At 37.0% G+C, this 57,671-nt stretch carries 48 protein-coding genes, 4 tRNA genes and 2 pseudogenes (2 of these 54 running past the window's edge); 28 read left to right on the forward strand and 26 right to left on the reverse strand.

What is annotated here, in order from left to right:
* Positions 1–957 carry the 5' portion of a tRNA guanosine(34) transglycosylase Tgt gene (gene tgt / locus GYM76_RS01100; RefSeq protein ID WP_220225601.1) on the reverse strand. 180 nt of this gene lie to the left of the window's left edge, so 957 of the gene's 1,137 nt are visible here — the first part of the coding sequence; the start codon lies at positions 955–957; its stop codon lies off the left edge, out of view.
* Positions 958–1,096: 139 nt separating this feature from the next.
* Between tgt and GYM76_RS01105 the strand changes: the two genes are divergently transcribed.
* Positions 1,097–1,759, forward strand: a complete 663-nt coding sequence (locus GYM76_RS01105) for a M48 family metalloprotease (RefSeq protein WP_220225602.1) — start codon at positions 1,097–1,099, stop codon at positions 1,757–1,759.
* Between the two features lie 51 nt (positions 1,760–1,810).
* Here the strand turns inward: GYM76_RS01105 and queA are convergent, their stop codons facing one another.
* Complete coding sequence (gene queA / locus GYM76_RS01110; protein WP_065562047.1) at positions 1,811–2,836, reverse strand: tRNA preQ1(34) S-adenosylmethionine ribosyltransferase-isomerase QueA; 1,026 nt, start codon at positions 2,834–2,836, stop codon at positions 1,811–1,813.
* 155 nt (positions 2,837–2,991) lie between these two features.
* Between queA and GYM76_RS01115 the strand changes: the two genes are divergently transcribed.
* Positions 2,992–3,750: a M48 family metalloprotease gene (locus GYM76_RS01115; protein ID WP_065562048.1), complete on the forward strand. Its 759-nt coding sequence runs from the start codon at positions 2,992–2,994 to the stop codon at positions 3,748–3,750.
* Between the two features lie 63 nt (positions 3,751–3,813).
* Here GYM76_RS01115 and GYM76_RS01120 read toward each other — a convergent pair whose 3' ends face one another.
* Positions 3,814–5,028, reverse strand: coding sequence for a pyridoxal phosphate-dependent aminotransferase (locus GYM76_RS01120; protein WP_220225603.1), 1,215 nt, complete (start codon positions 5,026–5,028; stop codon positions 3,814–3,816).
* Positions 5,029–5,174: 146 nt separating this feature from the next.
* Here GYM76_RS01120 and GYM76_RS01125 point away from each other — a divergent pair, with 146 nt between their 5' ends.
* The 7 genes from GYM76_RS01125 to GYM76_RS01155 all read left to right on the forward strand — a co-directional run bounded on the left by GYM76_RS01125 (position 5,175) and on the right by GYM76_RS01155 (position 12,137).
* Positions 5,175–5,444 (forward strand): ACT domain-containing protein, encoded by a 270-nt coding sequence (locus tag GYM76_RS01125; RefSeq protein WP_065562050.1) that lies wholly within the window; start codon positions 5,175–5,177, stop codon positions 5,442–5,444.
* Positions 5,445–5,486: 42 nt separating this feature from the next.
* The gene (locus GYM76_RS01130; RefSeq protein WP_220225604.1) at positions 5,487–6,842 is read left to right on the forward strand and encodes a PFL family protein; all 1,356 of its coding nucleotides are present in this window, start codon (positions 5,487–5,489) and stop codon (positions 6,840–6,842) included.
* Between the two features lie 290 nt (positions 6,843–7,132).
* Positions 7,133–7,609 (forward strand): PTS sugar transporter subunit IIA, encoded by a 477-nt coding sequence (locus tag GYM76_RS01135; protein WP_220225605.1) that lies wholly within the window; start codon positions 7,133–7,135, stop codon positions 7,607–7,609.
* A 9-nt stretch (positions 7,610–7,618) separates the two neighbouring features.
* Entirely contained in the window at positions 7,619–7,897 is a 279-nt protein-coding gene (locus tag GYM76_RS01140) for a PTS sugar transporter subunit IIB (RefSeq protein WP_220218834.1), read from the forward strand.
* Between the two features lie 10 nt (positions 7,898–7,907).
* The gene (locus GYM76_RS01145) at positions 7,908–9,296 is read left to right on the forward strand and encodes a PTS galactitol transporter subunit IIC (RefSeq protein WP_220225606.1); all 1,389 of its coding nucleotides are present in this window, start codon (positions 7,908–7,910) and stop codon (positions 9,294–9,296) included.
* An 87-nt stretch (positions 9,297–9,383) separates the two neighbouring features.
* A complete protein-coding gene (locus GYM76_RS01150; RefSeq protein WP_220225607.1) occupies positions 9,384–11,447 on the forward strand; it encodes a BglG family transcription antiterminator in 2,064 nt (687 codons plus the stop codon).
* Positions 11,448–11,474: 27 nt separating this feature from the next.
* Positions 11,475–12,137: a class II aldolase/adducin family protein gene (locus GYM76_RS01155; protein WP_065562056.1), complete on the forward strand. Its 663-nt coding sequence runs from the start codon at positions 11,475–11,477 to the stop codon at positions 12,135–12,137.
* A 95-nt stretch (positions 12,138–12,232) separates the two neighbouring features.
* On the opposite strand, the gene dhaL is transcribed toward GYM76_RS01155, so the two are convergent.
* Both dhaL and GYM76_RS01165 read right to left on the reverse strand, forming a co-directional pair.
* Positions 12,233–12,862, reverse strand: a complete 630-nt coding sequence (dhaL, locus tag GYM76_RS01160; protein WP_220225608.1) for a dihydroxyacetone kinase subunit DhaL — start codon at positions 12,860–12,862, stop codon at positions 12,233–12,235.
* 1 nt (position 12,863) lies between these two features.
* Entirely contained in the window at positions 12,864–13,868 is a 1,005-nt protein-coding gene (locus GYM76_RS01165) for a dihydroxyacetone kinase subunit DhaK (protein WP_220225609.1), read from the reverse strand.
* 285 nt (positions 13,869–14,153) lie between these two features.
* Here GYM76_RS01165 and tcdA point away from each other — a divergent pair, with 285 nt between their 5' ends.
* The 9 genes from tcdA to nusG all read left to right on the forward strand — a co-directional run bounded on the left by tcdA (position 14,154) and on the right by nusG (position 20,928).
* On the forward strand, positions 14,154–14,948 hold the full coding sequence (gene tcdA, locus GYM76_RS01170) for a tRNA cyclic N6-threonylcarbamoyladenosine(37) synthase TcdA (RefSeq protein ID WP_220225610.1): 795 nt from the start codon (positions 14,154–14,156) through the stop codon (positions 14,946–14,948).
* A gap of 263 nt (positions 14,949–15,211) precedes the next feature.
* Positions 15,212–17,923, forward strand: coding sequence for a bifunctional acetaldehyde-CoA/alcohol dehydrogenase (adhE, locus tag GYM76_RS01175; RefSeq protein WP_065562060.1), 2,712 nt, complete (start codon positions 15,212–15,214; stop codon positions 17,921–17,923).
* 153 nt (positions 17,924–18,076) lie between these two features.
* Positions 18,077–18,152 (forward strand) — tRNA-Thr (locus GYM76_RS01180).
* Between the two features lie 32 nt (positions 18,153–18,184).
* Positions 18,185–18,269, forward strand: a tRNA-Tyr gene (locus GYM76_RS01185).
* 55 nt (positions 18,270–18,324) lie between these two features.
* Positions 18,325–18,399: transfer RNA gene (locus GYM76_RS01190), tRNA-Gly, on the forward strand.
* 3 nt (positions 18,400–18,402) lie between these two features.
* Positions 18,403–18,478 (forward strand) — tRNA-Thr (locus GYM76_RS01195).
* A 182-nt stretch (positions 18,479–18,660) separates the two neighbouring features.
* On the forward strand, positions 18,661–19,845 hold the full coding sequence (gene tuf / locus GYM76_RS01200) for an elongation factor Tu (protein ID WP_065733704.1): 1,185 nt from the start codon (positions 18,661–18,663) through the stop codon (positions 19,843–19,845).
* Positions 19,846–20,039: 194 nt separating this feature from the next.
* On the forward strand, positions 20,040–20,381 hold the full coding sequence (gene secE / locus GYM76_RS01205; RefSeq protein ID WP_220225611.1) for a preprotein translocase subunit SecE: 342 nt from the start codon (positions 20,040–20,042) through the stop codon (positions 20,379–20,381).
* 1 nt (position 20,382) lies between these two features.
* Entirely contained in the window at positions 20,383–20,928 is a 546-nt protein-coding gene (gene nusG / locus GYM76_RS01210) for a transcription termination/antitermination protein NusG (RefSeq protein ID WP_065563741.1), read from the forward strand.
* Between the two features lie 138 nt (positions 20,929–21,066).
* Here nusG and GYM76_RS01215 read toward each other — a convergent pair whose 3' ends face one another.
* Complete coding sequence (locus GYM76_RS01215) at positions 21,067–22,986, reverse strand: ABC transporter ATP-binding protein (RefSeq protein ID WP_220225612.1); 1,920 nt, start codon at positions 22,984–22,986, stop codon at positions 21,067–21,069.
* Between the two features lie 221 nt (positions 22,987–23,207).
* Entirely contained in the window at positions 23,208–25,211 is a 2,004-nt protein-coding gene (locus GYM76_RS01220; protein ID WP_220225613.1) for an OPT family oligopeptide transporter, read from the reverse strand.
* Between the two features lie 220 nt (positions 25,212–25,431).
* Between GYM76_RS01220 and mazG the strand changes: the two genes are divergently transcribed.
* Positions 25,432–26,229 carry a nucleoside triphosphate pyrophosphohydrolase gene (mazG, locus tag GYM76_RS01225; protein WP_218060063.1) on the forward strand — a complete coding sequence of 266 codons (798 nt, stop codon included), beginning with the start codon at positions 25,432–25,434 and terminating at the stop codon, positions 26,227–26,229.
* Complete coding sequence (locus GYM76_RS01230; RefSeq protein ID WP_220225614.1) at positions 26,222–26,662, forward strand: hypothetical protein; 441 nt, start codon at positions 26,222–26,224, stop codon at positions 26,660–26,662. The genes mazG and GYM76_RS01230 overlap by 8 nt, the downstream gene beginning before the upstream one ends.
* 234 nt (positions 26,663–26,896) lie before the next feature.
* Here GYM76_RS01230 and GYM76_RS01235 read toward each other — a convergent pair whose 3' ends face one another.
* The gene (locus GYM76_RS01235) at positions 26,897–28,309 is read right to left on the reverse strand and encodes an FAD-dependent oxidoreductase (protein ID WP_220225615.1); all 1,413 of its coding nucleotides are present in this window, start codon (positions 28,307–28,309) and stop codon (positions 26,897–26,899) included.
* 14 nt (positions 28,310–28,323) lie between these two features.
* Positions 28,324–32,781 carry a glutamate synthase large subunit gene (gene gltB / locus GYM76_RS01240; RefSeq protein WP_220225616.1) on the reverse strand — a complete coding sequence of 1,486 codons (4,458 nt, stop codon included), beginning with the start codon at positions 32,779–32,781 and terminating at the stop codon, positions 28,324–28,326.
* Between the two features lie 389 nt (positions 32,782–33,170).
* Here gltB and GYM76_RS01245 point away from each other — a divergent pair, with 389 nt between their 5' ends.
* Positions 33,171–34,352 (forward strand): NAD(P)/FAD-dependent oxidoreductase, encoded by a 1,182-nt coding sequence (locus tag GYM76_RS01245; protein WP_220225617.1) that lies wholly within the window; start codon positions 33,171–33,173, stop codon positions 34,350–34,352.
* Here GYM76_RS01245 and GYM76_RS01250 read toward each other — a convergent pair.
* Positions 34,349–35,773, reverse strand: a complete 1,425-nt coding sequence (locus GYM76_RS01250) for a sigma-54 interaction domain-containing protein (RefSeq protein WP_370632595.1) — start codon at positions 35,771–35,773, stop codon at positions 34,349–34,351. The two genes, GYM76_RS01245 and GYM76_RS01250, sit on opposite strands and share 4 nt — an antisense overlap.
* A 254-nt stretch (positions 35,774–36,027) precedes the next feature.
* Here GYM76_RS01250 and lysA point away from each other — a divergent pair, with 254 nt between their 5' ends.
* The 4 genes from lysA to GYM76_RS01270 are packed head-to-tail and all read left to right on the forward strand — an operon-like array spanning position 36,028 to position 41,451.
* Complete coding sequence (lysA, locus tag GYM76_RS01255) at positions 36,028–37,425, forward strand: diaminopimelate decarboxylase (RefSeq protein ID WP_065563732.1); 1,398 nt, start codon at positions 36,028–36,030, stop codon at positions 37,423–37,425.
* 53 nt (positions 37,426–37,478) lie between these two features.
* Complete coding sequence (locus GYM76_RS01260) at positions 37,479–38,885, forward strand: APC family permease (RefSeq protein ID WP_220225619.1); 1,407 nt, start codon at positions 37,479–37,481, stop codon at positions 38,883–38,885.
* 19 nt (positions 38,886–38,904) lie between these two features.
* Positions 38,905–40,011: an alanine/ornithine racemase family PLP-dependent enzyme gene (locus tag GYM76_RS01265; RefSeq protein ID WP_220225620.1), complete on the forward strand. Its 1,107-nt coding sequence runs from the start codon at positions 38,905–38,907 to the stop codon at positions 40,009–40,011.
* 54 nt (positions 40,012–40,065) lie between these two features.
* Complete coding sequence (locus GYM76_RS01270) at positions 40,066–41,451, forward strand: amino acid permease (protein WP_220225621.1); 1,386 nt, start codon at positions 40,066–40,068, stop codon at positions 41,449–41,451.
* Between the two features lie 93 nt (positions 41,452–41,544).
* On the opposite strand, the gene GYM76_RS01275 is transcribed toward GYM76_RS01270, so the two are convergent.
* The 13 genes and pseudogenes from GYM76_RS01275 to aas form a co-directional block, all read right to left on the reverse strand.
* Positions 41,545–42,147, reverse strand: a complete 603-nt coding sequence (locus GYM76_RS01275) for a MarC family protein (RefSeq protein WP_065735090.1) — start codon at positions 42,145–42,147, stop codon at positions 41,545–41,547.
* 151 nt (positions 42,148–42,298) lie between these two features.
* Positions 42,299–42,649: a 50S ribosomal protein L19 gene (gene rplS / locus GYM76_RS01280; RefSeq protein WP_065563727.1), complete on the reverse strand. Its 351-nt coding sequence runs from the start codon at positions 42,647–42,649 to the stop codon at positions 42,299–42,301.
* Between the two features lie 31 nt (positions 42,650–42,680).
* Entirely contained in the window at positions 42,681–43,433 is a 753-nt protein-coding gene (trmD, locus tag GYM76_RS01285; RefSeq protein WP_065563726.1) for a tRNA (guanosine(37)-N1)-methyltransferase TrmD, read from the reverse strand.
* Between the two features lie 16 nt (positions 43,434–43,449).
* Positions 43,450–43,977 (reverse strand): ribosome maturation factor RimM, encoded by a 528-nt coding sequence (rimM, locus tag GYM76_RS01290; RefSeq protein ID WP_220225622.1) that lies wholly within the window; start codon positions 43,975–43,977, stop codon positions 43,450–43,452.
* Between the two features lie 18 nt (positions 43,978–43,995).
* Positions 43,996–44,244 (reverse strand): 30S ribosomal protein S16, encoded by a 249-nt coding sequence (gene rpsP, locus GYM76_RS01295; RefSeq protein ID WP_065563724.1) that lies wholly within the window; start codon positions 44,242–44,244, stop codon positions 43,996–43,998.
* A 262-nt stretch (positions 44,245–44,506) separates the two neighbouring features.
* A complete protein-coding gene (locus GYM76_RS01300; protein ID WP_065563723.1) occupies positions 44,507–44,875 on the reverse strand; it encodes a DUF956 family protein in 369 nt (122 codons plus the stop codon).
* 150 nt (positions 44,876–45,025) lie between these two features.
* On the reverse strand, positions 45,026–45,937 hold the full coding sequence (locus GYM76_RS01305) for a PTS system mannose/fructose/sorbose family transporter subunit IID (protein WP_065563722.1): 912 nt from the start codon (positions 45,935–45,937) through the stop codon (positions 45,026–45,028).
* A gap of 16 nt (positions 45,938–45,953) precedes the next feature.
* Positions 45,954–46,754, reverse strand: a complete 801-nt coding sequence (locus GYM76_RS01310) for a PTS mannose/fructose/sorbose transporter subunit IIC (protein ID WP_065563721.1) — start codon at positions 46,752–46,754, stop codon at positions 45,954–45,956.
* Between the two features lie 21 nt (positions 46,755–46,775).
* A pseudogene (locus GYM76_RS11050) lies at positions 46,776–47,318 on the reverse strand (PTS system mannose/fructose/N-acetylgalactosamine-transporter subunit IIB); the annotation flags it as partial.
* Between the two features lie 59 nt (positions 47,319–47,377).
* A pseudogene (locus GYM76_RS11055) lies at positions 47,378–47,750 on the reverse strand (PTS sugar transporter subunit IIA); the annotation flags it as partial.
* A 186-nt stretch (positions 47,751–47,936) separates the two neighbouring features.
* Positions 47,937–48,848, reverse strand: coding sequence for an N-acetylmuramic acid 6-phosphate etherase (gene murQ, locus GYM76_RS01320; RefSeq protein ID WP_220225624.1), 912 nt, complete (start codon positions 48,846–48,848; stop codon positions 47,937–47,939).
* The gene (lplT, locus tag GYM76_RS01325) at positions 48,835–50,022 is read right to left on the reverse strand and encodes a lysophospholipid transporter LplT (RefSeq protein ID WP_220225625.1); all 1,188 of its coding nucleotides are present in this window, start codon (positions 50,020–50,022) and stop codon (positions 48,835–48,837) included. Before lplT ends, murQ begins: the two co-directional genes overlap by 14 nt.
* Before the next feature lie 15 nt (positions 50,023–50,037).
* Positions 50,038–52,179: a bifunctional acyl-ACP--phospholipid O-acyltransferase/long-chain-fatty-acid--ACP ligase gene (gene aas, locus GYM76_RS01330; protein WP_220225626.1), complete on the reverse strand. Its 2,142-nt coding sequence runs from the start codon at positions 52,177–52,179 to the stop codon at positions 50,038–50,040.
* 183 nt (positions 52,180–52,362) lie between these two features.
* Here aas and GYM76_RS01335 point away from each other — a divergent pair, with 183 nt between their 5' ends.
* On the forward strand, positions 52,363–53,337 hold the full coding sequence (locus GYM76_RS01335; protein ID WP_220225627.1) for a hypothetical protein: 975 nt from the start codon (positions 52,363–52,365) through the stop codon (positions 53,335–53,337).
* Between the two features lie 148 nt (positions 53,338–53,485).
* Here GYM76_RS01335 and gpsA read toward each other — a convergent pair whose 3' ends face one another.
* The 3 genes from gpsA to GYM76_RS01350 are packed head-to-tail and all read right to left on the reverse strand — an operon-like array spanning position 53,486 to position 55,467.
* Complete coding sequence (gene gpsA, locus GYM76_RS01340; RefSeq protein ID WP_065735117.1) at positions 53,486–54,505, reverse strand: NAD(P)H-dependent glycerol-3-phosphate dehydrogenase; 1,020 nt, start codon at positions 54,503–54,505, stop codon at positions 53,486–53,488.
* A gap of 25 nt (positions 54,506–54,530) precedes the next feature.
* Entirely contained in the window at positions 54,531–55,001 is a 471-nt protein-coding gene (gene secB, locus GYM76_RS01345) for a protein-export chaperone SecB (RefSeq protein ID WP_065563714.1), read from the reverse strand.
* A 25-nt stretch (positions 55,002–55,026) separates the two neighbouring features.
* Complete coding sequence (locus GYM76_RS01350; RefSeq protein ID WP_065735119.1) at positions 55,027–55,467, reverse strand: rhodanese-like domain-containing protein; 441 nt, start codon at positions 55,465–55,467, stop codon at positions 55,027–55,029.
* Positions 55,468–55,597: 130 nt separating this feature from the next.
* On the opposite strand from GYM76_RS01350, the gene GYM76_RS01355 reads away from it, so the two are divergent.
* Both GYM76_RS01355 and glnA read left to right on the forward strand, forming a co-directional pair.
* Positions 55,598–56,101 carry a DUF4952 domain-containing protein gene (locus GYM76_RS01355; protein WP_065563712.1) on the forward strand — a complete coding sequence of 168 codons (504 nt, stop codon included), beginning with the start codon at positions 55,598–55,600 and terminating at the stop codon, positions 56,099–56,101.
* Positions 56,102–56,370: 269 nt separating this feature from the next.
* A protein-coding gene (glnA, locus tag GYM76_RS01360; RefSeq protein ID WP_065563711.1) for a glutamate--ammonia ligase crosses the window boundary here: on the forward strand, positions 56,371–57,671 show its 5' portion. It continues 109 nt past the right edge of the window; 1,301 of the gene's 1,410 nt are visible here — the first part of the coding sequence; the start codon lies at positions 56,371–56,373; its stop codon lies off the right edge, out of view.

The raw sequence follows: 57,671 nt of genomic DNA on the forward strand, positions 1-57,671 counted from the left end.
AAGATACGATTTCGTGTAATTTTTACAGGTATAACAATCACACTCAGGATCAAGCGGTGTGGTGTCATCTTTATATTTGGCATTACGTATTTTAATGACCCCATTAGTAACAAATAGATGCCCGTTACGTGCGTTACGAGTTGGCATCACGCAATCAAACATATCAATACCACGACGAACGCCTTCAACTAAATCTTCTGGCTTGCCTACACCCATTAAATAACGTGGTTTATCAGCAGGTAACTGTGGACAGGTGCCCTCTAAGATTCGATGCATATCGGCTTTAGGTTCGCCAACAGCTAATCCACCGACTGCATAGCCGTCAAAACCAATTTCGGTTAATCCTTTAATTGAGATATCACGTAACTCTTGATGTATACCACCTTGTACTATACCAAATAGGGCATTTTTATTGCCCAATTCGTCAAAACGTTGGCGACTACGTTTTGCCCATCGTAAAGACATTTCCATCGATTTTTTGACATAGTCCCACTCGGCAGGAAATGGTGCACATTCATCAAAAATCATCACGATATCAGAACCAAGATCATATTGAATTTCCATTGAAATTTCAGGTGATAAAAAGATTGAATCACCATTGATAGGATTACGGAAATAGACGCCTTCTTCTTTAATTTTTCGAATATCACCAAGACTAAAAACTTGGAATCCTCCAGAGTCGGTTAAAATCGGGCCTGGCCACTGCATAAAATCATGCAAATCACCGTGTTTACGCATAATTTCTTGTCCAGGTCTTAACCATAAATGGAAAGTATTACCCAATAAAATTTGTGCACCTGTTGCAGCGACTTCTTCTGGGGTCATACCTTTGACGGTACCATAAGTGCCAACTGGCATAAATGCGGGTGTTTCAACTGTATATTCAACACCACGACGATCGAACTTCATTCGTCCACGACGAGCTAAGCCGTCAGTATTATCTAGTTCAAATTTCATTTTTTTGTGTTAACCTCTTGCGACCAAATAAACAGTTTGGCGCTAATTATTGATATAATACGTTATCGTATTATTTTTGCGGTGCGTAGTTTATCGTGCTGAACCTAAATAGACAATATCTATAAGGATCTTTGAGCTTTTGAAATATATTATTTTCTTATTTGTCGTAATGTTAGTTGGATGTCAAAATCAAATACAGCCAACTATCATTTCATCTGAACGAATTAAAGCATTATCTGACTCTGATATATTAGCTATTAGTCAACAAGCTTGCATTGAAAATGATAAGAAGGCAATTGTTGCACCCGATTATCATTTTCTTAGTAAGAGATTATCTAATCTTACCAATAAGTTACCTAGAAAAATAAATAATATTGAATTAAGTTACAAAGTTTATCTTGATAGTCAACCTAATGCTTGGTCTACAGCTAATGGCTGTATTCGAATAAATAGTGGATTGATGAAATTACTTGAAGATGATGAGTTACAAGCTGTTATTGCTCATGAACAGGCTCACATTGCACTAAAACATGGAATAAGTTTATTTAGACAAGCGCCTTATATTGAGATTACTGATAAATCTAATGAAATAGTGATTATGGTAAAAGAAGAAATTTCCCATCAATATGAGGTTGAAGCAGATAATTATGCTTTTGATTTATTAGTTAAGGAAAAAATAGATCCCAAAGGATTGGTTAATATGCTAACAAAAATGCCAATTCATGCTAAAAATCAACCAACATCGCATCCAACTAATATAAATCGTATCAATAACATCACTAACAAGTTAAAGCATTATTAGTATTTTTATATTTTGCCAATTAAATTTAGGTAAAATTTAATTGGCTATAACTTATTTAGTAATTAGCATGGCATCACCATAACTAAAAAAGTGATATTTTTCGTTTACTGCATGTTGATAAGCTCGCATAGTATTTTCATAGCCAGCAAATGCAGAAACTAACATTATTAAAGTGGATTCAGGTAAATGAAAATTAGTAATAAGTGCATCAATTACTTTAAAATCAAAACCTGGATAAATAAATATCTGAGTATCATCAAAAAAAGGTGCAATTTTGCCAGATTGTTTTGCTGCACTTTCCAACGCTCTGACTGATGTTGTACCGACAGCAATGACCTTATTTCCTCGGGCTTTGCATTCTAAAACTGCTTTCACAACTGATTCTGGTACTTCTGCATATTCAGCATGCATGATATGCGTTTCTATATTTTCAACTCTTACTGGTTGAAATGTGCCTGCACCGACATGCAGCGTTACAAATTCCATTTCGACACCTTTGTTTTTAAGCTTTTCTAATAAAGGTTCATCGAAATGAAGACCTGCTGTTGGCGCAGCAACTGCACCAGGTACTTTACTATAAACAGTTTGGTATACCTCACGATCTTGATCCTCATCAGGTCGATCTATGTAAGGTGGTAAAGGGATGTGTCCAATTTCATTTAAAATTTTAAGTACATCATCCGGAAACTGTAATTCGAATAAAGTATCATGGCGAGCAAGCATGGTAACACTAATATTATTTTCCTCACCTAAAATGAGTTCAGCACCTGCTTTAGGTGATTTAGATGCTTTTATATGTGCAAGAGCTCGATTATCTTCTAATAAACGCTCAATCAATATTTCAATTTTTCCACCCGATGCTTTTTTTCCATATATTCGAGCCGGAATCACTTTTGTGTTATTAAAAATAAGTAAATCTCCTTGATTGATGTAATCAGTGATATCAGTAAATACTTTATCTTCAATATGACCTGTACGGCTGTTAAGTGATAATAATCGGCATGAGCTTCTTGTTTCTGATGGGTATTTTGCAATCAGTTCTTTTGGGAGTGTAAAATCAAAATCTGACAGTTGCATATTTGTGTTCCTTAAAAAATGAGGCACTAGTCTAAAGTGCTAATAATGACTAAGCAAGTAATTATTTGTTGATTATTATTAAATTTGCGTTAAAATTCAAAAAATCTAGCTTTAAGTTAGAAAAAAGTAAAATTTGTTAATATAAGGAAAAGAATATGAAAAAACATCAAAAAACTTTGCTTGTTGCACTACCTTTAGTTGCAGCTATGTCGTTAGCTGGTTGTAAAAACATGAGTACTAACGATTTAACTAGTCTTGGCATGAAAGGTTTGAAAGCGGCAACACTCAGTGATAATGATGTGAAAGCATTAAGCCAAAAATCATGTGCACAAATGGATGCTCAATCAAAAATTGCTCCAGCTAAAAGTGCTTACGCTAAACGTTTAAATAAAATTGCCAAAGCTCTTGGTAATAATATAAACGGTACACCAGTTAACTATAAAGTATATATTACTAAAGATGTTAACGCATGGGCAATGGCTAACGGCTGTGTACGTGTTTACAGCGGTCTAATGGATATGATGAATGACAACGAAATCGAAGGTGTTTTAGGTCATGAATTAGGCCACGTAGCTTTAGGTCACAGTAAAAAAGCAATTCAAGTTGCTTATGCTACAGAAATTGCTCGTGATGCAGCAGCAGCATCAGGTAATGCAGCAGTTGCTAAATTATCTAAATCAAGTATTGGTAAATTAGCAGAAAAAGTGATCAATGCTCAATTCTCACAAGCTCAAGAACAAGACGCGGATAACTTCTCATTTGATTATTTAATCAAAAGAAAAATTAATCCAGCTGGTCTTGCAACAGCATTTGATAAATTAGGTGGCGGTGAATCATCAATTTTAAGTAGCCATCCATCTTCATCTAAACGTGCACAAAATATCCGTAATAAATTAGCTGAATTAAAAAGATAATTAATTCACATTACTGGTTAAATAAAAAGCGCCAATTTTGGCGCTTTTTTTATTTGTATCTAATTATTGCTTATAACTAGATAGAAAGTTACCAAAGCGGTTAATGGCATCTTCAAGATCACCGGTATGTGGCAGTGCAACAATTCTTACATGATCGGGTTTGTGCCAATTAAAGCCGCTGCCTTGCACTAACAATACTTTTTCTTGTAATAAAAAGTCTAATACTAACTTTTGGTCATTGTGAATATTAAACTTTTGTTGATCCAGCTTTGGAAACAGGTATAAAGCACCTTGTGGTCTGGTGCATGAAACGCCCGGAATCTCATTTAACAACCGCCAAGCTAACATACATTGATCATATAAACGGCCACCGGGCACAATAAATTCATTTATGCTTTGATATCCGCCTAATGCACCTTGAATAGCATGTTGTAATGGCACATTAGCGCATAAACGCATCGAGGCGAGCATATTTAACCCTTCAATATAGCCTTTTACATGCTGTTTAGGCCCACAAAGCGCCATCCAACCTTGTCTAAAGCCAGCGACACGATAAGTTTTTGATAAGCCGCTCATGGTAACAACAAATAGGTCAGGAGCAAGGGCGGCAATCGAATGATGAACGGCATCATCGTATAAAATCTTATCGTAAATCTCGTCGGCAAAAATAAGCAAATTATGTTGGCGAGCAATTTCGGCAATTTCAAGTAACACTTCTTTGCTATACACGGCGCCAGTTGGGTTATTAGGATTAATGATCACAATCCCTTTGGTTTTTGGCGTGATTTTACGTTTTATATCCTCTAAATCCGGTGACCAGTTAGCCTCTTCGTCACATACATAATGAACGGCATTGCCACCGGATAAACTAACTGCCGCTGTCCATAATGGATAATCGGGCATTGGTACTAAAATTTCATCCCCGCTATTGAGCAGTGCTTGCATGGATTGCACAATCAGTTCAGACACGCCATTACCGATATAGATATCTTCAACATCAAGATTGGTGATCCCTCTTGCTTGATAGTGTTGCATAATGGCTTTACGAGCTGAGTAAAGCCCTTTTGAATCGCAATAGCCTTGCGAAGAAGGTAGATTACGAATGACATCAACCAATAGTTCATCAGGGGCGGCAAAACCAAAAGGGGCGGGGTTTCCAATATTGAGTTTAAGGATAGTTTGACCTTCTTCTTCAAGTCGTTTTGCATGATCTAAGATAGGTCCACGGATGTCGTAACAGACATGATCCAATTTATTGGATTTTTGGAAATTTATCATAACTTCGCCCTTTCAATTTATGCTAATAATATTTTTATTTTTGTTGAAAAAAACAATCTACTCCTATTTCGATAATTTTTGAAGATGTTATTATAATCAACTCAATAAATATCTTTTAATTGTGTGAATTTTGTGCGGAGTATGTGATGAAAACGATTTTAACTGTTATAGGAAAAGATCAAACCGGAATAATTGCCGGAATTAGTCAAAAGCTGTTTGAATTAGATATTAATATCTTAGATGTGAGCCAAACGATTATGGATGAATATTTTACCATGATTATGTTGCTTGATTTATCCAAAATAAAAGTCTCGTTTGATGAAGTGAAAACTTCATTAACGCAAACAGGTGATAGACTCAAGGTAAAAGTCAATATTCAACGAGAAGAGATTTTCGATGCTATGCATCGTTTGTAATTTCAATTCTAATTCTACATTTCTTATTTAAGGATAGGACTAATGGAAACAAAACAGATCCTCGAAACAATTAAAATGATTGAGGAAGAAAAACTTGATATCCGCACAATAACCATGGGAATTTCTCTCCTTGATTGTATCGATAGTAATGGTGAGAAAGCGCGTCAAAAAATTTATGACAAAATAACCACATTGGCTAAAGATCTTGTCAAAGTTGGGGATCAAATTACTTCCGAATTTGGTATTCCTATTATCAATAAACGTATCTCAGTGACGCCGATGTCATTAATTGCCGGTGCCAGCGATGACAAAGATTATGTTGCCTTTGCTAAAACCCTTGATAGCGCAGCTAAAGCGGTTGGCGTTAATTTTATTGGTGGATTTTCTGCCTTGGTACAAAAAGGCTACCATAAAGGTGATGAGATTTTAATTAAATCCATTCCGCAAGCACTGGCGCAAACTGAGCGTGTGTGTGCATCGGTCAATGTTGGCTCAACCCAAACCGGTATCAATATGGATGCGGTTAAGCAAATGGGGCAAATTATCAAACAAGCGGCAGAGTTAACTGCTGATAATAGCAGTATGGCATGTGCAAAATTAGTGGTATTTGCCAATGCAGTTGAAGACAATCCTTTTATGGCCGGTGCGTTTCATGGTGTTGGCGAAGCCGATTGTGTGATTAATGTTGGCGTTAGTGGCCCAGGCGTTGTTAAACGTGCGCTTGAGAAAGTAAAAGGTAAACCTTTTGATGTGGTTGCCGAAACGATTAAAAAAACTGCATTTAAAATTACCCGTATGGGGCAATTAGTTGGAAAAGAAGCATCAGAGCGCTTAGGTGTGAAATTTGGTATCGTAGATTTATCGCTCGCACCGACGCCGGCAATTGGTGATTCGGTTGCGCATATTTTAGAAGAAATGGGACTGGAAGTTGTCGGCACACATGGCACAACGGCAGCTTTGGCAATGTTAAATGATGCCGTTAAAAAAGGTGGCGTAATGGCGTGTGGTCATGTTGGTGGTTTAAGTGGCGCCTTTATACCCGTCTCCGAAGATGCTGGCATGATTGATGCGGTTAATTGCGGGGCACTTAATTTGGAAAAACTCGAAGCCATGACCTGTGTGTGTTCAGTTGGTCTTGATATGATAGCCATACCGGGTGATACCTCCGCTGAAACGATTTCTGCTATTATTGCTGATGAAGCGGCAATCGGTGTCATTAACCACAAAACCACTGCTGTGCGGATTATTCCGGCTGTGGGATTAAAGGTGGGTGATAATATTGAGTTTGGTGGATTACTCGGTCATGCTCCTGTGATGCCGGTGAGTAAATTCTGTTCATTTGATTTCATTCATCGTGGTGGACGAATCCCGGCACCAATTCACTCTTTCAAAAATTAAATAACCTTCAATACTTATTGTGATTCTGTCTATTAAATTGCTAATAGCAGAATCACAATTGCCTAACTATCTAACTTGGTATAACTATTCTCAGATATTTCCCGCATTTTTCAAGCGATAACTTTTATCCCTATGATGTGCAATTTTATGGATATTTTTTGGTATCAAATCCAATAGTCTGCGCTGTTTTAATTTCCTAAAATCAATGACATCAAATAATTACTGTATGAGTTAGTCATCAAAATCAGCCCGATTTAAAAAAGACTAACGACATAATGATGGAGGATGAAATGGAAAATGAATCTAATAACCAGCTGTTTTGTAACGATCTGATTGTGTTAGATAGAGACTTCCAAAATTCAAATCAATTTTTTGATTTTACTTTTTCAATTCTACAACGTGGTGGTTATGTTAATCCAACATTCTTAGAAGCGATTAAACACCGAGAGTCTTTATTTCCGACCGCTTTACCGACCAAACCTTATGTGGTGGCAATGCCACATACCGATATCGAACATGTTATTAGACCATTCATTTTCTTTACTCGAGTGAAAGGAACAATCCCTTGGTGTGAAATGGCAAATAATGATCATGTTTTAGATGCTAATTTTATCTTTCTATTGGGATTTAACCAAAAAGATGGACATATTGATTTATTACAAAAATTGATGTCCAGCTTGGTAAATTCATGTTTTTTAGAGGCACTATACCAGGCAAAAACAGAACATGAAGTTTTTAACTTATTGACGTCAAATATCCATTTATAAGGAGGCATTATGAAAAAGGTTATTGTTGCATGTGGGAGTGGAGTGGCCACATCACAAACGGTTGCAAGTAAAGTGACACGCTTATTAAAAGAGAGAAATCTTAATGATATTAAAGTGGAAGTTGTCGATCTTAAGTCGGTTGATTCTCACATTAAAAACAGTGCGGCATACATTGCCATTACCAAAATTGAGAAAACATATCCTATCCCGGTTATTAATGGCATTGCTTTTTTAACCGGAATAAATATGGATGCAGAACTGCAAAAAATTATCGATGCCTGCAAATAGGAGTGTAATTATGGACTTTCTTGGAACAGTTATAAATTATATTTTGAATTTAGGTGCACCGGTATTTGTGCCTATCATAATGCTCATTGCGGGCTTAATTGTACGTATGAAATTTCGAGACGGGGCATCGGCCGCTATTACTTTAGGTGTTGCGTTTGTTGGAATGAGTATGCTGATTGGTTTTATGGTCGGCGCAATAGGCGCTGCTGCACAAACCATGATGGAGCGAACCGGCATTGAACTCAGTATTGTTGACGGTGGTTGGACAACAATGGCAAATGTTTCGTGGGCTTGGCCATATGCTTTTTTAATGTTTCCCCTGCAAGTTGGCGTCAATATCTTAATGTTGGTATTGAAAAAGACCGATACGTTTAATGCTGATTTATGGAATGTATGGGGTAAAATTTTTACTGCCTTTATTGTTGTTGCCGTAGCAACGCCACTTGTGGGCGGAATAATTGCGCTGATATTGGCTTTTGTTGTTGCAACGTTGCAAATTATTTTAGAGCTCAATTCCGGTGATATTAATCAGCATCGAATCGAAAAGTTAACCGGTATTCCGGGCGTAACTTGTACGCACCGAATGCTATTTTTCAGTGCCATTTATTATCCTTTTGATCTTCTATTACGCAAAATCCCCGCTTTGAATAAGCCAATGGATGCAGCAACCTTGCGTTCTAAACTAGGGGTATTTGCTGAAAATCACGTAATCGGATTTTTATTAGGTGTCATTTTTGGGATTATTGCTGGTTATGATGTGGCGGCCATTTTAATGCTAGGAGTACAAGCGGCGACCGCTTTAATGCTGTTCCCGATGATCTCAAAATTATTTATGCAGGCGCTATCCCCGATATCCGAAGCGATCAGCGATTATATGAATAAACGCTTTGCCGGTCGTAAACTGTTTGTTGGTCTTGATTGGCCGTTTATGGGTGGAGCAAGTGAAATCTGGTTTACTTTAATTGTCGCCATTCCTATTACCTTAATTTGGGCAGTAATTTTACCCGGCAATAAAATCTTACCATTTGCCGGCATTATTAATATCGCACTGGTTGTGCCAGCTTATATTTTAACCAAAGGCAATACATTAAGAATGGTGATTTTAGCTATCATCGGTGTGCCATTTTTTCTGTTTGTCGGAACGCAATTTGCGCCAATGATTACCGATTTAGGCTTAGCCACTAAGGCGATTGATATTCCAAACAACCAACTTATTTCTAACAGCTCTATTGATGCACCTGTCTTTACTTATGCATTTTCATTTATTTGGCAATGTTTACAAGGCTATTTTGTTCCATTGATATTGGCTATTTATTGGTGCACTGGCTATTTCTTTTATGCACGTGAACTGAAAAAAGAGGCACAACAAGATAGCGTTGATCTGAAAATAGATGAGTAAAACTGGACTATTTGTAAACAGGTAATTAGTACAAACTGATGGTAATGCTCGTTATCATCAGATAACGAGCAAGAGGCTAATAATTATATGGTTGTTGATAAAAGAATTCATGCTGTTTTAAATGCATTAATTCAAAATCCAAGTGTCAGTGGCGTAGAGCTGCAAAATAAATTTGGGTTAACCCGTAAACAGCTTAGTTATACCTTAAAAAAGATTAATGATTTTCTTGAGTCATCAAATCTTGAATTAATTAAACGATTTAAAACCGGAAAATTTAGCATTCCTAAAGTCGTGATTGAAACCTTTAGAGACGAACCCGTCTCGCTTTCTATTGGTCGATATATCTATTCAGAAGATGAAAGAGTACATCTGCTGCTATTTTTTTTATTAACCAGAACTGAGCGCTTGTCATTAATTCATCTCTCCTCAGCGCTGACCGTTAGCCAAAATACGGTGATTAATGACATTAAAAAAGAGCAAACCCTGCTCGATCAATACCATATGCAGGTAACTTATGATCGTGAAAATGGTTATCGCATTGTTGGCACAGAAATTAATAAGCGCTATTTATTATTAAAGCTAATTCATCGCATCATTAATATGCCAATAGCCGATAAAATTTTTCGGCACAATAAGATTATTACTCAAGGCCGATTAGAACAAGTCGGACAAGTGTTTAGTGAAATTGAACGAAAATTAAAAATTGTTTTTACCGATGAACAACTGCAAGAATTAACCTATTTTATTGGTTTTATGCTACACCGAATTGAAACCAACAAAAAAATAGAGTTATTGCCGGAAAACTATACCGATGTAGCAAACAGTCGTGATTTTCAATTAATGAAAAAATTAATTGAACGCTTTGGCATTACCGATCTGAATGAGCAGATTTTTTTAACGGTATTGGTACAAAGTTCCAATATCCAAGCATTATCAGACAAATATTTTCATCTCGATGCCGTGTTATTAGAGAGTGCAGTTGAAGTTATCGATAATTTTGAACAGATCAGCTGTATTACCTTTCAGGACAAAAGTGAATTAATTGAACGTATTTATCAACACTGGAAACCGGCCTATTATCGCATCCGTTACCATATTACCAACATCAACAGTGTTTACGATATTGTTTTGCAAGAGTTCGGGCATTTACATGAAATGGTACGTAAAGCCATAGCGCCGTTTGAAAAGATACTGCATTGTAATATGCCGGATGAGGAAGTGGCGTTTATTACCGTTTTATTAGGCGGCTGGTTAACACGAGAAGGGCTAATTAACCAAATTAAAACAAAGAAAATTGCTATAGTTGTTTGTGAAAATAGCGCCACAGTCTCTACTTACTTATATTTGACTTTACAGGTATTGCTTCCGGAACTTCACTTTTCTGATGCCATGTCTAAACGAGAGTTTGAAAAGTATAAACACTATTATGACATTGTTTTTTCAACCTCACATTTATCCACCGATAAACTGCTCTTTATCGTTAACCCTTCGTTAAATAATTTGCATAAAAACGCATTGCGTAACCAAGTTATTGGCACATTACAAGGGATTGACCCAAGCATTATCCAAGTTGAAGAACTGATGTTAATTGTTGAAAAGTTCACCCATATAAAAGACAGAAAGGCGCTACAAAAAGAGCTTACCGCCTACCTGTATAATGATGAACTCAATGACAATCCGCTACGAATCAACCAACAAGAGATCCCTTCGTTGGCGGATTTAATGCAAAAAGAGCATATCTACCTTGCCCAAACAGCCGATATTTCATGGCAACAGGCACTGGAATTAGCGGCTAAACCACTATTAAACGGACAATTTATTGAACGTTATTATCTGGAACGAATGATCAATAAAATCCAATTTGAACAGCCCTACATTATGCTGGTTGAAGGGTTAATTATTGCGCATGCCGGTATTGATGATGGTGTCAATCAAGTTGCCATGTCGCTACTTAGGTTACCCGACAAAATCGATATTGGTGGCTATATGCAAGCCGATTTAATTGTAGTGCTAGCGACCAACAATCCACAAAAACATCTTAAAGCATTGGCGCAATTAAATGAGTTATTAGAACTTCATGACGGTTCAACCCATTTACGCCAAGCCAAAAATAATCAAGAAATTTGGGAATTATTTGCCCGCTATCAATGAATATTTTGCCTAAAAAGGAGTGTTAAAATGTTAGAGATTCAAAAACAATATGTTGTCGATATGGCTAAGAAATCCAGTGAATGGGGACTTTGTAAACATAAAGCAGGTAATTCAAGTGTTCGGGACAAACAGACCGGCTATGTGCTAGTTACCCCAACAACCATTGATAAACAACTATTAACCGCACGTGATATTGTGGTTATGGATCTAGATGCTAATGTGATTGAAGCGCAATCCGGATTAAGACCGACTAGTGAATGTTTGATGCATTTGGAAATTTATAAGGCTCGTCCGGATGTGTTTGCCGTTTCACACACCCACTCAATTTTTGCAACGGCATTTGCGGTATTAGCAAAGCCCATTCCGGCAGTTGTTTATGAGTGTGCTATTTTGAATTTAAAAGACGGCGTGATTCCGGTTGCGCCATATGGTCGCCCTGGTACGCCGGAACTGTCAACTAGTGTCATTGAGCCAATTAAGCGAGCCGATGCCATTTTAATGGAAAAACATGGCGCCATTGCGGTGGATAAAGATCCCTATGAAGCGGTATTAAAAGCGGCCTACATTGAAGAAATGGCAGAGATTTATTATCACGCATTGTTGATTAATGGTGGTAAAGATCCGGGTGGATTCCCGCCGCAAGAGTTACAAAGTTGGGCATATCCTTCCCAAATAAAATTTAAACAATAGGGTAGGTGGATAATGAAAGAGAGGAAAAGTCACGCCTAAATGACAGAAACAAATAAGTTAATAAATCCGCCAACACTGTTAGCGGATTTATTTTTTTAAGACATCTGAATATATTCATTCATATATTTTAAAATATAAGCCATTGAAACAGCGCCCGGATCCATATGACCAATGGCACGTTCACCTAAGTTTTTAGCTCGACCAAATACCGCTATCATCTGTTTGGTTTGCTCTGCGCCTTCCATTGCTGATTGGGCAATTTTAGGTAACGCCTCTTTCAAGGGTAATTGGCATAATTCATTTGCGCTGGTTGCCGCAGCTGCTAAAGCATCAATCATGGTCTTATCACCCGGTTTAGCATTGCCTCGTTGATAGACGGCTTGCCAACCTTGATTAAGTAGTGTTGCTAATGTGCTGGTATTAAATTCTGCCTCACCAATAATACTTTTACCGCCAGCTCTAAATAAAGTGCCAAATATTGCACCGGAAGCCCCGCCCATACTGGTCATTAATTTTGTACCAACTTGATTGAAAAAATCACCAATATCATTTGGCTTAAACTGATCATCTTGTAACAGGATTATCAATGTTGCAAATCCTCGCTTCATACCAATACCATGATCGCCGTCGCCAACAATTTGATCTAAAGCGGTTAATGTTGGCTCACTTTCTACCATTTTTTCGGCAATAAATAACATCATTTTACGTAGTTGTGACACGTTCATTCTATTTTCTCCATCCTAAGGTTTGGCAAGGTAAGTCATAAAGGTGTTGTAACTGCTGATCTAATTTCATTAAGGTGATCGAAAAGCCGGACATTTCCAATGAGGTACAAAAATGGCCAATGGCAATATCATGGCTGATTATGCCTCGTGAATCGAGTTCAATACCGACTGTTCTGGCAATAATTAACAGTTCGGTATTACTCATTGCACCTAGGTTATTAATCAGTACACACACACGATCATCTCGCACAAAAGGCAGATCGTCACACAATCTATCTATCATCTCTTTAACTACTTCGTCGGTGGAGGTCATTGTTTGACGGCGTAAACCGGCTTCACCATGAATACCGATACCAATTTCAATTTCGTTATCGGCCAGTTCAAAGTTAAAGTTATTCGACTGAGGCAAAGCGCAACCATTGAGCGCTACACCGATAGTACGTACGTTATTATTGGCTTTTGCTACGACTTGATAAAGCTGGTCAAGATCATATTTTTCCAATTGCGCCGCAGCGCCGGCTATTTTATAAAGAAACATAATACCGGCAACGCCCCGACGATCTGAGATTTTAGAAAGCGGAGCAGAAGCAATATCATCGGTTGCGCGAATGGTTTTGGTGGTTATATTTTCTTCGGCTAAAATTTCGGCGGCAATATCAAAATTCATCCCGTCCCCGGAATAGTTACCATATAAAAATAGTGCGCCATGACCTTGATGTGTGGCTTTGGTCACTTCAATTATTTGATCAGGCGAGGGCGAGGTAAACACTTCGCCAAGTGCACAGCCGTCAATGCTACCTTCACCGATAAAGCCGGCAAAAGTTGGCTCGTGACCGCTACCGCCGCCGGAAATAACCACAACTTGATCATCTGTGATGTGATTGCCATAAACTGCAAAGTAGTTTGGAATTGCAGTGAGTTTGCCATTATATCCATATACTAAGCCTTGCATCACTTCTTGCCTGACATTGTTAGGATCGTTGAGTAATTTTTTAGGTTTGCGCATTTGCTTTTCCTCTTTATTAAGCATAATTAACCAGCTATATTTTAGGAAAAACAAATAATTGAAACGAATACAATTAATGACAAATAATATCCCACTGGTTGCGCATCATCGGGATGTACATTTAAAGTGCCTTGCAAAGCATATATTGCAACTTGAGTCCTTGAAAACGAATATATTGACATTATTTATATATAAATTAGTTAGCAAAGCAAATTATCTTTATTATTGGTAAACAAGTTTTTGGAGTGTTGGGTGTTTGACGATAAGCACCTTCGATAATCAATTATGAAATCAGAATCCTACTTTCAACGTTTTAGCGGTATTGCAAGGCTCTATGGTGAAGCAGCATTAACGCAATTTTCACAAGCTCATATTTGTGTCATTGGTATTGGTGGTGTTGGGTCATGGGTGGCCGAATCCCTTGCGCGTAGTGGTATTGGGCAAATTACCTTAATTGATATGGATGATGTGTGTATCACCAATACTAATCGGCAAATTCATGCGTTAAATACCAATATTGGTAAAGCTAAAACTGCTGTTATGGCTGAACGAATTTTACAGATCAATCCTCAATGCATCGTCAATGTCATCGATGATTTTATCAGTCCGGATAATGTTGCAAACTATTTAGGGTCGAAACAAAACCCTCGCTTCAACTTTATTATTGATGCCATTGACAGCGTGCGTGATAAAGCTGCGCTTTTAGCGCACTGCAAGCGAAACAAATTAAAAGTTATCACCATTGGTGGCGCAGGCGGGCAAAAAGATCCGACCAAAATTAAAATTGCTGATTTAGCCAAAACCGTTCAAGACCCGTTAGCGGCTAAATTGCGTGAGCGCTTAAAAAATGATTATAAACTCAATAAAGATAGCAAAGGTAAGTATGCCATTGCGTGCGTCTTTTCGACTGAGCAGTTAACTTATCCAGCTCAAAATGGTCAGGTTTGTTCCACTAAAAGCCAAGCTGAAGGTAGTAAGAAAATGGATTGTCAGTCCGGATTTGGCGCTATTACTACCGTGACAGCGACTTTTGGTTTTGTGGCGGTGAGTTATGTATTAGATAAGTTAATTAATGTTTGATTTTTAATTTAATTTAGCTAAAGAAACAATTTTGCTTCCTTTAGCTAATTAATTATATTTTTTTAAAATCTTCAAATTTAATTCGCTTAAAGTAATAATAAATTTTGTTCTTTTAAAGAACATTCATTTTTTGTTAAATATCTTATTGTATTAAGTAAAAAACTGATTTACGATATTCCACAATTTCGTTTTGCTATTATAAATATGTTCAAGGAAGACGCCAAACGATCCAAGTTTATTTTTTAATTTTCAAGGAGAAATCTATGGCAGTAACCAATATGAATGAGTTAAATGAGTTAATGACTCGAGTGAAAAAAGCTCAAGAAACTTATTCTACTTATACTCAAGAGCAAGTTGATAAAATCTTCGTAGCAGCAGCAACAGCTGCAGCCGCAGCTCGAATTCCTCTTGCACAGCAAGCTGTTGCTGAATCAGGAATGGGAATTGTTGAAGATAAAGTTATCAAAAACCTATTTGCTGCTGAGTATATTCTTAATAAATATCGCAATGATAAGACTTGTGGTGTTGTTGCTGAAAATGAGCCATATGGCACTATCACTGTAGCTGAACCATTAGGGATTATTTGTGGTATCGTTCCAACTACAAACCCAACATCAACAGCGATTTTTAAATCACTAATTAGTTTAAAAACTCGTAATGCTATCGTATTTTCACCTCATCCTCGCGCTAAAAAATCTACCATTGAAGCAGCTCGAATTGTGCTAAATGCTGCAATTAAAGCTGGTGCTCCAAAAGATATTATTGGTTGGATTGATGAACCATCTATCGAATTATCTAATGCATTGATGCATCATGATAATGTGTCTGCTATCTTAGCTACTGGTGGTCCAGGTATGGTTAAAGCAGCTTACAGTTCTGGTAAACCAGCATTAGGTGTTGGAGCAGGTAATACTCCTGTAATAATTGATGAAACAGCTGACTTAAAACGTGCCGTTGCATCAGTGTTGATGTCTAAAACATTTGATAACGGTATGATTTGTGCTTCAGAACAAGCTATTGTTGTTGTTGATTCTGTCTATGACGAAGTTCGTAATTTATTAAAACAATATGGCGCTTATATTTTAAATGCTAAGGAAACCAAAGCAGTACAAGGTATTATCTTAAATGATAAAGGAGCCTTAAATGCTAATATCGTTGGTCAACCAGCAACTAAAATTGCTGAATTAGCTGGATTTAAAGCGCCTGCAGGTGCAAAAGTGCTTGTTGGTGAAGTGAGTAAAGTTGACTTATCGGAACCATTTGCTCATGAAAAACTTTCTCCAACTTTAGCTATGTTTAAAGCAAAAGATTTCAATGAAGCAGTAGATAAAGCTGAAAAATTAGTTGAAATGGGCGGTATGGGTCATACCTCTGTGCTTTATACTGACCAAGATAGCAATCGTGATCGTATTGCTTACTTTGGTAGTAAAATGAAAACATGTCGTATTTTAATTAATCAACCAGCTGCTCATGGTGGTATTGGTGATTTATATAACTTTGATTTAGCGCCATCTTTAACACTAGGATGTGGTTCTTGGGGTGGTAACTCGGTCTCAGAAAATGTCGGTCCGAAACACTTAATCAACAAGAAAACAATCGCTAAGAGAGCAGAAAACATGTTATGGCACAAATTACCAAGTTCTATCTATTTTAAACGTGGCTCACTTCCAGTTGCTTTAAATGAAGTAATTGAACAAGGTGCCAAACGCGTATTTTTAGTAACCGATAAATTCTTATTTAACAATGGTTACTCAAAACAAATTACCGATCAACTTGAAGAACGTGGTGTAATTTGTGAAACTTTCTTTGATGTTGAAGCAGACCCAACATTAAGTGTTGTTCGTAAAGGTACTGACTCAATGATAGCATTCCAACCGGATACTGTTATTGCTTTAGGTGGTGGTTCTCCAATGGATGCCGCAAAAATTATGTGGGTACTTTATGAACATCCAGAAACAAAATTTGATGAATTAGCATTGCGCTTTATGGATATCCGTAAACGTACTTGTCATTTCCCTAATATGGGTAAAAAAGCCAAATTAATTTGTGTGACAACTACTTCTGGTACTGGTTCTGAAGTTACACCGTTTGCGGTAGTAACAGATGATGCAACTGGCCAAAAATATCCATTAGCTGATTATGCAATTACACCAAATATGGCAATTGTTGATGCTAACTTAGTAATGAATATGCCTAAATCACTTTGTGCTGCAGGTGGTTATGATGCGGTAACTCATGCCTTAGAAGCTTATGTGTCAATTATGGCAAGCGAGTTCTCTGATGGACAAGCATTACAAGCATTGAGCATATTGAAAGCATATCTACCTACAAGCTATAAAGAAGGGGCTAAAAACCCAGTTGCTCGTGAAAAAGTGCATAGTGCTGCAACGTTAGCTGGTGTTGCATTTGCTCAAGCATTTTTAGGTGTTTGTCACTCTATGGCTCATAAAATTGGTGCTGCATTCCATATCCCTCATGGTGTGGCAAATGCAATGCTGATTAGTAATGTTGTTCGCTTCAATGCAACAGATAAACCAACTAAACAAGGTACGTTTAGCCAATATGGTTATCCTCAAGCCGTTAGACGTTATGCTGAAATTGCTGACCACTTAGGCTTAACTGCTGCATCAGATAAAGATGAGAAGAAAGTTGAAAAATTAATTGGTTGGTTAGATCAATTAAGAAAAGATCTTGAAATTCCATTCTCTATTAAAGAGTTTGGTATTGATGAAAAAGCTTTCTTAGCTCAAGTTGACCAACTTGCAGTTGATGCATTTGATGATCAATGTACAGGTGCTAACCCTCGTTATCCTTTAATTGCAGAATTGAAACAAATTCTACTTGATACTTATTACGGTCGTGCATATCAAGATAAAGGTGATATCAGTGAAGACGTAGCAGTACATACAGCAGCTAAAGGTGTTGCTTCAACTAAGAAAAAAGCAACGACTAAAAAAGCAACAAAAAAGAAATAATTTAACACATTATTTTTGATTAAATAAAAACCTGAAATAGTCTATATTTCAGGTTTTTTTTATATTTTTGATTTTTTTTTAAGCAAACAATAAAAAAAATGTTTTTTTTGCTTGCAAGGTTAAATGTTCTAGTCCATAATGCGCAGCACTTAGGCCGGCTTAGCTCAGTAGGTAGAGCAACTGACTTGTAATCAGTAGGTCGCCAGTTCGATTCCGGCAGCCGGCACCATTTTCCTAAGTAAATAGTTTATAATGATTCGGGGTGGGGTTCCCGAGCGGCCAAAGGGAGCAGACTGTAAATCTGCCGTGTCACACTTCGAAGGTTCGAATCCTTCCCCCACCACCATTATCTAACATTAGCAATTGCTAATTGAAGCATTTAGGTAGCCGAGTTTGAACATGCGGGCATCGTATAATGGCTATTACCTCAGCCTTCCAAGCTGATGATGCGGGTTCGATTCCCGCTGCCCGCTCCAATTGCTGATATAGCTCAGTTGGTAGAGCGCACCCTTGGTAAGGGTGAGGTCGGCAGTTCAAATCTGCCTATCAGCACCATTCTTGTTACTTTCCTAAACTTCTAAAAAAATTATATTTGATAGCTTTAAAGCTTGTCACTAGATGGCTTTATCTGTTATTATGCAAAGCTAATTTTAAATTAGTATTATGTTAAAACTAAATATGATACTTGGTTAATGTGGTGATTCACCACCGATTTGTATTACATTGAGGGACTATAAATGTCTAAAGAAAAATTTGAACGTACAAAACCCCACGTTAACGTTGGTACAATCGGCCACGTTGACCATGGTAAAACAACTTTAACAGCAGCTATTACTTCTGTACTTTCTAAAAAATACGGCGGTCAAGCTCGCGCATTCGATCAAATCGATAATGCACCAGAAGAAAAAGCACGTGGTATCACCATCAACACTTCACACGTTGAATACGATACACCAACTCGTCACTACGCACACGTAGACTGTCCGGGCCATGCTGACTATGTTAAAAACATGATCACTGGTGCGGCACAAATGGACGGTGCTATTTTAGTAGTAGCAGCAACTGATGGTCCTATGCCACAAACTCGTGAACACATCCTTTTAGGTCGTCAAGTAGGTGTTCCTTACATCATCGTATTCTTAAATAAATGCGATATGGTTGATGATGAAGAATTATTAGAATTAGTTGAAATGGAAGTACGTGAACTTCTATCTCAATACGATTTCCCAGGTGATGACACTCCAGTAATTCGTGGTTCAGCGTTAAAAGCGTTAGAAGGCGATGCAGCATGGGAAGAAAAAATTGTTGAATTAGCTGAAGCTTTAGACAGCTACATTCCGGAACCAGAGCGTGATATCGATAAACCATTCCTACTTCCAATTGAAGACGTGTTCTCAATTTCAGGACGTGGTACAGTGGTAACAGGTCGTGTAGAACGTGGTGTAATCAAAGTTGGTGAAGAAGTTGAAATCGTTGGTATCAAACCAACAACAAAAACAACTTGTACTGGCGTTGAAATGTTCCGTAAATTACTAGACGAAGGTCGTGCTGGTGAGAACGTAGGTGTATTACTACGTGGTACAAAACGTGAAGAAATCGAACGTGGTCAAGTATTAGCAAAACCAGGTTCAATCACACCACATACAGATTTTGAATCAGAAGTATATATCCTAAGCAAAGATGAAGGTGGTCGTCATACTCCATTCTTCAAAGGCTACCGTCCACAGTTCTACTTCCGTACAACTGACGTAACTGGTACTATTGAATTACCAGAAGGCGTAGAAATGGTAATGCCAGGTGATAACATCAAAATGACAGTATCATTAATTCACCCAATCGCAATGGCAGACGGCTTACGTTTCGCTATCCGTGAAGGTGGTCGTACTGTTGGTGCTGGTGTTGTTGCTAAGGTTATTAAATAATTAAAGCAAGCACTATTTAGAAAGGGTGTCGTTTGATGCCCTTTCTTATCTAGTCTGTTTAGCAAAATGTTTTTATTAAAAAGAGCATTTTGGAAAATGGATAATATTATAAATAACATAATTATAGGTTCTATATGCTAGTAAGTAACGAGAGTCAAGATACAAGCACAGTTCTAGACAAGTTTAAATGGGTTTTGGTTCTAGTATTAATTGCGTTAATTGTTTGGGGAAATTCTTATTTCTCTGCGCCTAATGATATATATCAACCAAATACAGTTGTTCGAATCATTGCGGTTGTTGTCATTTCGCTTTTAACCTTATTTATTGCATTTACAACCAATAAAGGAAAATCATTTATAACATTTCTGCAAGAATCACGAAAAGAGTTAAGAAAAGTTGTATGGCCAACTCGTAAAGAAACAGTACAAACAACTTTATTAATAGCTGTTATTACAATTATTGTTGGTACAGCTCTTTGGGGTATGGATTCTTTGTTCCGTTCAGTCATCTTTTATTTAACATTAATAGGGCGTTAATATGAGTGAAACACAACAAAAACGCTGGTATGTGATCCAAGCTTATTCTGGCTATGAAGCACGTGTTGCACAATCATTACGTGAATATATTAAATTACATAATATGGAAGATTCTTTTGGTGAAGTTTTAGTACCAACCGAAGAAGTTGTCGAAATGAAAAGCGGTCAACGCCGTAAAAGTGAACGTAAATTTTTCCCAGGTTATGTTTTAGTTGAAATGATGATGAACGATGCAACTTGGCATCTAGTTAAAAGTGTTCCAAGAACTTTAGGATTCATCGGTGGAACATCAGATCGACCAGCACCAATAAGCCAGCGTGAAGTTGACGCTATCATGAATCGTTTACAACAAGTTGGTGATAAACCACGTCCTAAAACCCTATTTGAACCAGGTGAACTTGTTCGAGTTAATGAAGGACCGTTTGCAGACTTTAATGGTGTAGTTGAAGAAGTTGATTATGAAAAAAGTCGCCTAAAAGTATCGGTATCAATTTTTGGTCGTTCAACACCGGTTGAACTTGATTTTAGCCAAGTCGAAAAAAGCTAATATCTCAAAATACCCATATAAAAAATCACAGAATTAATTCTGTGATTTTTTTTGGCTTATTAATGTAGAACAGTATTAATAAGGCGATATCTGAATTGACTTATACTCCATGGTTTTTATCAATTCTTACCAATCGTTTTATGCCGATTCAAACTCTTCAAGTTGTTGTTGTAAATCCAACCATGCCAATTCTGACTCTTCTTGCTTACCTTTTAACTGGCTTTGTTGTAATAATAATTGTGTTAACTCACTCTTTTTATCTGCTTCATAAATAGAGGAATCGGCTAATTGCTCTTCAATCAATTTTAATTGCTTACTTAACTGTTCGAGCGTCTGTTCCTCTTTTTGTAACTGTTTTTTCAGCGGTTGCATTTGTGCTCGCCGATCGGCCTCTTTGCGTTTTTGTTCTTTACGGTCTTGTGCAGAAAGATTTTTGCTATTGTCATTATGACTATCATCTTGTTGTGGTGGCTGATTTTCCGCTTTCTGCTCGTCGGCAAGCCATTTTTGATAATCATCGAGATCACCATTAAATGGTTCAACTTTGTGATCGTGAACTAAATAAAACTCATCAGTTGTTGAACGTAGTAAGTGGCGATCATGCGATACAACAACTAACGCGCCTTCGAAATCAATAAGCGCTTCAGTTAATGCTTGGCGCATATCTAAATCTAAATGGTTAGTTGGCTCATCAAGTAACAGTAGGTTTGGCTTTTGCCAAACAATTAATGCTAAAACTAATCGAGCTTTTTCACCACCTGAAAATGTTTTTACAGGTTCATTGACTTTATCGCCATGAAAATCAAAACCACCTAAGTAATTACGCAATTCTTGTTCTGTTATTTTAGGATCAGAAAGCTTGGTTAAATGCCAAAGTGAGGATTCTTCACCACGCAAATACTCTAACTGATGCTGAGCGAAATAGCCTAATTGAATACCTTTGGATAAATTAATATGACCTTCTTTAGGTTGTAATTCTCCCGCTAATAATTTAATTAAAGTCGATTTACCAGCTCCGTTCCGTCCTAATAAACCAATTCTCGAACCGGGAACAAGATTTAATTTAATTTTTTCAAGGACGATTTTATCTCCATAACCAGCAACCACTTTATCCATCATCAATAATGGACTTGGTAAAAATTCAGAAGGTTTAAAATTGAAATGGAAAGGATTATCCACATGAGCCGGTGCAATAAGCTCCATTTTTTCTAACATTTTAATTCGGCTTTGAGCCTGTTTTGCTTTGGTTGCTTTTGCTCTAAAGCGATCAATATAGCTTTGCAGATGGGCGACTTTTTGTTGCTGACTTTCGTATAATGATTGTTGTTGTGCCAATTTCGTTATACGTTGGTTTTCGAATGAAGAATAGTTTCCGGTATATTCAAATAAACTTTTTTGTTCAATATGAATAATTTTATTAACAAGTGGATCTAAAAAGTCTCGGTCATGAGAGATTAAAATAAGCGTTCCCTGATAATTACTCAACCATTTTTCAAGCCAAATCACTGCATCTAAGTCAAGGTGGTTAGTTGGTTCGTCAAGCAGCAGTAAATCAGAACGGCACATTAAAGCTTGCGCCAAATTTAGTCGCATCCGCCAACCGCCCGAGTAGGATTTAACCGGTAAATTGAGTTGTTCGTTAGAAAATCCTAAACCATGTAATAGTGTTGCGGCTCTTGCCCGTATTGTCCAAGCATCAATGGTATCGAGTTGTTCGTGAATAATCGCAATTTGCTCACCATTATTTTCTTGATTAGCAATCGTTAGTTTTTGTTCTAATTGGCGATATTCTCGATCCCCGTCAATAGCGTATTCAATAGCTGGAACATCTAAAGCAGGTGTTTCTTGATTAACCCAAGCAAGCTGCCATTGTGTAGGTATTGATACACTTCCAGCATCAGAGTGAATTTCGCCTTTAATTAATGAAAAAAGGGTGGATTTACCACAACCATTTTTACCTACTAATCCAACTTTTTGTTTAGGATTAATTGTTGCTGAAGCGTTATCTAAAAGCAGATTAACACCACGACGAATTTGGATAGAATCAAAAACAATCATAATATTGCCATCTATTACTCTAAAAACAAGCTATGCTAACAAAAAAAGAACTTTATGCAATACGTTTTACTGGTGATTTATCCGCATTGCATTTGAATCGAATATTTATGATTGATACGGTAAACAATGCGGAAAATGATAAAATAAGATTATTTATTAATATGTTGAATAAAAATCATATTTAATAATTAATGTAATAATTGCCTAAATATTAATATCACTTAAATTTTACTTTTTATTGCCGACAAAGCTCTGCGAATAAAAAGCCAACAGATAAGGATAAATACCAATAATCCTAGGTATTGTGGTAAATCACCTAAGTTTTTAAATATTGCCAATGGGGCATCACTTCCTCCATTAGTAATACTTATCACAATTACTACCGCTAATATAACGCCAATTAAACTTTCACCAACTATTAAGCCAGATGCAATTAATGCTGCTTTGCTATCCACTTTTTTAAATTGTATTTCTGGATCAACATTATTTTTCTTTGCGTTAGCATAAGTATAACGTTTAATAATCCAAGATAGTAATGTGCCAACAAAAATCGGTGTAGTGACACTTGGTGGTAAATAAATGCCTAATCCGACAGCAAGAGCTGGTAATCTAAATTTTGAGTTATTTTTAGCAAAAATTAAATCAGTGATGATAATTATTCCCCCTAATACTAGGCCAATAAAAATCATTGTCCAATCAAGTTTATGCGAAAAAATACCTTGTGCAATAGTTGTCATTAAAGATGCTTGAGGAGCGGCTAAAACTTGAGAAAGATCCATATCACTGCGAGGAACAGCGCCTGTAAAGCCGTAAGCGTGATATAAGGTTTCTAGAATAGGAGCTATAACTAAAGCACCCACAAAGCAACCAATTAATAAAGCAACTTGTTGCTTCCATGGCGTTGCATTGACTAGATAACCTGTTTTTAAATCTTGCAAATTATCATTTGATATACATGCTATTGCTAAAACAGTACTTGTCGTAAATAATGCTAATGCTGTTGCAAAATTCGATCCTTCAATCGTTGATAACATGCCATTAATTTCACCTAGTCCTAATAAAATAAGTGAAACAGCAATAACTGCAAGTATTGCAATACCAGACATAGGACTTGCTGATGATCCGACTAAACCAGCCATATATCCACAAGCTGCAGCAACTAAAAAACCCATAATAAAAGAAAACAATACCGCACATGCAACTAATGACCAAGCTATGCCTGTAGATAAGCCACTATCAGCTATAAATGAATAAAAAGTCACGACTAAAATGACTAACATCATCCCCATAATAGAAAAAATCCATTTAGGGGATAGATCGCGTTCTGTTGTGTCTTTTATTGACACATCTGAACGTAGAGTTTTAAAAGAAATTTTCACTCCTTCAATAACTGGTTTTATTAAAGAAAGCAAAGTCCAAACAGCTGAAATAGCAATCGTTCCTGCACCAATAAAACGGATATCGTTGTCCCAAATTTGCATGGAAACTTGAGATAAAGGTAAACTTGAATCATAACCGTTGATAACTGTTAAAATCGGTATGCCAAATACCCAAGCAATAATTGTCCCAAGTAGTATTGCAATACCTGAAATAATACCAATTAGATAGCCTGCACTTAATAATGCTAAAGAAAACCCTAAGGGTATTTGAAATATTGCCTTGCCTGCTGTGAACCAATAAGCTGTATTTCCAGATAGTAGTTTAAATCCATTAGTAAATAAACTGACTAAAGAAGCAATTACGCCACCGAATAAAATATCTTTTAATCCACCATTAGCGTCATTTCCTTCTGCCTTTGACCCAGCCTTTAATATTTCGGCAGCAGCAACACCCTCAGGGTAAGGTAAATCGCTTTTTACTACCATGACATGTCGAAGCGGTATAGAAAATAACACACCTAACATACCACCAGCCAAACATACAGCAAAGGTTAACCAAAATGGGAAATCATGCCAGTATCCCATCATTAATAAGCCCGGAATAACAAAAATGATTGAAGATAATGTCCCTGCAGCAGAAGCTTGCGTTTGAACCATATTATTTTCTAAAATGGTTGAATTAGGGAAAAACCGCAAAATCGCCATAGAAATTACAGCTGCAGGAATTGCAGAAGAAAAAGTTAAACCGACCTTTAAGCCCAGATAAACATTTGATGCAGTAAAAATCATTGTTATCAGTGCACCAAGAATAATACCTCTAAATGTAAGTTCTCTTAGTTTATTCATGTTTTTAGTGTTTTTTAAGTTGAAATTAAATGTATTATATACTTAATTGTGTATTTTGAGTGTAAATCCGTGTGATTTTATTGTTTTTAAATTTTTATCCATTGTTTTTAAATGGAAATATTTTTATTAAATTTTGGATGCTTATTATTTAGTTATTAAAACATTACTATTTTGTTTTGATACAATGTTATTTAACAATTACTACTTTGTGAGAAATATCGTGAACCAATTAGAACGTTTACAAGCTATTACTAAACAATTACGTAATCCAATTAAAGGTTGCGAATGGGACAGTAAGCAAACTTTTGAATCATTAAAATCATATACTCTAGAAGAAACTTATGAAGTCTTAGATGCCATAGAAAAAAAAGATATGGCTGAACTTAAAAATGAACTAGGTGATCTACTGTTTCAGATTGTTTTTTATGCTGACTTAGCAAATGAACAAGGTTTATTTAATTTTGATGATATCTGCCTCTCTGTTGCTGATAAGCTGATTAGTCGTCATCCCCATGTCTTTTCAAATGATACTACTGTTAAGCCAAATTGGGAACAACTTAAGCAACAAGAACGTGATAAACGAGCACAATATTCACTATTAGATGATATTCCCATCGCCATTCCAGCATTAATGAAAGCTGAAAAAATACAAAAACGCTGTGCATCAGTTGGATTTGATTGGGTAGAGTTAAAACCTGTTATTGATAAAGTTAAAGAAGAGCTTAGCGAAGTGGAAGAGGAATTGAATAAAACCGCACAAGATCAATCCAAAATTGAAGAAGAGCTTGGCGACTTATTTTTTGCCACCGTTAACTTAGCCAGACATTTAAAAGTTAAATCTGAGTTATGTTTACAAAATGCCAATAACAAGTTTATAAGGCGTTTTAAGCAGGTAGAATTATTACTTAAACAAAAAAATCACAATTTAATTGATGCAACACTTGAAGAAATGGAAGATGCATGGCAAATTGTCAAACAATCTGAACAATTATCTAGCGAAGTAAATCAAAATGACTGAACAAAAAAATGAATTATATCAAGAAATCGAAGCATGGGCACAAAATGCCATTTTACATAGCCCAACGTGGAGTATTAACCAGCTCGATTATTCCGAAAAAAGTATTTCTGTTGTTGAAATTATTATTGGTGAATTAGCTGAGAAAAATTTTAGTATCCCTGAAGAACAGCTTAATATGATTGCTCAAGAGTATGGTTGTTACTTATTACTGACAGCCCAAAAATTATACGGCGGTGAGTTTTATTGGAATGAAGAACTTGAACAACCGATGTTAATTTGTTGTGAACCACAAGCAGCTATCGTGTTATTAACTTGGAATAAAGTCAAAGGGCGCCTTTTAGGGGATGAAGCTGATCATCTAGCCTTTTTCTTAGAAGGGTTTGCTGAGGCGACTAAAAATCCTGAAAATGGTTCTCAGATTGTCTATTTATAACCAAATAATACAATAATTAAAGGTTATTAGCTGATAAAATTTCATGGTATCAGCTAATAGTCATTAATGCCAATTATCAAAGTGAATATGCATTGGCGATTTCAACCCGATAAATGACGATATTTAGGTTGTAATCAATAAACATTATGGTTTAGGCAGATCAATAAATATTAAGTAATAAGCCTTACTCCCACTCAGTAGGGAATGGAAATAAGGTTTACTTAGTTAATCACTTTATACTTCTAAGTAATCTAAAATCCCTTCTGCCCCTTTGCGACCTTCGCTAATGGCAGTCACCACTAAATCCGATCCTCTTACCGCATCACCACCAGCAAAGATTTTTGGATGGCTGGTTTGGTAACCTTTGCTTTGTGGTGCGATTATGCGCCCTCTATCATCAAAATCAACACCATGTTCGGCTAACCACGGCATAGAATGAGGTTTAAAGCCAAATGCCATTACAACTGCATCTGCCGGAAGTACAAATTCCGATCCTTGAATTATCACCGGAGAACGACGACCTTTCGCATCAGGTTCGCCAAGCTCCGTTCTTACCATTTTTACACCAGTAACATGACCGGCATCATTGATTTCGATGCTCAGAGGTTGTACATTGAATTGGAATTGTGCGCCTTCTTCTTTAGCATTTTTAACCTCGCGTTTAGAACCTGGCATATTAGCTTCATCACGGCGATAGGCGCAAGTCACTTCAGTTGCACCTTGACGTATAGACGTTCGAACGCAATCCATTGCTGTATCACCACCACCTAATACCACGACGCGTTTATTTTTCATATCGACATAAGGCGCATCATCAGTTTGTTGGTATTGCATAATATGTTTGGTATTAGCAATTAAAAATGGTAGGGCATCATAAACACCATTGGCATCTTCATTTTCTAGGCCTGCACGCATTGATTGATAAGTACCAGTACCAACAAAAACTGCATCAAATTCATTGATGATATCGGCTAATTGTACAGTTTTACCCACTTCAGTATTAAGGCGAAACTCAATTCCCATTTCGGTAAAGACATGTCTGCGGTGAATTAAGACTTCTTTATCTAATTTGAAAGCAGGAATACCAAAAGTTAATAGGCCCCCAATTTCCGGATGACGATCAAAAACAACTGGTGTAACACCATTACGAACTAGGACATCAGCGCAAGCTAACCCAGCAGGGCCTGCACCAATAATTGCGACTCTTAGTCCAGTTTTTTCAACGTTAGATAGATTTGGTTTCCACCCCATTTTAAAGGCTTCATCAGTAATATAACGTTCAATACTGCCAATAGTTACGGCTCCAAATTCAGCATTTAAAGTACAGGAACCTTCACAAAGACGATCTTGCGGACAAACTCGTCCACACACCTCTGGTAGACTATTGGTTTGGTGCGATAGCTCAACAGCCTCTAAAATCTTCCCTTCATTAATTAATTTTAACCAATTTGGGATATAGTTATGTACTGGACAGCGCCATTCACAATAAGGATTACCACAAGCCAGACAACGATCTGCTTGTGCTTGAGATTGCGAGGCTGAAAAGCCTTCATAAATTTCAACAAACTCAATTTTACGGACGTTTAGCGATTTTTTAGGCGGATCAACACGTTGTAAATCGATAAACTGATAAACATTTTGACTCATATCGTGTTTTCTCCTTACTGTGCTTGCACACGTAGCTCTGCTGAAGAGCGACTACGGTGACCTAATAACGCTTTAACATCACTAGATTTTGGTTTAAGTAAAACAAATTGTTTCGCAAAATCTTCCCAATTAGCTAATATCTCTTCTGCCCAAGATGAGTGAGTAAGCTGTGCGTGTTCCATGATTAAACCACGTAAATGTTCTTCATGAATCGAGTAGTCAGCCACATTTAACATTTCCACCAACTCTTTATTAATACGCTTATGCAAATCACCATCGGTATCTAAAATATAAGCAAAACCACCAGTCATACCAGCACCGAAGTTTACGCCAGTTTTTCCTAAAACACAGACAATTCCGCCCGTCATATATTCACAACCATTATCACCAATGCCTTCAACCACACTTATGGCTCCAGAGTTACGCACAGCAAAACGCTCACCCGCTCGACCAGCAGCAAATAATTTACCGCCAGTTGCGCCATATAAACAGGTATTACCAGCAATGGTTGCTTCATGGCTCAAAAATGCAGAACCTTGTGGTGGACGAATGACAATGCGACCACCAGCCATGCCTTTACCAACATAGTCATTAGCATCCCCTGTAAGGGTTAAATCCACACCACCAGCATTCCAAACGCCAAAACTTTGACCAGCAGTACCATTGAAGTTCAACGAAATAGGGGAGGTAACCAAGCCTTGATCGCCATATTTTTTAGCAATATAACCGGATAAAGTGGTACCAACAGAGCGATCTGTATTTTGAATGTCAAAGTAGAAACTTTTAGTTTGACGATTATCAACCGCATCTTGTGCTTGAGTTATGATCTCTTTATTAAGCACACCTTTATCGAATGGTTTGTTATCTTCAATACAATGAACTGGTTTGCCTTCAATAGGGGATGCTGTTTTAAGTAAACTTGATAAATCCAGTTTTTGCTGTTTTGCAGTAATACCATCTAGTTCAATAAGCAGATCAGTACGACCGATTAAATCAACAATTTGTCTAACACCAAGTTCAGCCATAACTTCTCGAGTATTACGCGCAAGAAAACGGAAGTAGTTCATCGCTTTTTCTGGCAATCCATGATAATGTTCGCTACGTAATTTTTCGTCTTGAGTGGCTACGCCGGTTGCACAGTTATTTAGGTGACAAATACGGAGGTATTTACAACCCAATGCAACCATTGGCCCAGTACCAAAACCAAAACTTTCAGCGCCTAAAATTGCAGCTTTTACAATATCTGCCCCCGTTTTTAATCCACCATCAACTTGCAAACGAATTTTATGACGTAACCCATTAGCAACTAATGATTGCTGGGTTTCAACCAAGCCAAGCTCCCAAGGGGAACCCGCATATTTAACTGATGTTAATGGGCTGGCACCAGTACCACCGTCATAACCTGAAATGGTGATTAAATCTGCATATGCTTTAGCAACCCCTGTTGCGATAGTGCCTACTCCCGGCTCAGAGACTAATTTAACCGAAATCATTGCTGTTGGATTAATCTGTTTCAAGTCAAAAATCAATTGAGCTAAATCTTCAATTGAATAAATATCGTGGTGTGGTGGAGGTGAAATTAATGTCACTCCCGGCACAGAAAAACGTAATTTTGCAATATAAGGGGTGACTTTATCACCAGGTAATTGTCCTCCCTCACCTGGTTTTGCGCCTTGGGCTACTTTAATTTGAATAACATCGGCACTCATTAAGTAGCCTGGTGTAACACCAAATCGACCAGAAGCCACTTGTTTGATACGTGATACTTTTATCGTGTTGTAACGAGCGGGATCTTCTCCACCCTCACCAGAATTAGAAAAACCACCTAATGTATTCATTGCTTCAGCTAATGATTCATGCGCCTCTGGGCTTAAGGCACCAATTGACATGGCAGCGGAGTCAAAGCGTTTAAACAATGATGATTCTGGTTCAACTTCATCAAGCGAAATAGCCGCGTTTTCAGGAGGATTTAGTTTTAATAAATCTCGTAGAGTTGCTGGTGGTCGATTATTTACAATATCCGCATAACGTTGATAATCTTCATAATTACCTTCATTAACTGCTTTTTGTAGTGATTGCACCACATCTGGATTATAAGCGTGGTATTCACCACCATAAACAAATTTGAGTAATCCACCTTGTTCTAATGGTTTACGTCGTAACCATGCTTTTTTAGATAAATTAAACTGATCTTGAGCAAAGTCCTCAAAATTGGCACCACTGATACGGCTAGTTACACCTTGGAAGCATAGCTCAACCACTTCTTCATGGAGACCAACTGCTTCAAATAGTTTAGAGCAACGGTAAGAGGCGACTGTTGAAATTCCCATTTTGGACATAATCTTATATAAGCCTTTATTAATACCATTACGGTAATTAATAATCGCTTCACGGTAAGATTTATTCATCGTACCATTATCGACCATTTGCGCTAAAGTTTCATAAGCTAAGTATGGATAGATTGCAGTTGCGCCAAACCCTAGCAAGACTGCAAACTGATGCGGATCTCGGCAGCTTGCGGTTTCAACAATGATATTGGCATCACAGCGTAGATTTTTTTCAACTAGACGTTGTTGCACTGCGCCAACAGCCATTGGGGCTGGAATAGGTAAGCGATCTGGCGCTATATTTTTATCAGATAGGATTAGTAGTACAGTTCCTTCACGTACTTTTGCTTCGGCATCACCACATAATTGTTCAATTGCATCACGTAAGCTACCATCAATTTCATAAGTGATGTCAAGCGTTTCAGATTTGTAGTAGCGTGATTCTAAGGTCGTTAATTGTTTAAAATCCGAATGAACTAATACCGGGTATTTAAAAGCAACTCGATGAGCTTGCCCTTCAGCTTCAGCAAACACATTCATTTCACGACCAATACTCGTTGATAGTGACATCACGTGTGCTTCACGTAATGGGTCGATAGGTGGGTTAGTTACCTGAGCAAATTTTTGTCGGAAGTAATCATAAATTAAGCGAGGACGACTTGATAATACCGCAAATGGCGTATCATCGCCCATAGAGCCTGTTGCTTCTTGACCATTTTCACCTAAAACTCGAATACACTGGTCAAGTTCTTCACTGCTATAACCAAATTGCTTTTGGTAAGTAGCTAGTAAAGTATCGTCATAATCACGAGAGCCGATATCATCATCAGGAAGATCTTCAAATGGAATCAGCCGTTTTACATTCTTAGCCATCCATTCTTTGTACGGATGGCGTTTTTGTAAATCGTTATCCGTTTCTGACGATTGTAAAATGCGACCTTCTTCAGTATCAATCACTAGTAATTCACCGGGGCCAACACGTCCTTTGGTCACTACTTCATCTGGTTGATAATCCCAAATACCAATTTCGGATGCACAAGTAATTAGTTTGTCAGTGGTAATCACATAACGTGCAGGGCGAAGGCCATTACGATCTAAGTTACAAGCGGCATAACGTCCATCGGACATAACGATACCTGCAGGGCCGTCCCACGGTTCCATATGCATAGAGTTGAAATCAAAAAAAGCACGGAGATCTTCATTCATATCCGGATTGTTTTGCCATGCAGGAGGCACAAGTAAACGCATAGCACGAACAATATCCATACCGCCTACTAAGAATAATTCAAGCATATTATCTAGCGAGCTTGAATCCGAGCCTGTAACATTAACAAACGGCGCGGCATCTTGTAAATCGGGTATAAGTGGCGTTTTGAATTTGTAAGATCGCGCTTTAGCCCATTGCCGATTACCCTCGATAGTATTAATTTCACCATTGTGGGCTAAATGTCTAAATGGTTGAGCAAGTGGCCAACGCGGTACGGTATTGGTTGAAAAACGCTGATGGAATAAACAAATTGCTGTTTCCATACGAATATCAGCCAAATCTAAATAGAATCTAGGTAAATCTTTAGGCATACATAAGCCTTTATAGATATTGACCTGATTTGAAAAACTACATACGTAAAACGTATCATCTTGCACACGTTTTTCTATGCGGCGTCGTACCATATATAAACGACGCTCTAAATCAATTTTTGTCCATCCAGCAGGGGCATTAACAAAAACTTGTTCGATTCTTGGCAGTGATGACAGGGCAATTTCACCCAGAACGCTTTTATCAATTGGTACTTCACGCCAACCTAAAATAGATAGAGTTTCTTCGGCTAGCTCTTCTTCTACAATATCACGGCTTGCTTGGGCTTCGGCTTCATCTTGGCTTAAAAATAGCATGCCTACAGCATAGTTTGTTGCCAAACGCCATCCGGCATCTTCTGCGACAACTCTAAAAAATCGATCTGGTTTTTGTATTAAAAGCCCGCAGCCATCGCCCGTTTTACCATCGGATAAAATGGCACCACGGTGTTGCATTCGAGCAAGTCCGTGGATTGCAGTACGCACCACTTTGTGACTTGGTTGCCCTTCTATATGAGCGATTAAACCAAATCCGCAGTTATCTTTCTCATGATGCTGGTTATATAACATATCATTGCCTCTAATTCATCGTTATTATTTTTTGAGAAGATATAGGCATTAATCCCATAATAGGTGTGAAGGTAATTAAAAATAGGTTTTTGGTCAAATAAATATTACTTATAAGTCAATCTTTTAATAACTCAGTCTATATTTATTAATGAAGCTAATATCTCATATTAACTATTTGTTTATACTATAATTAAAATTTAATAGAGACAAAAGTTTCAGAAATTGGTTTTTTTCTCATAATAATAATTAATATTTGATTAAAAAAAGTTGAGGAACGGGGTTTTTGAGCATCAAAATTGGCGATTTTTACACATTTTTTCAAGAATGAGTGAGTTAGAATCGCTACTCTTATATAATAGATAATCTTTATTATGGGTAATAGGTCTTATATGCAAAATAAAATTACAATTATTGGTGCGGGTGCTGCTGGGCTTTTTTGTGCCGGATTATTAGGACAAAAAGGTTATGATGTAACTGTTATTGATAATGGTAAAAAATTAGGACGCAAAATTTTAATGTCTGGTGGTGGTAAATGTAATTTTACCAACCTTAACGTAGAATCAACCCATTATATTTCAGAAAATCGTCATTTTTGTAAGTCTGCATTAAAGCGCTTTACTCAATGGGATTTTATTCAACTAGTTAATCAATACAATATTGCCTATCATGAAAAAGATCATGGACAGTTATTTTGTGATAATTCAGCGCAAGATATTGTTGATATGCTTGCCCAAGAGTGCCAAAAGGGGCAAGTTAAATTCATGTTAAACACTCAGCTTGAAGATGTTGAGGCTGAGCAGCAAGGATTTAAATTATCGATTTCACAAGGTTTTGTTCATACTGATAAATTAATTGTAGCAACTGGTGGGCAATCTATGCCAGCACTAGGTATGACCGCTATCGGATATAAAATTGCCGAAAAATTTTCGATTCCCGTTGTGCCCGTAAAAGCAGGGTTGGTGCCATTTACCTTACATAAACCTTTGCTAGAAGTATTATCCACTTTGTCGGGCATTGCCGTGCCGGTTGAAGTATCTAATGAACGAATATCTTTTAAAGAGAATTTACTGTTTACTCATCGAGGATTATCTGGACCAGCGATTTTACAAATCTCTAGTTATTGGCAAGCAGGTGAAGCCATTACCATTAATTTGTTGCCAGATGTAAGCTTTGAAGGTGATTTTCAACTCTTGTTAGAAAATAATCGCAATCAAAGCATTAAAAATTGTTTGGCGCAAATATTACCGAAGCGGTTAATTGAAGCTTTGATGCAATTAAATTTGATAGCCGATTTAACCGTTAAGCAATTAACGCCTACTCAGCAGCAAGTGCTTTACCAAACATTAACTAGGTGGATGGTTACACCGAATGGAACGGAAGGCTATCGTACAGCTGAGGTAACTTTGGGTGGTGTGAGCTGTGATGCTTTATCGTCAAAGACGATGGAGGCGAAAAATCACCTCAATCTCTATTTTATTGGTGAAGTTGTTGATGTAGCTGGTTGGCTAGGTGGTTATAATTTCCAATGGGCTTGGAGCAGTGCATTTGCTTGCGCGCAAGCCTTTGATTAATTATCAATTACCCCCATATGTATATCATATTTCTTAACTTTATATTGTAAGGTGGTTCTCGAAACATCGAGTAGTTTTGCTGCAGTAATAATTTTCCCATTGGCCTGATTTAATGCATCAATAATAAGTTGCTTTTCATAATTTTCGACTTGTTCGGTAAGATTACCAGTTATTTCGCTGGTAGTCGGTTTTTCAAGCTTGGCTTCATCTTGTGGATAAGGGCTATGAAGGTCAAATAATTCTTCATCCAGAATAATCTGCTGCAATTCTCCTGGCTCATTTTGTAAAACCATACTACGGACAATAGCGTTTTCTAGCATTCGCACATTACCCGGCCAAGGCGCTGACATAAGTTGCTGTAATGCATGTTCACTAATACCAGTAATCACAACACTTACATCAGTTTTATGTTTATCAATAAAGTATCTTGCCAATACAGGAATATCTTCTTGTCTTTCGCGTAGTGCTGGCAGTTTAATTAATCCGACATTTAATCGATAAAATAGATCACTACGCATTTTGCCTGTTTTTAATAAATCAGCCGGTGATTCATTCATAGCTGCAACAATTCGAACATCAGCATGTTGCTCTTTATTCCCACCTAGTGGCCAATAGGTTTTTTCTTGTAAGAATCGTAACAGTTTGCTTTGCATTTCAAGTGGCATCGCGTTAAGTTCATCAAGAAATAACGTACCACCATTAGCAAGTTCAAGATAACCTTGGCGATTTTCAGCTCCAGTAAACGCTCCTTTGACAGTCCCGAATAAAGTACTTTCAATCAATGTTGTAGGTAAAGCACTACAGTTAAGTGAAATAAACGCTTTATCTCGGCGTTGGCTAGTTTGGTGAATTAATCTAGCAAATAGCTCTTTCCCTGTGCCGGTTTCGCCAACAATCAATACTGGCACATCATTACTACCTAAAATATTAGTTTGGTCGATCACCTGCTGCATTTTTTTTGAAGCAAAAACGATTTCTGGTAATGGCTGTTCTTTATTTTGATATAATTTTCTATTAAGACTGAATACCTGATCTTGCAGTTGTCTAACATTAGATAAATTACGACCAATTTCAACCGCGCCAATAATTTCTTTTTTGTGATTATAAAGAGGAACCGTTGTATGTTGATAATCAACTAATTTGCCCACATGATTATAATAGGTTTGATAGGTATCTTGATATTCTTTACCCTGTAAAGCTTGTAGCATAGTACTATCTTCTTTTTTCAAATTAGGGTAAACTTTAAGCATTGGTTTACCTATGGCTTGTTCCATTGGGTAGCCATCAAGTTCTGCACTTTCCTGATTGTAGTAAATATATTTACCTTCTTTGTCAATAATAGCCATAGGCTGATGTATTAGATCAAAAAAATGTTTAAATATTTCCAATGCTTGTAATAATTCAGGATCAATTATCATGATACTAAAACCTTTTGAAAGTTGGATTCTTACTAAGTATAGCGAGCGTTAATTTAAATATCTTTCAATTATTACTAAAAAAAGTGACAAATTTTTGTCATAAAAACATATTTTTTACTAAATGACTAATATTAAATTTGTAATTATTCTGTTAAACAATTGATTGTTTGTGTTTTTTTAAGTTGGCACGTTGATTGCATTGTAAGTGAGTAATCTTTTTACTTACCTTTTTTATGTACTAATTAACTGGAGGTCATATGTCCGACACAATTATGTCAAATTATAACAAAATACGCACAGATCTTATAACTAAAGATCGTCGTTTCAGTGCTCAAGGCGGTAAACTTTGTTTTGATGGTGTGAATTTGGAAGAATTAGCAAAGAAATATCCAACACCTTTTTACGTATTTTCTGAAAAAGAAATTGACCGTAATATTCAGGAGATCAAAGATTCGTTTAAAGCTCATCCAAATACTAAGATTTTCTATGCGTCAAAAACATGTTCAGTAATGGGTGTGCTTAAAGCGATTAAAGATGCGGGTATCTATGCAGAAGCTAACTCAATGTTTGAAGTTCGTAAATGTTTAGAAATCGGTTTCCCTGGTAGCCAAATTGTTTTCAACGGTGTGGTTAAAAAACCAGTTGATTTAGAATTTGCTATCCAAAACGATCTTTACATCATCAACGTAGATAGCCTATATGAGCTTGATATTATTGATGAGATTTCACGACGTTTGAAAAAAGTTGCAAATGTTTGTGTGCGTGTTGAACCAAATGTACCGTCAGCAACTCACGCAGAATTAGTAACCGCTTATCACGCTAAATCTGGTATCGACTTAGAACAAGCTGAAGAGACTTGCCGTCGTATTCTTGAAATGCCTTATGTTCATTTACGTGGTTTACATATGCACGTAGGGGATCAAGTACCAGAAGCAGAACCTTTTGCAAAAGCGACTAAAGTATTAGTTGATGAATCACGCCGTTTAGAAGAAGTTCTTGGCATTAAATTTGATTTAATCAACGTTGGTGGTGGTATTCCTGTTCCATATAAATATGACGAAGAAAATGGTAATCCATTAGAAGACAATATGTATGCTGGTATTACTGCACAAGATTTCGCCGATGCGGTAATCAGTGAAGTACATAAATGGCGTACTGACGTTGAAATTTGTATCGAACCAGGTCGTAAAGTAACCGGTTCAGCTGGTGTGCTATTAACTGAAGTTGCTTGTGAAAAACGTAAAACTAACTACGATTTAGACGGTAACATCGAAGAACATGTTGAATGGAAATTTGTTGATGCGGGTTACAGCGTATTATCTGACAGTCAACACTTTGATTGGTTCTTCTATGTTTATGATGCATCAAGAATCACTGAGCAACATGATGAGTACATTAAATTAGCGGGTCCATTATGTGACGGTGGTGACTATTTCCATGTGGGTGTTAAAGGTGAAGAATTCTTATTACCTAAAGACACACAAATTGGCGATATCATTGCTTTCCTTGATGCCGGTGCTTATACCATCGAAAGCCAAACAGTTTATAACAACCGCCCACGTACTGCTGTTGTTATGATTGATAAAGAAGGCAAAGATCGATTGATTCGCCGTGAAGACACTTACGAGGATATGGTTGGATACGACGTGTATTAATCATGAACTGGCTGGGGCAATAACTGCCCCAGTTGTTATTATGTGAGGTTATTATGAGTGATTCTAAAGATTCAAGTTTACTTGGTATTAAAGACATTGTGTTTATGAATGTCATTGCAATATTGAGTTTACGTCAAATTCCTAATGTTGCTCCTTACGGAGCGTCAGCAATGGTGCTTTGGCTACTTGCTGCATTTTGTTTGTTTTTTCCATTAGCCATGGTTTGTGGTGAGCTTTCAACAGGCTGGCCAAAAGATGGTGGGATCTTTGTATGGGTAAAAGAAGCATTTGGTAAACGTGTCGGTTGGATAGTGGTTGTTTGCTTTTTGTTTTCATGTGTGCTTTTCTTCCCATTAATGTTGCAGTTTGGTTTTACTGCAATTGGTTATATGTTTAACCCTGAACTTGCTCAGAATCAGGTATTTATTGGTGTTGGCTCCATGGCAGTATTCTGGATCTTAACGTTAATGAATATCAAAGGCATGAAATGGACTAAAATCATTAACAGTGTTAGTGCATGGTTAGGTGTATTTATTCCTGCTGCTATTATCGTGTTATTAGCTATTGTATGGTTAATGACTGGTCATCCAATGGCAACTGATTATAGCCATGTTAGTGATTGGATTCCGGATTTAAGTAGCTGGGATACTATTGTATTTTTATCAAGCATGATGTTTGCTTTTGCTGGGCTAGAAGTTGCACCAATGATCGCTGGTCGTACTCGTGATCCACAACGTGACTTCCCTAAAGCGATGGCGGTATCTGCAGTTGTTATCGTTGGTATCTATATGATTGGTACTTGGGCAATTAATACCTTATTACCTGCTGCTGATACTGATATTGTTGCCGGTGTAATGCAAGCGATGGAAGCTGCTGCTAAAGAGCTACACATGCCTTGGTTATTACCAGTAATGGCAATTTGTTTGTTCTTTGGTGCATTAGGTCAAATTAACTCATGGTTAGTTGGTCCTATCTATATGTTACAAGAAGCATCAAAAGAAGATAACTTACTTGGTGAACGTATTGGTCGATTACATCCTGTATATCAAACACCAGCATTTGCTTTAGTTATCCAAGCAATAATTGTAACGGTACTTTGTTTCTCAACATTCGTATCACCAAGTATTGCTGCTGCATATTGGATGTTAACTGCATTAACAACCATTTGTTACTTTATTCCTTATTTAGTGATGTTTATTGCGTACTATCGCTTACGTATTACTCAACCAGATGTACCACGTAGCTTCAAGATTCCTGGTAAAGTTTTACCAATTATTTTACCTGGTTTAGGTTTCTTATCTACGCTATTTGCGGTGATCTTAGTCTTTATTCCACCAGCACAAATTGATATGGGTGGATATGTTGAGTACATCGCTAAAATTGTTGGTGGTGCAGTGCTTGCAATTGTGTTAGCTGAATGGATATACCATCGCGCACAAAGACGTAACCGCTTGCAATAAGATATAGAGGAGTAAATTTATGTACAAACCTATATTGGAAATTGATTTAGGTAAATTAAAAGACAATGCCCGTGTTGAAAAAGAGCTTCTTGCTAAACACGGCATTGAAGTGATGGCGGTAAATAAAGTCTTTGATGGCTGTGTTGAAACCGCCAAAGCGGTGCTTGATGGTGGTATTGATGTGATTGCTGAATCAAGAACCTACAATTTGAAGAAACTTAAAGATGCTTTAAATTGTAAAACTTGTTTATTACGTAGTCCTTGTTTAAGTGAGATCAGTGAAGTAGTGAAATACGCAGATATTAGCTTAAACAGTGAAAAACAAGTTATTCAAGCACTTTCTGATGAAGCGGTAAAACAACAAAAAGTCCATCAAGTATTTTTAATGGTTGATATGGGCGATTTACGTGAAGGTATTTGGTTTGAACATGTCGATGATATCATCGAAACAGTCAAACTAATCTTATCTTTACCAGGTGTTGAGCTTTATGGGCTTGGGACCAACTTCAACTGCTATGGTACTGTTCTACCAACTGTTAAAAATGGTGTGGATTTTTTACACATAGCGCGTAAAGTAGAAGAAGCTTGTAATATCAAGATCAAGTATCTATCAGCTGGTAATTGTACAAGTTACCATCTGCTTGATAAAGGGATCTGGCCAGAAGGGCTTAATCACATTCGAATTGGTGGTTTACATGAGTTTGGTATTGAGTATGTGGATATGAAATATCTTGATGAGTTTCATCACTCAAACAAACCTGTAGAAAAAGCTTGTAGTGACATGTATAAATTGTATGCACAAATCATCGAGCTTAATAGTAAACCAACCGTTCCTGTTGGAGAATTAGGTGTTGATGCCTTTTTGAACAGCAAAACTTTTGTTGATCATGGTACTCGTAAACGCGCGCTTCTCGCTTTTGGCCGTCAAGATGTGCCAGCAGAAAGCTGTATACCGATTAATGACAACATTACGGTCTTAGGTCAAACCAGCGATCATACTATTGTTGATATTGAAGATGTTTCTGAAACATTACGTGTTGGCGATATGATTGGGTTTGAGCTTGATTATACAGCCCTACTTATGGCTTGCCAAACCAATGGTGTAGAAAAACGGTTTGTTTATTAATATCTATCAGCTGCTGGGCAACCAGCAGCTATTATTGATTACTAGGCGGTTTACATGGCAACATCAGAATCTCAAGAAAGTCCTTATCCCAGTACCTTAAAGAAAAACTTAAAAAATCGTCATTTATTGATGATTTCGTTAGGTGGCTCAATAGGAACTGGATTATTTATTGGTATTGCAGCACCACTTAGCACGGTTGGACCGTTAGGTACGATTATCGCATATCTACTTGCGGGTAGTATTATGCTGTCGACCATGCTTTGCTTAGGTGAACTTTCTTGTGCATTCCCACATGCGGGTTCTTTTCAGCATTATGCACTAATGTTTATTCCACATCCTATTTGGAGTTATACCATTGGCTGGTTATATTGGTTAAGCTGGGTACTGTCTATGGCTGCTGATTTAACTGCAGCTTCGATGATCGCTCACCAAGTTTTTTCCTCTATTCCCATCTATATTCTTAGTCTAATTATTTTAACCGTTATTACTTGTGTCCATTTAACGTCTGTTAGAGCTTTTGGCGAAAGTGAATACTGGTTTTCAACGATAAAAGTATTGGCCATTATTGCATTTATAGCTGTTGGTATTTATTTACTCTATCATCAATATAATCAAACACATGTATTACCAACACTTAAAACCGAACAAGGTTGGTTTCCTAGTGGATTTTTATCAATTTTTGTTTGTATGACAATTGTTACTTATTCATTTCAGGGCGTCGAATTAATTGGTAGTGCAGCTGGTGAAGCGCAATCACCTCAAAGCGTATTGCCAAAAATTATCACTGGTGTGGCTTTTCGTATTATCTTGTTTTATGTGTTAGCGATTGCGGTGTTAGCACTAGTTTACCCTTATGGAGCAACCCATAATGAAATTAGCCCATTTGTTTGGGTATTCAATAAAGCCGGGATTACCTTTGCTTCATATGTGATGCTATTTGTTATCTTTTGTGCTGCAATATCGGCCGCTAATTCGGCTGTTTATGCCAGCTCGAGAATGCTATGGTCGATGGCTCAAGATGATTTAGCACCAAAATACTTTTCAGAAGTCAATAAACGAGGCGTGCCAACTAAAGGAATATTATTTATCGCAATTATTGCGTTAGTTTCGCTGTTTTCTAAATATATTGCTGCTGAAAAATTATACCTCTATCTGGTAGCGAGTACTGGACAAGTTGGTTGTTTTGCTTGGATTATTATTGCTTGGTGCCAATATCAATTTCGTAAGGGAGTGAATGAAGGCAAATACTCTAAAGATATGATCAAATTTAAATCTCCGCTATTTCCTTGGTTAGCGATGATTTCTATTACTGTTAACATTATTATTATTGTTGGGGTATGGTTTGGTGAATCAGGGCATTTTATTTTATTATCTGAGATAATCTTAATTTTCGTAATTTTAGCTTCATATTACTTTTTCAAAAAACGTAAATCCGATTAACTTTATTATCAGTTTATGTAATCACCTTAACTATCAATTGTAGGTGATTACTTACTGTTAGAATTGAAATTTTAATTATCTGAATTATAAAACTTATTTTAAAAATGCAGAGACGCCAGTAAATACAACTTGAGCGGCAATAGCTGATATTAATAACCCAGTAAGCTTTGACAAAATTGCAATACCAGTATTTTTTAAAACGTTAGCAATGCTTTTTGCGCATAGTAACATGGCATAAATACCGCTTGAGGCAATCAATAGCGAAAGGGCGCCAATCAGGTTTTGCATACCTACCGAACTTGTCCCCATAACAATAATCGTACCAATGGAGGCTGGTCCCATACATAAAGGTATTGCAAGAGGAACCACACTAATATCATCATCATCAGTATGAATTTTATTTTTTTCAGGTGAATCATTCATCAATGAAACAGCGGTAATAAATAGCAATGCTCCCGACCCAATTCTAAAAGCATCGAGTGTAAAACCAAACACACTAAACATGGCATTACCAAAAAAGAATAACACAATACCAATAATAAAAACGGCACACGATGTTTTAAGTGCAGTCTTTCGGCGTTGTTGTTCATCATATTGTTTAGTACCACTTAAGAATGCACTTAGCACTGCTGGTGGTGTCATTAAAGCGAATAACTTGGTTGTGGTGGCGAGAATTTCAACAAGATAGTTATCCATAGTATTACCCTTTATAGCTTTAGAAATTGCTTGAAATCTGTCAACAATTGTTGGCGGGAATCAACTATACACATAAAAACGGTCACCATAAAGGTGACCATATTTAATTGGATATAATTTTAATAGTTTATTAAATATTAACCAATTTGAATTAGTTAAGGCGCTCTTTAATACGAGCCGCTTTACCACGAAGTTCGCGTAAGTAGTAAAGTTTAGCTTGACGTACTTGACCACGACGCTTCACAGTAATTGAATCAACAGTTGGTGAGTGAGTTTGGAATACTCGTTCAACACCTTCGCCATTCGAAATTTTACGTACTGTAAATGCAGAATGTAAACCACGATTGCGAATTGCAATAACCACACCTTCATATGCTTGAAGACGTTTTTTGTTACCTTCAACAACCCATACTTTAACTTCTACCGTATCACCCGGACGAAAAGACGGGATGTCTTTTTTCATTTGTTCTTGTTCTAATTGCTGAATAATTGCATTTTTCATAATTTTGTCTCTTACTAGTTATACTGAAATATTAATGGCTCGGTTTATCACGATATTCACATTGGAATTCAGTGAGTAAACGTTGCTCTTCATCAGTCAGAGCTAGATTTTCAAGAAGATCTTCTCTTCTCAACCAAGTTCGTCCTAGTGATTGTTTCAATCGCCAGCGACGAATCGCTTCATGGTGACCAGACATTAACACATCAGGCACCGCCATTCCATCTAACACCTCAGGTCTGGTATAGTGTGGACAATCAAGTAAACCGTTTGCAAAAGAGTCTTCTTCTGCTGATGATTCATGATTCAATACGCCTGGAATAAACCTTGCTAATGCATCAATCATTGTCATCGCCGGTAATTCACCGCCACTTAACACGTAATCCCCAATTGACCATTCTTCATCAATTTCGGTTTGGATAACGCGTTCATCTATACCTTCATATCGACCACAAATCAAAATCAATTTTTGATATTGTGACAACTCGCAAACACCTTGTTGGTTTAATTTGCGCCCTTGTGGGGAAAGATAGATTACTTTTGTATTTTCACCTGCTACTGCTTTCGCAGCATGAATCGCATCTCTAAGTGGTTGTACCATCATTAACATGCCGGGACCACCACCATAAGGCCTATCATCGACAGTCTTATGCTTATCATGCGCAAAATCGCGCGGGTTCCAATATTCTACTGTTAACAGTCCGTTTTTTACTGCTCGACCAGTTACACCATAACAGGTAATAGCTTGGAACATTTCGGGAAAAAGGCTAATTACGCCAATCCACATATTCTTACCTTACCGATTAAAATGCGGGATCCCAATCGACCACAATCATTTTTGTTGTTAAATCAACTTGTTTAATAAATTGTTCTTCAACAAAAGGAATTAAACGTTCTGTTGCTCCAAATGCATCTTTTAGATTTGCTTTAACAACCAACACATCATTAGAACCGGTTTCCATTAAATCAGTTACTTGACCTAAATCATAACCGTTAATTGTTTTCACTCTACAGCCAATCAAATCCTTCCAATAGAAATCGCCTTGATTAAGCTCAGGCAATTCTTCTGCATCAATGAATACTTCAGCATTAGTTAACGCATTGGCTTGATCTCGATCATCAACGCCTTTGAGTTTGACAATCATATCTTGATTATGAGGTTTAAAGCTCTCAACGATTACTTCCTGCCATTTTCCAGCACGCTGGATATACCAAGGTTTGTAATCAAAAATACTATCTGGAAATTCTGTAAACGAAAAAATCCTGAGCCATCCACGAATGCCGTAGCTTGAACCAAGTTTACCAACAACGATTAGATTCTCAGTATTCATCTTTACACTATTACTTAATTAAGCAGCTTTTTGTGCTTGTTTGATCAATGTATTAACACGATCAGAAATAGTAGCACCTAAACCAACCCAATAATTTACGCGATCAAGATCTAAACGTAATTCTTCTGCTTTACCTTGTGCAATTGGATTAAAAAAGCCAACGCGCTCAATAAAACGACCATCACGTGGGTTACGGCTATCAGTGACAACTACTTGATAAAAAGGGCGCTTTTTAGAGCCACCACGAGCTAAACGAATAGTTACCATAACATCCTCTTAAATTAAAAAATAATCTTTCTTTTGCCCAACACGGACAAAATCAAAGCCCCAAAATTATACTCTTTCTAGCAAAAAGTGCAATGGCTGATTGTGTGTGAAAAAGTTAGGTAGCATCAGTTATCGACAAGCTTAGTTATAAATGAACATAAATTCATCTTTTTAACTAGTTATATTATAAATAATTAGCTTCATTGATAATGGTGAGCTTGCTTGCTATATAATGATATATTTTAAAAGTGATGGTTGATCTTTAAGACTTTTTCCGGAACAAAGCTCGTTTTAACACGTCAAAAAATCCTAACGCTTTGACCATTTTTTTGCTATCAACATAGACACGTATTGCTTTTAATACTTTTTTCGGCTCTTTGGACGCAAAAGCGAACGTACCGTCTTTTTTTGTTTGTATGGAGTAACGAGATATCCACTTACCTTTAAAAAATACCGATGCGATAACATAATCGACCTCTTCCCAAGGAATTTGAATATATTTCCGAGGATCGCGTTGATGATAGAATTCGAACGCCTTATCACCAATCATAATCTGGCCATATTCTGAAAAACCTGAAAAAGCAGTCGCTTTTACTGTTAAATCTACTTTGGTATTTAATGATTGAACCATTTAGCTACTTATATCCATTATTTTAATCTGAGTTGCTAAGGCACCCTTTTCTCATTATTTATAAAGAAAAGGGTGATTTTTGTTTGAGGCAAAACAGCAATTTTGTTTAAAAAGTGCGCTCCTCAACTTTTTTAGTCAACATTGTTGGCTTTATAAAAGACCAATAACATGACCAGTAACACCGACTAAGAATAGTGCAAGAATAATTATAATAGGTGATACTTTTTTACGAAGTAACCACATACAGAAGAACGTTAATAGTAATGGTACAAGTCCAGGAATTAGCTGATCTAAGTTATTTTGTAAAGTCGTTACTTTGTCTTGACTAAGTGCGAGCCCATCTTGCATTTGTATCAATGCTTTTTGTATACCTTCGGCACCAGCAGGTAGGGAATTCCAATCAATAAATGCACCATTATCTAATTTTACTGTGGATACGACTGGTTGGAATTTTATTGATACCCACCTTTGTACTAAAGCTGCCAGAACAAACATCCCCAAGATAGATGCACCTTTAGTGATTTTTTGGAGTAAACCTCCACCTAAGTTATCGGTAATTTTAGAACCAGTACGGTAACCAAATTCTTGGGTAAACCACATAAAGCTCATGCGAATTATGTTCCAAAGCAGAAAGAATAGAATTGGCCCTAAAATATTACCACTCAAGGCAAGTGAGGCGCCTAGTGCACCAAGCATAGGACGAACGGTAAACCAGAATACTGGATCACCAACCCCAGCTAAAGGTCCCATCATTCCCACTTTTACCCCTTGAATAGTGACATCATCAACAGGCGCACCATTAGCACGTTCTTCTTCTAGGGCTAAAGTCACACCAAGTACAGGCGATGCTAAATAAGGATGTGTATTGAAAAATTCTAAATGGCGTTTAAGTGCAGCCGAACGATCTTCTTTTGTGGTATATAATTTTTTGATAGCAGGAATCATTGAATAAACCAAGCCACCATTTTGCATACGTTCGTAGTTCCAAGAACCTTGAAGGAAAGTTGAACGCCAAGCTACCGATAAACGGTCTTTTTTCGATAAATGAATTCGATCTGTCATGTTCTTCTCCAAGTTCTTAGTAATCATTTAAAATATCATCAAGTGGATCGCCTTTACTACCACCATTTGATGAATTGCCACGTTCAGAAAGATTTAGATAAATTAGTGCTAGAGCAATACCTAGAGCACCAATTGCAATCAAGGTTAATTGTGATATCGCGGCAACAACAAAACCGATAATGAAAAATGGCCAAACTTCACGATTTGCCATCATATTAATTACCATCGCATAACCAACAGCCACTACCATGCCTCCACCAATAGCCATACCTTCTGATAGCCATTTAGGCATTGAATTTAATGCGTCTTTTACCACTTCAGCAGGAATAAATAACAGCGCTGCTGCTGGTATTGCAATACGTAAACCTTGTAAACAAACCCCTAATATTTGTAACCATTCGATTCTACGGATATTACCTTGCTCTGCTGCAGCATCCATTAAATGCACTAATGGGACGGCAATAGTTCGCACAATCATCGTTAAAAATAAGCCAGCAACTGCTAGTGGGATGGCAATAGCGATAGCTGTCGATACACCAGCTTCACCTTGTCCACCAAGAACTAAAATAATAGATGAAGCAACAGCAGCAAGCGCGGCATCAGGTGCAACCGCTGCGCCAATATTTGCCCAGCCTAATGCTATCATCTGTAATGAACCACCTAACATTACGCCAGCTTCTAGATTTCCTGTTACTAAACCAATTAGTGAACAAGCAACTAGTGGTTGATGGAATTGGAATTGGTCTAAAATACCTTCCATTCCAGCTAAGAACGCAATAACTATCACTAAAATGATAGCAATAATTGATAAAGTCATAATAATAACCCCTTAATTAAACTAATTCTTTTGTTCAGCTAATTCTTGTTTCGCTTTCTTTAATAATTCATCCATATTATCCTCAGAATCATTAGGTACTTTGCGAATGTCGAATTTCACATTTTTCGCTTTTAATTTCTCGAATGTATCAACATCTTCAGCGCTCATTGACAGCACTTTGTTGACCATTACCTTGCCGACAGAATGCGCCATTGAACCAACATTTAATGTTTGAATATCAACACCGCCATCTATAGCGCGAAGTACATCTTCAGGGTTTTCGAAAAGTAATAAGGCTTTTGTGTTACCAAAACGGGGATCATGCGCAACTTCAATAATTTTTTTAATTGGCACAACATTGGCTTTAACACCAGGAGGTGCGGCTTCTTCAATCAGTTTTTTCCTTAATTCATCTTTGGCAACTGAGTCTGAAACCACAATAATACGATTAGGGTTAGTCGCTTTAGTCCAAGAGGTTGCCACTTGTCCATGTAACAAGCGTGAATCAACACGCGCTAATACAATTTTCAATTTACCATCGCCTAAAACAGTACCTTCAGGGATAGTGCTTGTTTGTTGATTGTTTGGCGTTGTTTTAGCTGCCACTTCAACCGTTGTTCTAATACCATCTTGGGCTGATTCAATAATGGCGGCAGCCACTTCTTTGGCGGTCTCCATCGATAAACGTGATGAGTATGCCTCAATCAACATTGGAAGATTTAAACCTGCAACGATAGCCCAATTTGGATGTTCACCACAGAGTGTATTGGCTTGGTTAAATGGTGTTCCACCCCATAAATCGACTAAAAAAAGCACTTCATTTTGATCATCGAAAGTAGCAATTGCTGCCAGCATCCGTTCCTTTAAGCTTTCAGGACTATCACTTGGATGCAAAGTAACGGCTTTAACGTCTTCTTGCTCTCCAAATATCATCGTCCCTGATTGTAAAATACCTTCAGCAAACTCACCATGAGTTGCCAAGATTATTCCAACCATAACGTACCTCCCAGTTTTTTATATTATTGCTAATATAAAGTTAATAAAATAAATCTATTTACTTATTTTAGTTAACAATATGATTTATAAATTCGATCTTCATCAAGGTTTGATAAAATATATTGCTAAATTTTAGAATAATCTTTCTTTATCAGAACAGTAATATTTGTGTAATGCTAAGAAAGATTATTTGTTGCTTTGTTCTAATGCTTTACGGATAAAACCATTATTTTGTTGTAACGCTGTTTTTGCTTGCAGAGCTGTTAACCTTGCAAGAATCATTAAAATAGCTGTTTTACAATTTTTGTTACATTGACTTAGTGTTGAAATAGCCGTCTCCCGGTTACAATCGGTTGCTTGCATGACAATTGATATTTGGCGTTCTACGAGTTTAGCATTAGTGGCCTCAACATCAACCATTAAATTACCGTAAACCTTACCCATTTTAATCATGCTGGCTGTGGTTAACATATTAAGTACTAATTTTTGTGCTGTACCGGCTTTCATTCTTGATGAACCGCTAACTACTTCTGCGCCAACAATTGGGGTAATGGCAATATTAGCTAAGTTAATCATAGGTGCATTGGGGTTGCAACATAAGCTAATTACTGTTGAACCCAGTGATTGAGCATATTGCATACCGCCGATAACATAAGGTGTGCGTCCACTTGCTGCGATACCTACTAAAATATCTTTTTTGCTAAAATTGATATTTTTTAGATCATTAACTGCTAGCTCTGGTGAATCTTCTGCATTTTCAACCGCTTTAAATATGGCAGGGTGCCCGCCTGCAATCAACCCAACGACTTGTTCTGGAGGCGTTCCGTAAGTAGGTGGGCACTCGCTCGCATCTAAAATACCTAATCGCCCAGAAGTGCCGGCACCAAGGTAAATTAAACGGCCATGATTTAAGAAAGCATCGCTAATTGCATCTACCGCATTGGCTATATTAGCTAATTGTTTTTCGACTGCGATTGCCACTTTTTTATCTTCATTATTGATAATTTGAAGTATTTCAAGGGTGGATGCGCAGTCGATGTTCTCGCTCGCACTATTGCGATTTTCGGTGATCATTGCTGATAAATTAATGTTTGACATGTGATTTTAAACCTAACCATACAAACCCGATAAGAATGGCAAATAGCATACCAAAACCTACACCGATAGTAATAACAGATAATCCACAAGCAATAGCTAACGTATAAGCACTGAGCATAATCATCATTGCACTATATTCGCTTAAGTTTTGTATTGAAATTACACTACCAGCACCAATAAGCTCTTTCCCCATTTTTTGAATTAATGCATTTAGTGGGACTAAAAAATAACCACCTAAAGCACCAATAATCACTAATAGAATATAAGAACTCGTCATATTGCTTTGCAAGGTAAATGCAATGACGGCAAACCCCATTAATATTCCTGCTGGAATACACCGTAATGTATTGGATATTGAAACCATAGCACTAGCAAGGCCAGCACCAACAACAATACCTATTGCCACAACGGCATTTAGATTTGTTGGGGTTGAGTTGTCAGTAATACCTAACACAATTGGCACCCAGCTAATTAATAAAAAGCGCAAGGTAATACCCGCTCCCCAAAATAGGCTAGTGCCGAGTAAAGTATAAAGTGCTTGTTTATTATTAAAAATAATTTTAAAGGTTTTAGCAAAATCCTTTATCATACTCATAAACTTCCACTCAATATCTTTTCGAGCGACAGGAAGTTTAGGAATAAAAATATTTGCTATAACAGCTAGGCCATACATTATTACACAAGTAAGTAATGCCAATGTGATGTTTAAGTCAGCAATATGGCCTCCAGCAAGTGAGCCTAGTAAAATAGCTGCAATTGTTGATGCTTCAATTAAACCATTTGCTTTCACTAAATTATCGCCTGAGGTGAGCTCACCTAAAATACCATATTTAGCTGGTGAATAACCGGCTGCTCCCACACCAACTAGAAAATAACCTAAAAATGGATTGATATTTAGGCAAATAACAGCAGCACCTAATAATTTAATACCATTTGAGATCATCATCGCTCTGCCTTTAGACATACTGTCAGCAAATTGACCAACAAATGGCGAAAGAAGGATGAAAGGGATGACAAAACCGATTTGTAATGCCGATTGGCTCCACTCTGGATAATTGAGTTGTTTAATAAAAGCTAATATTGCAAAGAAAATAGCATTATCAGCAAAGGCTGAAAAAAACTGGGCTAGCATGGTTGCAGCCATGCCAACGGTTAATAAAGGCTGTTTATTCATAGTGAATCCTTGCTATTATTCATTTTCATCAGCCATTTTGCGTAGCGTAATAAAATCGATTTTGCCAGTACCAAGCAATGGTAATTCTTTAACCACACGAATATCTCTAGGAATGGCTAATGCAGGAATACCTAAATCTTGTGCTGCCTGATTAAGCTGTTCTCGAGTTAATGTAGTTGAAGTAGTAAATAGCACAAGCGCTTCACCTTTAGCTGCGTCAGCTTTTACTGTAGCGCCATGCATGGCATCAGGATCAACTTTTCTAGCTAGCGCTTCAACACTTTCCAGTGAAACCATTTCGCCCGCAATTTTAGCAAAGCGTTTCAGTCGCCCTTTAATTGTCAAAAACTCATCTTTATCAATATCTACGATATCGCCAGTATCATACCAGCCTTTTTCTGCATTACCATTTTCATCAACGGCAACAGGCTCTTCAAGTACACCGGGTTTTTCAACTCGTAAATAACCTTTCATTACGTTAGGTCCTTTAAGCTGTAATTCCCCGCCAATCCCTGGGATAGGTATTAATCTTGATTGCATACCTGGCAATAGCCGACCAACAGTTCCTGCTTTAAATGCCATTGGCACATTAAGGGCAACAACTGGTGCACATTCGGTTACGCCATAACCTTCTAAGATTCGAATGCCATATTTATCTTTCCATTGCTCACGCACCGCATCGGAAAGTTTTTCAGCACCGGCAACCACATAACGTAATCGCATAAAATCATAAGGATGAGCGTAGCGAGCATAATTGGCTAAAAATGTTGGTGTGCCAAATAGCACGGTACAGTTTTGATCATAAATGATTTCTGGCACCATACGATAATGTAATGGGTTCGGATATAAAAAGGTACGACTTCCAGAAAACAACGGTAAAAATAAGCCGGCAGTAATACCAAAAGCATGGAATAATGGCAATGCGGACATAAAACGGTCAGCCGGTGTCGGATCGATAACGGTACGAATCTGTTCAACATTTGCCAATAAACTACCATGGCTGTGCACTACACCTTTAGGATTGCCTTCTGAGCCTGATGTAAATAACACTAAAGCTTCGTCATCACTTGATTGTTGTCGTTTCACTAAACGTGGAATGTATTGATGAAGTGCAACATAAAGTTTATCAACAAAAGTCAAACTACTACGCAAGTCCTCAAGGAAATACCAATTTACGTCCTTAATTTCTTCTAATAGATAATCAAGCTTACCTTTTTGAATAAATTTGCGTGAAGTAATGATCGTTTTTATTTCAGCCGCAGTAATTGCACAGGTTAACCCTTTAGTTCCTGCTGTATAATTAAGCATGGCTGGAATACGATTTTTGACTGATAGACCAAAAATAGTTGCAACAGTAATCGTTGCATTAGGGAGCAATAAACCAACTCTTTCTTTTTGTTTGGTAATCTTAGAAATTATGCAGCTAACACCGATAATTTGCTTAAGCAAGTTTCGATAGGAAGCTTCGTGAGTGGTAGGATCTTGAACCATTCGCGATTTTACCCCATAACGAACTTGAGCTTCGAGCAATGCTTCAAAAAGTGTCAATTTTGGTCGACTTGCCATTCTGGCATTCATCATAATTTGATGTAATTTTTCACCAGCAATATATCGTCGTTCACTTGCTTTTGGTGCATCAGGCATTGGGATTGATGTTGGTTCCAATACATGAATTGTAATTTTAGGAAATAGATGACGTTTAAATAAGCCTTTTAAACGGCTAGTTAACGTAAATTCTGCACCTTCAATCCAGACAGGTACAATCGTTGCTTGAGAACGAGCAGCAACAAATGCTGCACCGTCATAAATCTTCATTAATGAGCCGGTTATGGTAATTCGACCTTCCGGGAAAATAACAATTGGTCGTCCTTTTTCAATTTCACGAACTAACCTTTTAATCGCCATTGGACTTAATGGATCCATTGGCACAAAATCAACGTAACGTTTGGCTAAACGGACTAGCCAATGATCAATGTAGCCTGCGTAGATAGCAAATACTGGTTTAACTGGTAAAAATACGCCGATTAAAATGCCGTCTAGGAAGGAAACATGATTAGGTGTGATAAGTAATCTGTCTTGTTTTAAATTATTGAGATTCCCTTGAATCTTTACATGAAATAAAATTTTTAGAAAAAACTTTAATATTTTAAATAACATCTGATTTCTCAATTTCCGTACAAAATTGTACTTTGTAATAATAATGAAAATAAATTAAATATACAAGAAAGCGAAAATTATCTATTTATATTGATATTAAACAAGAGTATTTATTTTTTTGTTGGTAAGATTAAATAATGGATAATAAATAATATGAAAATAAATATTAAATAAGGAATCGAAATGTTAATTTTAACTGCCCAAGATATTCAACAATTCTATACTATGAAAGATGCTGTTGCAGCGGATAAACAAGCACTGAAAATCTATACTCAAGGTAATAGTGAAGTTCCATTACGCATCAACTTTGACATGCAAAAAGGGCAATGTTTGATTATGCCTGCTCATATAAAAGAAAATGATGTGGTTGGTTTGAAAATTGTCTCGGTTTTTCCTGATAACCCGAAACTTGGTAAGCCATCTGTTCCCGCGCAAGTGTTTATGATCGATCCGTTAACAGGCGAAGTTTGTGCGATGTTAGATGGCACATTTGTGACCCAATTACGCACAGGCGCGGTACAAGGAGCAGCTACCGATTTATTAGCCAGAAAAGATGCTAAACGTGCTGTATTAATTGGTACTGGTGGACAAGCTGCTTCACAGTTAGAAGCGATGTTAACCGTCCGTCAATTGACTGATGTGGCGATCTTTGGGCTTGATGTCAATAAAGGCAAGCAATTTACTGAAGAGATGAAGAAACGATTCGCTCATTTCTCCGCTAACCTCTATTTTTCGAACGATCTAGATGAAGATATTTGCCAAGCAGATATCATTACCTCTGTCACTACATCAAAAGTTGTGACATTCAATGGCGATTTGGTTAAACCAGGAACACATATCAATGGAGTAGGTGCTTACACGCCAGAAATGCACGAAATACCAAGTAATATTGTTAAAAATGCTGATATTCGCGTACTTGATACCAAAGATGGTGTATTTGCTGAGGCGGGTGATATTATCGATCCAATTAATCAACATTTAGTTACAAAACAAGATTTTTATGAATTAGGTGATTTAGTTATTGATCCACAAAAATGTCGCCAAAACGATCAACAAATCACGTTATTTAAAAGTGTGGGAACGGCAGTATTAGATGTCTATGTTGGTTATGATATTTACCAGAAAGCCAAGGAAAAGGGCCTAGGAATGAGTGTTTAAAACGCCCTCCCAAAAACCACGACATATCAAAAAAAGTTGAGGAGCGGGGTTTTTGAGATCTTAAATCGGTGCTAGTAATGTTTTTATTAAACCCAGTAACAGACCATTCATTAAATAAAAAAAGTTGAGGAGCGGGGTTTTTAAAGATCTAAGACTCGCTTTTTAATTCTTGTTTTTGTGAGCGACCCAATAATGACATGGCTGCAAGTTTTGGATCTTTATGTTCGTAAAGCACTTTATAGATTTGTTCTGTGATAGGCATATCAACATGATATTTTTGAGCTAATGCCCAAACTTCTTTAGTATTTCGGCAACCCTCAACCACTTGAGCAATAATATCTTGTGCTTCTTGAATGGATTTGTTTTGACCTAATAAAATACCAAATCGACGATTTCGGGACTGATTATCTGTACAAGTAAGTACCAAATCGCCTAAACCAGCCATCCCCATAAACGTGGCAGGATCGGCACCAAGCGCTTCGCCTAATCGCATCATTTCGGCAAGTCCGCGGGTTATTAAAGCTGTTCTCGCATTAGCACCAAAACCCAGCCCATCGGACAAACCAGCACCAATTGCAATAACATTTTTTACCGCGCCACCAAGTTGAACGCCAATAAAGTCTTTACTGCTATAAACACGGAATGATTTACTACAGTGAAATAAATTTTGGAGTTCAGTTAAAAATTGATCATCGGTTGAGGCAACTGTTACTGCTGTTGGTAAGCCTGATGCAACTTCTTTAGCGAAAGTAGGGCCTGAAATAACCGCTAATGGGATTTTATCACCCAATACTTCTCTGGCAACATCTTGTAATAGTCGACCGGTATCGACTTCAAGTCCTTTGGTTGCCCAAACAATTTTGCTATCTTTTCTTAAAAATGGCTTGATTTGTTTAAGAATGCTACCAAATGCGTGGCTTGGAACAACAATTAATAAAATTGGTGAAGCTGAAACGGCAGTTTTAAGATCCGCTTCAACTTGAAGTTGGTCAGGAAAAGAAATATCCGGTAAAAATTGTCTATTTTGTCTATCATGTTGCAAAATAGCCATCTTATCTGGGTTATGTCCCCATAATAAGGTTGAGTGACCATTTCGTGCCAGTAATATAGCCAGCGAGGTTCCATAAGAACCTGCGCCAATCACTGTCACTGCTGCATTTTTATTCATAAACATAGACTTTATTAACTAGTAATTACTGTAAAGTTTCAGTCGATTCGGTTTTAGCTTCTTGCTGTTGCAAATAGCTAATGAATAAAGCTTCAAAATTTACAGGTTCTAAATTAAGTTGTGGGAAAGTTCCTTTATTTACTAAGCTTGAAATAACTTCACGCGCATAAGGGAATAAAATATTAGGACAATAAGCACCTACACAATGTTGAATTTGAGCATCGTCAAATCCGATAAGCGAGAAAATACCTGACTGAGTCACTTCACAAATATATACAACTTCTTCTTGTTGTTTTACGGTTACTGTGACACGTAAAGAAACTTCATGCACACCTTCACTCAACGCTTGTGATGATGAATTTAGTTCTAAATTCATTTCTGGTTGCCATTGTTTTGTGAAAATTTCTGGAACGTTGTTTGTTTCAAATGAAACATCTTTGGTATAAATGCGTTGAATAGCAAATTGTGTTTCAGGTGTATTGTTTTGTTCTGTCATGATAAAACCTTATTTTAATATTATATTATTTTCTAACTAATGGTAAGTTTTCGCCGTTCCATCCAGCAATACCATCTTTTAATGTAAATACATGCAAAAAGCCCTGTTTGACTAATACTTCACCAATGCTTGCTGATGTTAAACCATTATCATCAACCACGATGATAATATCTTCTTTAAATTTTTCAATGGTTTTTGCGCTAGCATTTTTAATGTCAACGGGTAAAATGTTGTGAGATTCAGTAATATGCCCTTTTTTGAAACTATCTGCTGAGCGAATATCGACAATAACTGCGTTTTCTTTGTTGATCATACTAATTGCTTGCGCGTTATTAATTATTTTCACTTTTGATAATTTACTTTTCACGGTCATTACAATGATTGCAACGAATAACACAATCCAACCTAATGAAAGTAAAAGGTGATTTTGGATAAAAGGTATAATTTCGAGTGTAACAAAGTCCATACTTTTATGATTACCTATTATTATTAAAAATAGGTTAAGATTATAACGATATTGTCTACTGAAATATAGACCTAAAGGGAGAAATCTTATTTTAAGCTAATAAGATTTAAAAGTTTTAAGGATTGAAACTATGTTATTTAAAAGATTTATTTTGTTGCCATTCATTTTCGTTACTTTAATTTCGTCAGCATTAGCAGAATCAAATAATCTTAATACTGACGAAATACTAAGCCTAGAGGAACTAAAGGAAGATAGTCAATCTAGTTCATTAGGGTTTGATCCGAATCTAACTTGTCGAGACTTTTTCCATGAAATTGATCCAAATGCCCCTGATTTTTTTCAATATGAAAAGTGTAGGACAACCGACTATGGGCAAACATGGCCTATTGAGGTTATTTATAAAGTTGAAGGTAAATATGCTAAGCAAGCTCATGAATATTTAATTAAGACTATGGGAATGGGCGATTTGAAATTCGTATGTTGTTATTGGGAACAACTAAAACCAGTAGCAATTGTCAATCCAAAAGATAATGTATTATATGAGGCTACATTTATTTCGGAAGAAACCCTAAAAAAGGATTGGGATAAAACAACCTTTTATTTAATAATAAAAGGTTATCGAAAAGAATCGTAGATCATTCAAAAGAGTTAGCAAATTCACTTTTCATTAATGGCACCAAAATGTAACGCAAGTAGCAGTATGTTACATTTTGGTGCATTATTTTGGTGCTTTGTGCATTATTTTGGTGCATTAATGTTAATTTTTGCTATTATCTAACCAATAAAAACCGTTCAAAAATAGTGGTTAAAAAATTGGCATCAAATTTGCATATAATTTAATAAATAGGCAAATATGCCTTTGAACTGAACATTTATTTTATATGTCCTCAATGGAGAAGCTACATGTCTACACAAAAAGTTTTTACACTAATAAAAGAAAACGATGTTAAATTTGTTGATTTACGTTTTACTGATACTAAAGGTAAAGAACAACACGTTACCATTCCTGTTAGTCAAATTGACGCAGATTTTTTTGAAGATGGTAAGATGTTTGATGGCTCTTCAATTGCAGGTTGGAAGGGGATTAACGAATCAGATATGGTGTTAATGCCAGATGCATCTAGTGCCGTGATTGACCCATTTTTTGAAGATGTGACATTGAATATTCGTTGTGACGTTTTAGAGCCAGCAACATTACAAGGCTATGATCGTGACCCGCGCTCAATTGCTAAACGCGCTGAAGAGTTTTTAAAATCGTCAGGCATTGCTGATACTGTTATTTTTGGACCAGAACCAGAATTCTTCCTATTTGATGATGTGCGTTTTGGAACGCCGATGTCAGGTAGTTTTGTTCATATTGATGATATTGAAGCTGCTTGGAACTCAGGTACTAAATACGAAGAAGGTAACAAAGGTCACCGTCCAGGTGTTAAAGGTGGTTATTTCCCGCTTCCTCCTGTTGATTCATCACAAGATATCCGTTCTGAAATGTGTTTAATTATGGAGCAACTAGGTTTAGTTGTTGAAGCTCATCACCATGAAGTTGCAACTGCTGGTCAAAATGAGATTGCTTGCCGTTTCAATACATTAACTAAAAAAGCTGACGAAGTGCAAATCTATAAATATGTAGTACAAAATGTTGCACATGCTTATGGTAAAACCGCGACATTTATGCCAAAACCAATGTTTGGTGATAATGGTTCTGGTATGCACTGCCATCAATCACTTGCTAAAGATGGTGTGAACCTTTTTGCTGGTGATAAATATGCTGGCCTTTCTGAAATGGCTTTATTCTATATCGGTGGTATTATCAAACACGCTAAAGCAATTAATGCTTTTGCTAATCCAGCAACTAACTCTTATAAACGTTTAGTACCGGGTTATGAAGCACCTGTTATGCTTGCATATTCTGCTCGTAACCGTTCTGCATCAATTCGTATCCCTGTTGTTACTAGTCCTAAGGCTCGTCGTATTGAAGTTCGTTTCCCAGATCCAGCTGGTAACCCATACTTATCATTTGCTGCACAGTTAATGGCTGGTTTAGATGGTATTATCAATAAGATTCATCCGGGCGATGCGATGGATAAAAACTTATATGACTTACCACCAGAAGAGTCTAAATTAATTCCACAAGTTGCAGGTTCACTTGAAGAAGCGTTAAATGCTTTAGATGCGGATCGTGAATTCTTAACCCGTGGTAATGT

This window comes from Gilliamella sp. ESL0443 (genome assembly GCF_019469165.1).
Lineage (GTDB): Bacteria > Pseudomonadota > Gammaproteobacteria > Enterobacterales > Orbaceae > Gilliamella > Gilliamella apicola_E.

What these genes read in the sequence shown, in the direction of transcription:
- queA (WP_065562047.1), bottom strand. Translation starts at nt 2,836, where the DNA reads ATGCAACTGTCAGATTTTGATTTTACACTCCCAAAAGAACTGATTGCA.
- GYM76_RS01115 (WP_065562048.1), top strand. Translation starts at nt 2,992, where the DNA reads ATGAAAAAACATCAAAAAACTTTGCTTGTTGCACTACCTTTAGTTGCA.
- GYM76_RS01120 (WP_220225603.1), bottom strand. Translation starts at nt 5,028, where the DNA reads ATGATAAATTTCCAAAAATCCAATAAATTGGATCATGTCTGTTACGAC.
- GYM76_RS01125 (WP_065562050.1), top strand. Translation starts at nt 5,175, where the DNA reads ATGAAAACGATTTTAACTGTTATAGGAAAAGATCAAACCGGAATAATT.
- GYM76_RS01130 (WP_220225604.1), top strand. Translation starts at nt 5,487, where the DNA reads ATGGAAACAAAACAGATCCTCGAAACAATTAAAATGATTGAGGAAGAA.
- GYM76_RS01135 (WP_220225605.1), top strand. Translation starts at nt 7,133, where the DNA reads ATGGAAAATGAATCTAATAACCAGCTGTTTTGTAACGATCTGATTGTG.
- GYM76_RS01140 (WP_220218834.1), top strand. Translation starts at nt 7,619, where the DNA reads ATGAAAAAGGTTATTGTTGCATGTGGGAGTGGAGTGGCCACATCACAA.
- GYM76_RS01145 (WP_220225606.1), top strand. Translation starts at nt 7,908, where the DNA reads ATGGACTTTCTTGGAACAGTTATAAATTATATTTTGAATTTAGGTGCA.
- GYM76_RS01150 (WP_220225607.1), top strand. Translation starts at nt 9,384, where the DNA reads ATGGTTGTTGATAAAAGAATTCATGCTGTTTTAAATGCATTAATTCAA.
- GYM76_RS01155 (WP_065562056.1), top strand. Translation starts at nt 11,475, where the DNA reads ATGTTAGAGATTCAAAAACAATATGTTGTCGATATGGCTAAGAAATCC.
- dhaL (WP_220225608.1), bottom strand. Translation starts at nt 12,862, where the DNA reads ATGAACGTGTCACAACTACGTAAAATGATGTTATTTATTGCCGAAAAA.
- GYM76_RS01165 (WP_220225609.1), bottom strand. Translation starts at nt 13,868, where the DNA reads ATGCGCAAACCTAAAAAATTACTCAACGATCCTAACAATGTCAGGCAA.
- tcdA (WP_220225610.1), top strand. Translation starts at nt 14,154, where the DNA reads ATGAAATCAGAATCCTACTTTCAACGTTTTAGCGGTATTGCAAGGCTC.
- adhE (WP_065562060.1), top strand. Translation starts at nt 15,212, where the DNA reads ATGGCAGTAACCAATATGAATGAGTTAAATGAGTTAATGACTCGAGTG.
- tuf (WP_065733704.1), top strand. Translation starts at nt 18,661, where the DNA reads ATGTCTAAAGAAAAATTTGAACGTACAAAACCCCACGTTAACGTTGGT.
- nusG (WP_065563741.1), top strand. Translation starts at nt 20,383, where the DNA reads ATGAGTGAAACACAACAAAAACGCTGGTATGTGATCCAAGCTTATTCT.
- GYM76_RS01215 (WP_220225612.1), bottom strand. Translation starts at nt 22,986, where the DNA reads ATGATTGTTTTTGATTCTATCCAAATTCGTCGTGGTGTTAATCTGCTT.
- GYM76_RS01220 (WP_220225613.1), bottom strand. Translation starts at nt 25,211, where the DNA reads ATGAATAAACTAAGAGAACTTACATTTAGAGGTATTATTCTTGGTGCA.
- GYM76_RS01230 (WP_220225614.1), top strand. Translation starts at nt 26,222, where the DNA reads ATGACTGAACAAAAAAATGAATTATATCAAGAAATCGAAGCATGGGCA.
- GYM76_RS01235 (WP_220225615.1), bottom strand. Translation starts at nt 28,309, where the DNA reads ATGAGTCAAAATGTTTATCAGTTTATCGATTTACAACGTGTTGATCCG.
- gltB (WP_220225616.1), bottom strand. Translation starts at nt 32,781, where the DNA reads ATGTTATATAACCAGCATCATGAGAAAGATAACTGCGGATTTGGTTTA.
- GYM76_RS01245 (WP_220225617.1), top strand. Translation starts at nt 33,171, where the DNA reads ATGCAAAATAAAATTACAATTATTGGTGCGGGTGCTGCTGGGCTTTTT.
- lysA (WP_065563732.1), top strand. Translation starts at nt 36,028, where the DNA reads ATGTCCGACACAATTATGTCAAATTATAACAAAATACGCACAGATCTT.
- GYM76_RS01260 (WP_220225619.1), top strand. Translation starts at nt 37,479, where the DNA reads ATGAGTGATTCTAAAGATTCAAGTTTACTTGGTATTAAAGACATTGTG.
- GYM76_RS01265 (WP_220225620.1), top strand. Translation starts at nt 38,905, where the DNA reads ATGTACAAACCTATATTGGAAATTGATTTAGGTAAATTAAAAGACAAT.
- GYM76_RS01270 (WP_220225621.1), top strand. Translation starts at nt 40,066, where the DNA reads ATGGCAACATCAGAATCTCAAGAAAGTCCTTATCCCAGTACCTTAAAG.
- GYM76_RS01275 (WP_065735090.1), bottom strand. Translation starts at nt 42,147, where the DNA reads ATGGATAACTATCTTGTTGAAATTCTCGCCACCACAACCAAGTTATTC.
- rplS (WP_065563727.1), bottom strand. Translation starts at nt 42,649, where the DNA reads ATGAAAAATGCAATTATTCAGCAATTAGAACAAGAACAAATGAAAAAA.
- trmD (WP_065563726.1), bottom strand. Translation starts at nt 43,433, where the DNA reads ATGTGGATTGGCGTAATTAGCCTTTTTCCCGAAATGTTCCAAGCTATT.
- rimM (WP_220225622.1), bottom strand. Translation starts at nt 43,977, where the DNA reads ATGAATACTGAGAATCTAATCGTTGTTGGTAAACTTGGTTCAAGCTAC.
- rpsP (WP_065563724.1), bottom strand. Translation starts at nt 44,244, where the DNA reads ATGGTAACTATTCGTTTAGCTCGTGGTGGCTCTAAAAAGCGCCCTTTT.
- GYM76_RS01300 (WP_065563723.1), bottom strand. Translation starts at nt 44,875, where the DNA reads ATGGTTCAATCATTAAATACCAAAGTAGATTTAACAGTAAAAGCGACT.
- GYM76_RS01305 (WP_065563722.1), bottom strand. Translation starts at nt 45,937, where the DNA reads ATGACAGATCGAATTCATTTATCGAAAAAAGACCGTTTATCGGTAGCT.
- GYM76_RS01310 (WP_065563721.1), bottom strand. Translation starts at nt 46,754, where the DNA reads ATGACTTTATCAATTATTGCTATCATTTTAGTGATAGTTATTGCGTTC.
- murQ (WP_220225624.1), bottom strand. Translation starts at nt 48,848, where the DNA reads ATGTCAAACATTAATTTATCAGCAATGATCACCGAAAATCGCAATAGT.
- lplT (WP_220225625.1), bottom strand. Translation starts at nt 50,022, where the DNA reads ATGAATAAACAGCCTTTATTAACCGTTGGCATGGCTGCAACCATGCTA.
- aas (WP_220225626.1), bottom strand. Translation starts at nt 52,179, where the DNA reads ATGTTATTTAAAATATTAAAGTTTTTTCTAAAAATTTTATTTCATGTA.
- GYM76_RS01335 (WP_220225627.1), top strand. Translation starts at nt 52,363, where the DNA reads ATGTTAATTTTAACTGCCCAAGATATTCAACAATTCTATACTATGAAA.
- gpsA (WP_065735117.1), bottom strand. Translation starts at nt 54,505, where the DNA reads ATGAATAAAAATGCAGCAGTGACAGTGATTGGCGCAGGTTCTTATGGA.
- secB (WP_065563714.1), bottom strand. Translation starts at nt 55,001, where the DNA reads ATGACAGAACAAAACAATACACCTGAAACACAATTTGCTATTCAACGC.
- GYM76_RS01350 (WP_065735119.1), bottom strand. Translation starts at nt 55,467, where the DNA reads ATGGACTTTGTTACACTCGAAATTATACCTTTTATCCAAAATCACCTT.
- GYM76_RS01355 (WP_065563712.1), top strand. Translation starts at nt 55,598, where the DNA reads ATGTTATTTAAAAGATTTATTTTGTTGCCATTCATTTTCGTTACTTTA.